The following is a 56,384-nucleotide window of genomic DNA, read 5'->3' as shown; positions in this document are numbered from 1 at the left end:
CGTCGGGATACGGGAGTCGGAGCCGGCCGACGAGACCGCCGACGTGACCGGTGCGACCCCGGACGGCGACGTGGCCGGCGCGGTCGCGACCGCTCGGCGGTCTCAGTAGTTGCCCAGACCGCCGCACACGTTCAGGGCCTGTGCGGTGACGGCCGCGGCGTCGTCGCCGACCAGGTACTCGACCATGGCCGCGACCTCGCGGGTCTCCACGTACCGGCCCATCGGCACCCGTGTCGTGATGCGGTCGTGCGCCTCCTGCTCGGAAACTCCCCAGATCCCCGCGTAGTGCTCGCGCACCCGTTCGGCCATGGGGGTCTCGACGAAGCCCGGGCACACCGCGTTGACCGTGATCCCCGTCCGGGCGAGCTCCAGACCGAGCGCCTTGGTGAAACCGACCACTCCGTGCTTGGACGCCGAGTAGGGCGCGGCGTGCACCACGCCCTGCTTGCCCCCGGTGGAGGCGATGTTGATGATCCGTCCCCGGTCCTTGGCCAGCATTCCGCCGGCGTTGAGGACTTCCTTCGTCATCAGGAACACGCTGTTCAGATTGGTGTTGATCACGTCGAACCAGAGGTCGTCGGCGATCTCAGCGGTCGCCCCGCCGCCGCTCCGGCCGGCGTTGTTGACCAGGATGTCCACCGGGCCGAAGCGGTCCACGGCGGCCCGGACATAGGCGCGGATCTGCTCCGGTACCGCCACGTCGCAGGCGCTGCCGTCGACGTCGAGCCCCTCGTCCTGCAGGGACTTCACGGTGGCCGCCAGCTCCTCGCCGCGGCGGGCGCACAGATAGACCCGGGCACCGAGCCCGGCCAGCCGCCTGGCCACCTCGAGACCGATCCCGCTCGTGGCACCGGTGACCAGCGACACCGGCTTGACTGCCTCCGCCATGCTTCCTCCCTCACCGAACCTGGCCTGTCGCGCGACGGCAACGCCGAGACTTCCGGCTGTCTCTAGAGGCTCGGTGGAACGACGCTGGACAGCCCCGGCGGCCGGAACATCTCCAGGTCGAGTCCTTCTCGAGCGGGCTCGGTCACTGTGCCCGTGCGCCGGGGCACCACCGGGCCCCGGCCGTCGATCGCCCGTGCCGGAGGAAGCCATGACCACGACCGTGACCGCACGCACCCTGACCGACCTGTACGCGCAGGTGCAGCACTTCTACGCCCATCAGATGCAGGCGCTGGACGGCCTCCGTTTCGAGGACTACGCGGCGACCTTCACCGAGGACGGCACCTTCCAGCACTCCCCCGGCGCGGAACCCGCGAGGACCCGGCCCGGGATCGTGCGCGAGCTGGTGGAGTTCCACAAGCGTTTCGAGAACGATCCGGTACGACGCCGGCACTGGTTCAACCACATCGCTCTGGAGCCGCAGTCCGACGGGTCCATACGCTCCACCGTGTACGCGCTGGTCGTCACCGTCCGTCCCGGCGGCAAGCCGGAGATCGCCCCGAGCTGCGTCGTACACGACGTGCTGGAGGTCGCCGGCGACCAGGTGCTCACCCGGTCCCGGCTGGTGACGCACGACCAGATGTTCTGATGCGGCCGGACGTTCTGGTACGGCCGCCGGCGCCGGCCACTCGGGTACGGCCACTGACGGCGGCCCTCGGCAGGCTGGAGACCGCGCTGCGCTGTGCGGTGGCGACCGCGGCGGTACGGCGGCCGGGCGTCCGGCCGCTCGGCAGCCGCTCCGCACGCCGGACGCTGGGCGGTGTCTTCCTCGATGTGCTGTGCTGTCACTGCCTGCTCAACGCCCAACAGCCGGCGGCGGCGTCCTGCCTGGTGCCTCGGCTCCTGCGGCAGAGTGCGGAGGAACTGGGCCTCTACTTCGGACCACATGTGCCCGCCGGGCCCGGCGGGCACACGGCTGTCGGCCGTGAGCAACTGCGCGCGCTCGACTGCGAGTTGGCGTCGGCCCCGTCGGAGGGCGGGCCCGACCGCCTCGACGGGGACCGCCTCGGTGCCGCTCTCGCCGGGCTGCGCTCGGTCACGGGCCATGAACCGGGCACGGCCTGGCTGCGGTCGGCGGCGGGAGTGTTCCTGGAGGAACTCGCCTCGATCCACGGCGAGGGGTTCGAGCGGTCCTGTCCCGCAGTGGTCGTCCGGCGGACACCGCAGAGGGCTCTCGCCGAGCGCCGCGCGCTGCTCGCGGCGGCGGCGGTGTGCGCGGAGGTGTGGCTGGCGGCCCGTGCGGAGGAGCCCTCGGCGTTCCTCGCCGACCCGGCCTGGCTGACCGGCGTCCTGCTGCGGACCTCGGCACGGCTCGGTGCCGCCCCGGTACGGGCGACGGCTCCGGACGTCGCCGGGGCGGCGACGGCGGAGGTGCTGGTGCGGTGTGCCCGGGGCCGCCGATTCGACCCGCACGGGACACCGCTGTGACCGTGCCGGCCGTGGCCGTGGCCTCCGGCAGCGGCTGGGGGGAGGAGCTCCGGGGGGCCCTGGAGACCACCGGCTGGGCCGTGGTCCGGGCACACCTGGCCGACTGGCACCCCGAACCGGCCGCCGGTCCGGTCCCGGAGCCCATGCCCGGGACCGGACCGCCCGGCCACCGCGGGCTGTCGGGACGGGCAGCACGCCGTTCCTTCGCGGCAAGGACGCTGCTCAGACGCGCGGTCGCGGTGGTCACGGGGACGGACGAGGACATGCTGGAGGTGGCCCGGACGCCGAGCGGCCGTCCGTATCTGCGGGGTGCTGAGCGGATGTCCGTCAGCCTCAGTCACACCGGCGATCTGCTCGTCGTCGCCATCAGCCGAGTGGGGCCGATCGGGGTGGACGCGGAACTCGACAGCCGCACCGTCCATGCCGACGCGCTGGCACGGGAGGCCTGCACCGCACACGAACGCACCGCCCTGGCACGGCTGCCGGACGAGGAGCGCCGCACCGCACTGATCCGGCTGTGGACGCTCAAGGAGGCGTACAGCAAGGCCATGGGCCTCGGACTTCGGCTGCCGTTCCGGGAGTTCGGCTTCGCGCCGGTTACGGCGCGGGACGGCGTGCCGCCGACGCTGCGGCACGCCGACGGCACGCCGGCCGCCGCCGAGGGCTGGTGGTTCGGCACGCATGCGCTGCCGCACCACGCCGTCCTCGCCGTGGCCGTCCGCCACGCGGCCGAGGAGCACACCGGCTGATCGGCCGCGCGTCAGGCCTCCGCCCGCAGGAGCGTCCGGCGAAGGCGGGGCGCGAGCCGTAGGACCCCCTTGTTCACCAGGAGGCAGCCAGGACGAAGCTCTCCACGAGGGGCGCCGGTTCGGGGGTCAGCGCCGGATCGCCCGTCAGCATCGCCTGGTGCAGGCGCTGCAGCTGCCGGGACGGCTCGATGCCCAGTTCCTCGGCGAGCGTCCGGCGCAGGTGCTGATAGGCCCCCAGGGCGCGCCAGGCACTGCCCGACCGGTACAGGGCGAGCATGAACTGCCCGCACAGGGTCTCGTGCAGCGGATGCTGGGCGGCGAGCACGCGCAGCTCGCGCAGGAGCACGGCATGACGGCCGAGCCTGAGGTCCGCCTCTATGCGCTGGCTCAGCACCTGCATGCGCGCCTCCTCCAGGCCCTGCACTTCCAGGCCGAGGACATGCCCGGCCTGGACGTCGACCAGCGCCGGACCGCGCCACAGCCCGAGGGCCCTGGCCAACAGCGTCGAGGCCTGCCGGGCGTCACCGCTCTCCAGTGCGTTCGTACCGCGGACCGCGAGCTGCTCGAACTCGGCGACGTCGGAGCCGGCGCCGTCGGGTGACAGCAGGTAACCGCCGTAGGTGGTGGCGAGTATGTCCTTGCTGGAGCGGTCACCACCGGTGCTCTCCTGTGCGGCGGCCAGCTTGCGCCGCAACTGCAGGATGTACGTCTGCAGTGTGGTGACGGCACTCTGCGGAATGCGCTCGCCCCAGATCTCCTCCATGAGCGTGGGCACCGGCACCACACGGCCGGCGCGCAGAGCGAGCAGTGCGAGCACCTGGCGCGGCTTGCATGCGCTGGGCGCCACCGATACGCCGTTCTCCAGGACCTCCAGCGGACCGAGAACCTTGATCTCCACCCTGAATCCCCCTGCCTGGTGTGCCCCTGCACGAGGCTCGCCCAGGGGCCCGAATTCACCGAGCAACAGACTGTCACTCGCAGGGCAATCGGGCCTAGTGCAGGCGTCATCAGAACCGATATGAAGAATGCACGTGACGCACGTCACCCATGGATTACAGAATCCAGCCGGATTCCCGTGCTATGCGAATGGCGTCCACGCGATTACGCGCACTCATCTTGGTCACCGCCGACGTCAGATAATTGCGGACCGTGCCGGCCGACAGATGCAACCGGGAAGCAATTTCTGCCACATCCGCACCCTCCGCGGCGACACTCAGCACTTCCCGTTCGCGTTCGGTGAGCGGGCGGCCCCTGGCGTCCCAGGCCGACAGGGCCAGTTGCGGATCGATCACGCGCTCGCCGTCCGCCACCCGCCGGATCGCCTCGGCGAGTTCCTCGGGCGGCGCCTCCTTGAGGAGGTAGCCCGGCACCTGCAGCGCCAGCGCCCTGCGCAGCAGACCGGCGTGACCGATGCCGGTGAGGATCAGCGGCCGGCAACCAGGCAGCCGCCTGCGCAGATCCTCCACGGCGGACAACCCGTCCTGACCCGGCAGGTTGACGTCGATCACCGCCACGTCCACGCGGTGTTCCACTGCCGCGGGCACGATCTGGTCGCCCCGCTCGACCGTGACGACCACATCGAGGTCGCTCTCGAGACTGAGTAACGCCTCAAGCGCATCGCGAAGCATGCGCATATCCTCGGCGAGCAAAATCCTGATCAATCTTCCCCCCGTTGCACTGCTCCTCAAGTCCCCACAGGATCAAGCCAGTTGACCGAACTTGGGTACAGTCAAACGTTAACAAATCAACGCCCGGCCGGGCCTGTGTTCCCGATACCGGACGAGGCGTCAGATCGCCTTGTCACATGGGGTTCCGGTCCCCCTCGACCCGGCCTCGATCGGCGATCTGCACGGTGGATCCAGCGCCGCGGCCGGTCCGCGGCCGGACGACAGCGTCGGGAGGCCTGGTGAGCAGCACGAACACCGCGCACGGACCCATCGCACCGCCCCGGACCGAGGAGGTCGCCGACGGGGTCTTCGCCCATGTCCAGCCGGACGGCGGCTGGTGCCTGAACAACGCCGGGATCATCGTCGCGGACGGCAGCACCGCGCTGGTGGACACGGCTGCCACACAGGCCCGCGCGCTGCTGCTGCGCGATGCCGTGTCGGCGCTGACGCCGCATGTCCCGCGCGTCGTGGTCAACACCCATTTCCACGGCGATCACGCCTTCGGGAACTTCGTCTTCACCTCGGAGGCGGTCGTCGTGGGGCATGCGTTGTGCCGCACCGAGATGGCGGCGGCCGGGCTGCATCTGACCACGCTGTGGCCGGACGTCCGCTGGGGCGAGTTGATCCTCGAACCGCCGTCCGTCACCTACCGGGAGGCGCTCACCGTGCACATCGGTGACATCGAGGCGCAGCTGGTGCATGTGGGTCCCGCCCACACCACGAACGACACCGTGGTCTGGCTGCCGCGGCAGCGGGTGCTGTTCACCGGGGACCTCGTGATGTCCGGTGTCACCCCGTTCTTCCCGATGGGCTCGCTGTCCGGCTCGCTCGCCGGGATCGCCCGGCTGCGGGAGTTCGGGGCCCGGGTCCTGGTGACCGGGCACGGTCCGGTGGCCGGGCCCGAGGTCCTCGACATCGCCGAGGGCTATCTGCTGTGGGTGCGGCGGCTGGCACGGGAGGGGATCGCAGCCGGACTCACACCGCTGGAGGTGGCCAGGGAGACCGATCTGGGCGAGTACGCCGCACTGCTCGACTCCGAACGGCTGGTGCCCAACCTGCATCGCGCGTACGCGGAGGAGCGGGGTCTGCCCCCCGGGGCCCCGATGGACATCGGGGCGGTCTTCGGGGAGATGATCGAGCACCACGGCGGACTGCCGGTCTGCCGGGCCTGAGGGGAGGGCCGGCGAGGCTCGCACGCGGTGCGGCAACCCTCGGGGACGGCCGGCCCGTCGCCCGTCCCCGAGCGCCGCTCAGCGGACGGCGGCGGTGAGCCGCCCGACCGGTGACCAGACGCTGTAGCGCCGCTGGTGATACAGCAGCGGCCGACGCGGGAAGGCCTCCGCGCCGTCCACCCGTGCGATGTAGATCCAGTGGTCACCCGCCTCGACCCGCTGCACCACGGTGCACTCGGCGTACGCCAGCGCGATGTCCGCCAGCACCGGGGCGCCCTGTGCCACGGACGACGGCCTCCAGTCGCGTCCGGCGAACTTGCCCTCGGACTTCCCCGCGAAAACCTCCGAGGCTTCCTGGGCGCCTTCGGCGAGCACATGCACCACAAACGCTCCTGAATGGGCCAGTGCCGGCAGCGTCTGAGAGCGCTTGTCCACACAGACCGACAGCAGCGGCGGTTCCGCCGACACCGCTGTCAGCGCGTTGCAGGTGAAACCGCGCGGCTCGCTTCTCTCGTCCAAAGCCGTGACGATCGCAACCGAAGTCGGAAACGATCCGAAGAATTCCCGGAAACGGTTTGTGTCTACCGCCATTCCCTCTCACCGCCACTGTCGGTCGGGCCCTCAGCTGAATCACCGAAAAGTGCTTCGCGGAGCGCGCGAAACGGATCAGGCTTCGTTCGGCTTCAGAGTCGTCCGGCGGGCTGGAGGTCCGGTGGAACCGGGGTCGAGGGATGTGTGCGTCGGCCGGGGCACGACCACCCGCAGGCAGAACCAGGAACCGTTGTGGACACCTGCGGTGAGCGTGCCGCCCACGGCGCTGACCCGCTGGACCAGGCTGCCCAGTCCGCCTCTGCCGTCGTGGCCGGTCACGTGCCCGCCGGGCTCCACGCCGTCGTTCGCCACGCACAATTCGACCGCTCCGTCGCACTCGGCCCCATGGATGACGCACTGGCGGGCGTCGCTGTGCCGCAGCATGTTGGCCACGCCCTCGCGCAGCACCGTGGCCAGGGCCGTGTCCACCGCGTCCGGCAGCTCACCCAGTTCGATGTCGACCGTGACCTTCACATCGGCCGCGGCGAGCAGGGACGCCACCGAGTCGGCCTCGTGCCGGAGCCGCATCTCCGGGTATCCCCGCGCCACGGCCCGCACATCGGCGATCGACTGGCGCGAGATCGTGACGATCGAGGAGACCTCCTCCGACGCGCGCTCGGGGTCTCCCTGCATGATCCGGCGGATCAGTTCTCCCTTCACGGTGATGGCGCACAGGCTGTACCCGAGCAGATCGTGCAGATCGTGGGCGAAGCGCATGCGTTCGTTCGCCACCTCGAAGGTCGCCAGCTGCTCGCGCGCGGCGTGGATCCTGGCGACCAGCTGGGCGAGCCACGACAGCCCGTACACCACCAGTCCGGTGAGCATGGTCGAACCGCCCAAGTACACGGCGGTGTACGGTCCCAGACCATCCGTCAGCGCACAGACCACCATGCTCGTGCCGATCACGGCGAAGACGGCCCACGCGAACACCGCGGGCAGGAGCAGCAGAACGGAGCCGCTGAGAAAGCCGGCCATGGCACCCCACTCGGCGTGCCAGGCGAGGAGCGGCACATAGGTCAGGACCGCCTGCGCACCCAGCGACAGGCCCTTGCGCCAGGCGGGAGCCCGCTGTGTTGCCGGAGTGCTGTGGACCAGCTGCACGAGGAAGACCGCGCACAGGTCGAGGAACCCGCAGAGTTCGACGGGTGCACCGCGCAGGTCGCGGAGCATGTTCAGCGTGGTGATCAGCAGATGGGCGAGCAGGGTCAGCCGCAGCACGATGCGTGCCGTCCGCGGGGTGGGAAGGGCGCCCGGCGTGTCACTCCCCCCAAGCTCTGCCGCTCCCCCGTCCTCCTGGCCTCTCCCGGGCCCGAAATGCCGCTCCAGCCACAGCGGTTGCGCGCCCAGGGAGTCGGACGGGTTGTGTGGGATGTCGATACGACGTGGTGGGCTGGCAGTGGAGCGGCCGTCCATACGGAATACGCCTTCCCCGTTGCTCGGCAGTCTTCCCGTGCGTTGCCTGTGCAGACGGCGGCAACCTTAGACAAGGAGAGTTACGGCCACGCGTTGGACGTGTATCGCCATGTCGACGTTGCCCTCGCGGGCCGGTCACATGGTCCCGCCGAGCAGGGCCGTACCGGTTCCCGCACACCGCAGCCGAACCCCCGGTGGCCAGCGCGAAGGCGCGGTCGGCCCAGGCGTCCGGTGCGCGGCCGGAGCGAGTTGTGAACCCGGGGCGGCGATCGCAACCATGCCCGGGGTGAGACTTGTCACTCCCGCGGCGAAGCCGACCACGTGCCCCGCAGGACTGCTCCCGGCCAATGCCCGTCCTGCACAGCGAGCGCGGCCCGACAGACCGGTCGCCTCTTGTGCGCTCTACTCCTGTGTCGCCGCCCGGTCCTCCTCCTCGACGGGCAGGCCCACCGGACGGCGGCTGGGCGGCTGTTGCGGTTCGGGGCGCACGGGTGCGGGCGGCACCCGGCGGTCCACCGGGGCCCCGGCGGTCAGGGTGATCGGCTCTCCGTGATGCAGCACGACCAGCGATTCGCCGTCCACCAGGTGGTATCGCGCTTGGGACGGACCGATGTCCACCTTCAGCCTGCATCCGCGTACCAGCAGCGTGAAGGCCACCCTGGACAGCTCCTCCGGCAGCCGCGGTGCGAACGCCAGCAGTTCCTGGCTGCCGTCGTCGCCGGCGTACCGGCGCAGGCCGCCGAACCCGCCGACCAGCGCGATCCATGTCCCGGCGAGGGAGGCGATGTGGAGCCCGTCACGGGTGTTGTGCTCCAGATCGTCCAGGTCCATCAGCGCGGCCTCGCCGAGGTAGGCGTAGGCCAGGCGCAGATGCCCGGTCTCGGCGGCGAGCACCGCCTGGAAGCACGCCGACAGGGAGGAGTCACGGACGGTCAGCGCCTCGTAGTAGGCGAAGTTTCGTGCCTTCTGCTCGTCGGAGAAGACATGCGGGCACTCCATCATCGCCAACACCACGTCGGCCTGTTTCACCACCTGCTTGCGATACAGGTCGAAGTAGGGATAGTGCAGCAGGAGCGGGTAGTTCTCGGGCGGGGTCGCGTCGAAGTCCCAGCGCTGGAAACTCGTGAAACCGGCCGACTGCTCGTGCACACCGAGCGAGTCGTTGTACGGCACCGCCATGCGGGCCGCGGCGTCCCGCCATGCCGCGGTCTCCTCGTCGTCGACACCGAGTTCCGCGGCGCGTTCCGGATGGCGCGCTGCGGCGTTCGCGGCCGAGACCAGGTTCTGCCGGGCCATCAGGTTGGTGTACAGGTTGTCGCGGACGATCGCGCTGTACTCGTCGGGCCCCGTGACCCCGTCGATGTGGAAGACGCCTTCCACGTCGTGGTGTCCGAGCGAGCGCCACAGCCGGGCGGTGTCCACGAGGATCTCGATTCCCTCACCGCGTTCGAAGTCCTCGTCCCCGGTCACCATGACGTACCGGTCGGCGGCCACCGCGACGGCGGCGTTGACGTGGAAGGCGGCCGTCCCGGCCGGCCAGTATGCGGAACACTCGGCACCGTCGATCGTGCGCCAGGGGAACGCCGCTCCCGCGAGCCCCAGCTGACGTGCGCGTTCCCGCGCCGCCGGCAGCATCCGGTGACGCGCCCTCAGCGCCGATGCCACGGCCTGCGGAGCGCTGTAGGTCAGCACGGGCAGCACATAGGACTCGGTGTCCCAGAAACAGTGTCCGTCGTACCCGGTTCCGGTCAGGCCCTTGGCGGGAATCGCGCGGTTCTCACCGCGGGCCGCCGCCTGGAGCACATGGAAGAGGGCGAACCGCACCGCCTGCTGGATGCGCTGGCTGCCCTCGACCTCGACGTCCGCGCCGGCCCAGAAGCGGTCCAGGTACGCCCACTGTGCCGCGGCCAGCCCGTCCCAGCCGGTGCTGACCGCGGCCGCCACCGCCGCGTCCACCTGATCGTGCACGGCCGGCAGCGATCGTTCCCCCGACCAGCCGTACGCCACGAACTTGACCAGCCGCAGTGGTTGCCCGGGCACCAGATCCGCGGTCACCGTCAGACGGCTGACGTCGGGCTCGCACTGCGCCGTCCAGCGGGTGGTCTCCGGCCCTTCGACGAGATGGTCGGCCGCTGCCCCCACCCGCAGCGCGCTGCGGTCGGTGCAGTGCACCAGCCGCAGCCGGGTGTCCTGCGCGAAGGACTCCTCGGCCACCAGCGGTGACCCGATCACCGCGGCCACGCGCGGATCGCCTTCGAAGCGCGGGAGCTGCGCGTTGGCGACGAGCTCGGACTGCACGGCGACCGTGGTCGGCCCGTCGACCGGCTCGACCTCGTACACCACCGCGGCCACCGCTCGCTGGGTGAAGGACACCAGCCGCCGCGAGGAGATCCGCACCGTGCGACCGCCGGGTGAGATCCACCGTGCCGTGCGGCTGAGAATGCCCGAGCGGAAGTCCAGGACGCGCTCGTGGGCGACCAGCCGGCCGTAGCGCAGATCGTACGGGTGGTCGTCGACCAGCAGCCGGAAGATCTTGCCGTCGGTGACGTTGATCATGGTCTGGCCGGACTCGGGGTATCCGTAGCCCGCCTCGGCGTAGGGCAGCGGATGCCGTTCGTACACGCCGTTGAGGTAGGCGCCGGGCAGTCCGTGCGGCTCTCCTTCCTCCAGGTTTCCGCGCCACCCGATGTGCCCGTTGGAGAGGGCGAAGACCGATTCGCTCTGCGCGAGCACATCGAGATTCAGCTCGGTCTCGCGCAGCGACCACGGCTCGACCGTGAAGCTGGGATGGGTGATCATCGTTCCTCCAGAAGGTCGGCCAGGTCACGCGGCCTGTCCCGGATCCGTTCCCAGCGCTCGGGCCGCCTCTGGGGCCATGCAGCGCAGGCCCGCCGCCCGCGCCGCGTGCACGCACCGGCCCGAGCCGTCGTAGGGTTCCACCCCCTCCTCGCGGATCCGCCGCAGCACCAGCTCGCTCTTGCGGTTGCCCAGGCCGTTCACCGTCTCCGCCTCCGGCGGGTCCTCGAGCGATCCCTCGGGCAGGTGCACCCCGCGTGCGCCAGGCGGCCGCGTGGCCCTTCGCGGTCCGGTGAGCACCCCGTCCAGGTCGAGCAGGCAGGCACGGACGTGCGCAGAAAGCCCCAGCATGCCGCCGAGGCTAGAAGCCACGTGCGGACGGGCACGGCAGGTCACCGTCCGGCACGCCGGAAGGCACCCGCTCGGCCGTGTTCGATACGCGCGCGGCGGTGGCGCGCCTAGCCGGACATGGCCTTCGCCCAGCCCTGGTCGACCGTCTTCCGTGCCTGTTCCAGTTGCGCGTCCGTCGGGAACTGCGGCGTTCCCTCGACCATCGGCAAGCGGGCGGCGGCGGCCTTGTCGAGGGTCCCGTCCTGCCTCATGGCGTCCATGAGCACCGGGCGGGCGAAGCCGCGCAGCCGGAGGTTCTGGCCCTCTGGGCTGAACAGGTACTCCTGCCACAGGCGGGCAGCCGCCGGGTGCGGGGCGTTCTTGTTGACCGCCAGCGCGAAGTACTGCGCGAAGCTGCCGTCGAAGGGGATCGCGACCTGCCAGTTGACACCCTTGTGGCGGAGCTGGTCGGCGTACTGGAGGTTGATGTAGTCCCAGTTGATGCTGATGGGGGTACGGCCGTCCTCGACCGTCGCCGTGGTGGAGTTGAGGGGGTTGAAGTTGCCGATCTTGTTGAGCTCGGCGAAGAAGTCGAGGCCGGGCTGGACGTTGTCGAACGATCCGTTGTTCGCCAGCGCGGCGGCGTAGACGCTGTCGAAGGCGGTGGCCGACCGGGGCGGGTCGCCTTCGAGCGCGACCTTGCCCTTGTACGCGGGCTTCAGCAGATCGGCGAAGGTCTCCGGACACCTCTTGACCCGGTTGGCGTCGCAGCCGATGGAGATGTAGCCCCCGTAGTTGTTGGACCAGCGGGCCTTCGAGTCCTTCTGGTTGTCGGGGATCGAGTCGTAGGCGGCGACCTTGTACGGCGCGAGCAGATTCTGGTCCGCCGCGTTGCGCGCGAACGTATCGCCCACGTCGATCACGTCGGGGGCGGTCGGCCGCTTCCCGCTCTTCTTCAGGGCGTCGACCTCGTCCTCGCTGTGGCCGTGCGGATTCTTGACCGTGACCTTGATCCCGTACTTCTTCTCGAACCCGTCGATCAGGCCGCCGTAGTTGGCCCAGTCATGCGGTAGTGCGATCGCTCTGAGCGTGCCCTCCCGTTTCGCCGCGGCGATCAGTGCACGCATGCCGCCCGCGTTCTCGGCGGAGGTGGCCTTCGACGGCTTCGCGATCGTGGTGGTCGGTGCGTGCTCGCAGGCGCTCAGCCCCAGTGCCAGGACAGAGAAGCAGCCGAGGACGACCGCTGCTCGGGCACGGAGTGTGGTCACGACTGCTCCTGGGGTGGGGGAACGCGGTTGTCGCCGAGGGAGCCGGGCTTGTCTCAGGGTGTGTCGAACCGCCAGGGAATGCCCGGTGCCGCCACGGCGCGCTCGTGGAGTCCGGAGAGCCGTGGAAGGCCGGGAGTCGCAGTACTCCGGTCCGCCGACACCTCTCCGGCTTCCTTGGGTCTACTGCGTCGACGAACGGGGCATCGAGGCCAGGGTACCCGGCCCTCCCGACGGCGGAATCCCGTCCGGTAAGCCTGTGATCAGCGTGGTTCCCCGGCCGGAGGTGGCCTCCGTACCCCTTGGGCCCCAGTCGCGCCGTGCCGGCACGCCTGCGTGCCCGGCATCCGAGGAACGGCCGGGACGTACACGTTCTCCTCACTCTGCCGTGTCGTCCCACGCCGCCGTCTCGTCTCACAGCTCCAGATCGTCCCACTGGCCGAGCAGGATGTCGCCGAGTCCCTCCGCCTCCGGCGTGGCGCCGCCGTGGAGGGACTGCTCGGCCCAGATGACCTTGCCGGTGGACGTATAGCGGGTCCCCCAGCGTTCGGCGAACTGGGCGACCAGGAAGAGGCCGCGGCCGCCTTCGTCGGTGGCCTTCGCCCGGCGCAGCCGGGGGGAGGTGCTGCTGCCGTCGGAGACCTCGAAGATCAGCGTGCCCGCGCCGGGACGGCTGACCGGCACCGTGCGCAGCAGCCGGACGGCGATGGGCTCGCTGCCGTAGCGGACGGCGTTGGTGATCAGCTCGCTGAGAATGAGTTCGGCGGTGAAGACGACCTGCTCCAGGCCCCACTCCGTCAGCCGGCGGGCGCAGGCGGCGCGCACCGGGGCCACCGCCGCGGGGTCACGGGGCACGTCCCACTCGGCGACCTGGGCCGGCCCGAGTCGGCACGTGCGGGCCACCAGGAGCGCGATGTCGTCCCTGGGCCGGTCGGACAGCATCGCCTCCATCACCGCCGCGCACGTGGCCTCCGGCGTGCGCTCGGGCCCTGACAGGGCATTGCGCAGAGCCTCCAGACCGGCGTCCAGGTCTCGGCCGCGGTCCTCGATCAGTCCGTCGGTGAAGAGCACCAGCCGGGACCCCTCCGGCACGGTGAACTCGACGGTCTCGACCGGCATGCCCGCGCCGAGCCCCAGGGGTGGAGAGATGGGCGGCTGGAGGAAGTCGACGGTCCCGTCGGGCCGGACCACCGCGGGTCCCGGATGGCCGGCGGTGCCGAGGACCAGCCGCCCGGAGGTGGGGTCGTAGACGGCGTACTGGCAGGTCGCCCCGGTGATCATCGCCTGTCCGTCCTCCGTCGCGGCGCTCTCCTCGGCGTCGATCTGGGCCACCAGCTCGTCCAGTCGGCCCATCAGCTCCTCCACGGGCAGGTCCAGGCTGGAGAAGTTGTGCACGGCGGTGCGCAGCCGGCCCATGGTCGCCGCGGCATGCAGACCGTGGCCGACGACATCGCCCACGACCAGTGCCACCCGGGTGCCGGACAGCGGGATGACGTCGAACCAGTCCCCGCCCACCCCGGCCTGGGCCGGCAGGTAGCGGTAGGCCACGTCGAGGGCCGACTGTTCGGGCAGCCCACGTGGCAGCAGGCTGTGCTGCAGGGTGACGGCCATGGTGTGTTCGCGGGTGTAGCGGCGGGCGTTGTCAATGCTCAGCGCCGCCCGGGCGGCCAGCTCCTCGGCGAAGGACATGTCGTCGTCCTCGAACGCCGGGGAGCCCTCGGCACGCCAGAAGTCCACCACGCCCAGCACCACGCCGCGGGCTCGCAACGGAACCACGAGCATGGAGTGGAGGCCGTGGTCGAGGATCCGCCGGGCACGTTCGGGGTACTGGGCCAGCCAGCCTTGGTCGGCGCTCAGGTCCCTGACCAGGACTGATCGGCCGTCGGCCAGCGCCATGGAGACGGGGTGGTCCGGGACGAATCGGATCAGCTCGCCGACGGGGTGGAGGAGATGCCCCTGGCCCAGACCGGCGACGGCGCTGCGGCGCAATTCGGTGATCCGGGCGGTCGCGTCGGAGGACTCCTCACCGTGCAGGACGGGGTCCAGCAGTTCGACGGTGACGAGGTCGGCGAACCGGGGCACCGCCACCTCGGCCAGTTCCTCGGCCGTGCGCCTGACATCGAGCGTGGTGCCGATCTGCAGCCCGGCTTCGTAGAGCAGCTTCAACCGCTCGCGGGCCACCTCCGCCCGGCCGGCGAGAGCCTGCAGCTCGGTGGTGTCCCGGAGCGTCACCACGCTGCCGACCGGACCGTGAGGCGCGGTGAGCCGCTTGTTGACCGCGAGCAGCCGGTCGCCCGCAAGGTACACCTCGTCGGTCGCGGGGCGGTCGGAGGCCAGCAGCGCGGCGAGATCCTCCTCCAGCCCCAGCTCGGTGATGTGCCGCTGCTCCGCGTCCGTCGGCAGGTCCAGCAGCCGACGCGCCTCGTCGTTGGCCAGCAGCAGCCGGCCGTCACCGCCGACGATCAGCACCCCTTCCCGCACGGCGTGCAGGACCGCGTCGTGGTGCTCGTACATCCGGGTCATCTCCACCGGCCCCAGGCCATGGGTCTGCCGCCGCAACCGGCGGCTCACCAGGGCCGACCCGCCCGCGGCGACGGCGAGGGCCACAGCGGCGCCGCCGACGAGCACCGGCAGCTGCCGGTTCACCCTGTGCTGCACCTTCTCGACCGTGACGGGCACGGAGACGATGGCGATGACCGAGCCGTCGGGCCCCTTGACGGGGACCGCCGAAACCACGGAGAGCCCCAGGGACCCGTGGAAGGTGCTGGTGAACGGCTTGCCGTTCGCCGCCTGCGCATAAGGCCCGATGACGCGTTCCCCGATGCGGTGGGGGTCGCTGTGGGTGAGGGTGATGCCGTTGAGCCCGTACACGATGATGGCGTCGACGCCCGCGGCCTTCCGGGCCGCCTCGGCATACGGCTGCAGCTCCGCGGACGGGTGTGCGCTCTGCAGCGCCGCCGCGATCCCCGGGGAGTTGGCGAACGTCTGCGCGGTGGCGAGCGTCCGGTTCCGGGCGTCCGCCATGTTGTCGCGTTGAGCCTGCACCACGAGGGCCAACAGGGTGGCGGCGACGAGGAGCACCACGACCGCCAGTTGCAGCAGGAAGACCTGGCCGGCGACGCTGCGCACGCTCAGCAGCGACCGCCACGCCTCTCCGCGCCGACGGGGCCGATCGGGCACATGGGTGCTCCCGGACGCGTCAGGCGCACCACGCCCGGATCGACCCGAAGTTTCACCCATGTCACCTTTCTATCGTTTCTGGGCGCACAACAACGAGGCGACTTCACGGCGACGGCCGTCAGGCGCCGTCGAGCGGTGGCGCCGTCGAGCCCCTCACTTCGAGGACCGGGGCGGCGAGGTCGACCTCGCTCGGGCGGTGCGGCTCGTCGATCCGGTCGAGCAGCCGCTGGGCGGCACGCCGGCCCACCTCATGGCCGGCGTTGTCCACGGTGGTCAGCCACAGATGGCGCAGCCGGGAGAGGTATGTGTTGTCGTAGCCGACCAGGGAGAGGTCCCGTGGTACCCGCAGACCGGTCTCCTCGGCGGCGGAGAGCGCGCCGACGCAGGTCATGTCGTTGACCGCGAAGACGGCGGTCGGGCGCCGCGGGCGGCTCAGGAGCCGGACGGTCGCCCGGTAGCCGCCCTCTTCGGTGAGGTCGCCCTGTTCCACCACCGCCGTGCCGGCCAGGCCGTGCTCGCGCATGGTGGCTTCGAAGCTGCGCCGGCGCAGGTCGCCGACCGCGCCCCGACCGGCGATGTGGGCGATGTGCCGGTGGCCGAGGCCGATGAGGTGCTCGGTGGCCAGGCGGGCTCCGTGCTCGTCGTCGTTGGCGACGATGTCCACGCCGGTCAGCACCGGTTCCCGGGCGCCGGCGACGACCGTGGGGACCAGGCCGGCGGCGGTGCGCAGGGCCTGTGGGTCCTGGAGCGTGCCGACGGCGATCAGCCCGTCCACGCGGAGTTCGGTGAAGGTGCGGGTGAGGTCCTCGCCGAGGCGCCGGTTGAGGTGGCCGTCGGCGAGCAGCATGTGCAGGCCGTCGTCGTACAGCCGTGCGTTCAACCCGTCGAGCAGCTCCACGAACCAGGGGTTGCGCATGTCGTTGAGCAGCACCCCCACCGTGCGGGTGCGCCGCTCGCTCAGACTGCGCGCGGCCGCGTTGGGCCGGTAGCCGAGCGCTTCGACCGCCGCGAGGACGGCCGCCCGCTTCTCCGGCCGGACTCCCTCCGAGCCGCGCAGCACGAGCGAGACCAGGGACTTGGACACGCCGGCCCGCTCGGCGACGTCACGGATGGTCGGAGTGCTCATGACTGGACCGTTCCACAATCTCCTCGCTCCCGTAAAGACCCTTGACACCAGGCAGAAGCCGGACCCATGGTGATCGCCCTGGTTCTGGAACGGTCCAAAGAAGGGCGCTCATGGTGAATACGCTCGGCGTCGCCGTCGTGGGATTCGGCTGGATGGGACGGGTGCACACCCAGGCCTACGCCCGCCTGCCGCACCACTTCCCCCAGCTGTCCGTGCGGCCGGAGCTGCTCGCCGTCGCGGACGAGGCACCGGGCCGGGCGGAGGAGGCGGCCGCGCTGTACGGCTTCGCCGCCGCGACCCGCGACTGGCGGGAGGTGGCCGCCGATCCGCGCATCCATGCGGTCAGCATCACCGCCCCGAACTTCCTGCACCGCGAGATCGGCGTCGCGATGGCCGAGGCCGGCAAGCACATCTGGATCGAGAAGCCGGTCGGACTCACCGCCGACGACGCCCGGGCGGTCGCCGGCGCGGTCGCCAAGGCCGGCGTGCAGGGCACCGTCGGCTTCAACTACCGCAACGCGCCCGCCGTCGAGGCCGCCCGCGATCTGATCGCCTCCGGCGGGATCGGCACGGTCACCCACGCCCGCATCCGCCTCTTCAGCGACTACGCCGCCCACCCGGACGGCGCCCTGACCTGGCGCTACGAGCGGGCACGCGGCGGCAGCGGGGTGCTCGGCGACCTCGCCTCGCACGGCGTCGACCTGGCCCGGTACCTGCTCGGCGACATCGCCTCGCTCACCGCCGACACCGCGGTCTTCCTCCCCGAACGCGCCCGGCCGACCGGCGCCACCGCCGGGCACACCCTGGCCACCGGCGGCGAACTCGGGCCGGTCGAGAACGAGGACTACGTCAACTGTCTGCTGCGCTTCGCCTCCGGCGCCCGCGGCGTCCTGGAGGCCTGTCGCGTCTCGGTCGGCGAGCAGAACAACTACGGCTTCGAAGTGCACGGCACGAAGGGCGCCGTCTCCTGGGACTTCCGCCGCATGGGCGAACTCGCCGTCAGCCGCGGCACGACCTACCAGGACCAGCCGGTCAGCACGGTGTACGTCGGCCCGGGCGCCGGCGAGTTCGCCGCGTTCCAGCCGGGCGCGGCCAATGCGATGGGCTACGACGACCTGAAGGTCATCGAGGCCTACCGCTTCCTCCGCTCCATCGCCGAGGGAACCGCGGTCGGCACCACGCTCGGCGATGCCGTGGCCAGTGCAGTGGCACTGGACGCGATGGAGCGCTCGGCCCGGCAGGGGGCGTGGGTGAGCCTGGCGTGAGCACCGTACGGGTCGGGGTCATCGGCGCCGGCACCGTCGGCACCGATCACGTCGAGACCCTGGCGACCGCGACGGTGAGCACCGAGGCGAAGGCGTCAGCGGCGTCGCCGCTAGCCAACCGCGTGGCCGCGAGCATGAACACCGTGCGACTTGGCGGTGTCCCTGCGCTTCGGAGCGCGACTTCGGCCGAGGAAGCCACGCCGGTCGGACTGGCGCGGGAGCGGATCGGCCGTCCGACAGATGACGGGGGCGGCTTCACCCGATCGGGCGGTAAGCGAGGCGGCGGAGGCGTCGGACTCGCCGTCTAGGATCCGACCGTGGCAGAGGTCCCCGATGAGTTGATCAGGCTGGAACGCACCGCCGAGGAGGAGCGCGCGAAACTCGCGGGCCTCACCGGTGACGAGTACGACGTTCAGCTGCGCCGTTGGCGCGAGGCGTCCGACGCCGTACAGGCGGCCATCACCGCGCACGCCGCAGCCACCGGGTCCAGCTCGCACGAGGTTGAGCAGGCCGTGCAGAAGGCCGTGCAGCGCGGGCAGGAGGACCCGGCCGTCGAGTAGCGGGGGCGGGGCCCACCACCGCTGGGCGGGCGGTGGCGGGCACGTCGAGCAGACAACGCGGGCTCGTTCAGCGATGCTGGACAAGGGTGGCACCCTCCATGCGACAAGGGAGCACGGCATGCTCACAGATCCGGTCGTACGATTTCTGGCGGCCCTGGACCCCGAGCACAGGGACGCAGTCGGCGCCAAACCGCGCCAGGAACAGGAACAGCTCGCAGCGGCCTGGGAACGGGAACTGGAGTCCGATGACGAGCTCGACACCCTCGACGAGCTGTCCCCGCCCGCTGCAGAGGCCGAGGCCGCCCGCCGCGTCATGGACCGCGTCACCGGCTGACCACGGCGCCGGCTGGATGCCGACGACGCCAGGGTCGTGATCCGGCCTCGAGCGCAGGCACGGGTGTCCCCCGGGCATCAATCACGTACGGCCTGCCGACCACGACGATCAGGCCACCGCTCGCACGCTCGTCCTCGCTCCTGCCGACCTGGTCACCTTGCACGCCGTCATCGGCGATGTCACCTGGTCGGATGTCGGCAACGGCTACTTCATCGACCCGGCTTGTGATGTGCTTCTTCGACTCAAGGAGTACCGCGCTTTCTGGAGCTGCTGGAGACATCGTTGATGCGCTTCATCGCCGGCGGCGAGCCGGGACACCGGTAGGCCCGCGCCGCGCTCACCCCGAACTACGCGATCAGCAACACGCTTCAGGGCGTAGGACCGGGGGCATCGGCTGCTCTGGCGGCCCGCTCGATCATCGCGTACTTGGTCTCCCAGTGATCCCTGTCCTGCCCGTGCAAGGCCTTGCTCCCCGGGCCCGTCCCGACCACGCCGTCCAGCTGTTCCCGCAGGATGTCGGCGTGTCCGGCGTGCCGGGCGGTCTCGCTGAGCGAGTGGACCATGACGTTGAAAAGCTTGACGTGGGGACGCGGCCACCAGGGCACGAAACCGGGCGTGTCGATGGCCAGAGCCTTGATCGTCGCGTCCGTGTGCTCACCCACGCGCCGGTAGAGACCGACGATCCGTTCGCGTGTCTCGTGCTCGGTGGCCCAGTGTTCTTCCTTCCAGGCGGCCTCATCGTTCCAACGGGGCACCGTGTCGGGGAAGGGCCGGCCGAAGACCTCGCCGAAGTACCTCGCGTCCGAGAACGCCATGTGCTTGACCAGGCCGAGGAGGTTGGTCCCCGTGGCGGTCAGAGGGCGGCGTATGTCGTACTCGGAGAGCCCGTCGAGCTTCCAGACCAGCGCCTCACGTACCTGCCGCAGATCGTTGTGAAGGTACTCTTTCGCGAACTCATCGATCATGGGTCGTCAGTGTGCCACGGGGTACTGCGGACGCTTCCGCCCCTCGGCTGTGGCGACGGCATCATGCCGAGCCGGTCTTTGACGTCTCCTGGTCGCGTCGGTAGGCGGCGAGGAGGAAGAGCCAGATCTCGCTGACGGTCGGGAAGCAGGCGATCGCGTGCCTGAGCCGCTTGAGCGGGACCTCGCCGGCGACCGCGATGGTGGCCGAGTGCAGGAGCTCGCTGACGCCCGGGCCGACGAAGGTCGCGCCGAGCAGAATCTCCCGGTCGACGTCGACGACCAGCCGGGCGTGGCCTCGATAGCCGTCGGCGTAGAGGTTTGCGCCCTGCGCGGCGTTGAAGTCGAGGTCGACGGTCTTGATGCGGTGGCCGGCATGTTCGGCCTGCTCGGCGGTCAGGCCCACCGCGGCGGCTTCGGGGTCGGTGAAGAAGACCTGGGGTACGGCGTGCTGGTCGGCGGTGGTGGCGTGGTCGCCCCACGGGGCGTCGTCCAACGGTCGGCCTGCGGCGCGGGCGGCGATCGCGTCGCCTGCGGTCCTGGCCTGGTACTTGCCCTGGTGGGTGAGCAGGGCGCGGTGGTTGACGTCGCCGACCGCGTAGAGCCAGTCGCCGTCGACCCCCTGCACCAGGCAGGTGGTGTCCACGTCCAGCCAGGAGCCGGGGGTGAGGCCAACGGTGTCCAGGCCGATGTCGCTGGTGGCAGGTGTGCGACCGGTGGCGAACAGCACCTCGTCGGCCTCCAGTTCGCTTCCGTCGTCGAGGGTGAGGGTGACCGGGCCCTCGGAGTCCGGTCGGCGCAAAGCGGTCACCTGCACGCCGATCCGCACGTCCGCGCCCGCCTCGCCCAGTCTCTGGGCGACCAGCTCGCCGGCGAAGGGCTCCAGGCGGGGAATCAGACGCCGCCGGGTGAGCAGGGTGACCTGCGCGCCGAGACCCTGCCAGAGGGTGGCCATCTCGACGCCGACTCCGCCGCCCCCGACGACGGCGAGCCGGGCGGGCACGGTGCTGGAATCGGTGCCGTCCCGGTTGGTCCAGGGCCGGGCTTCCTTGATGCCCGGGATGTCGGGGAAATTCGGTCGGCTGCCGGTGGCGATGGCCACCGCGTGCCGGGCCGTGAGGGTCTGGCGTGTGCCGTCGTCACGGGTGACGGTGACCTGGCGTGGCCCGTCGAGGCGGCCGTGGCCGCGGAAGAGATCAGCGCCGATGGATTTGACCGACCGCGCCTGTCCGGAGTCGTCCCAGTCGGTGACGTAGCGGTTGCGGCGGGCGAAGACGCCGTCGGTGTCGAGAGCGCCGGTGACGGCCTGCCGGGCGCCGTCCACGCGCCGCGCGTCGGCGACCGCGATGACCGGTCGCAGCAACGCCTTGCTGGGTACGCAGGCCCAGTAGGAGCATTCGCCGCCGACGAGTTCGCGTTCCACGACGGCCACGGACAGGCCGGCGGCTCGGGCGCGGTCGGCGACGTTCTGGCCGACCGGACCGGCGCCCACCACGACCACGTCGTAAGCGCTGACTTCCTGGGTCTCGGGCGATTCGCTCATAAGTTTCCTCACATCACGATCGTTGCTGAGGTGTCGGTGTCGGCGAGGATGTTGAAGTAGCTGGTGAGAATGTTCAGCGCGGGATTGCCCACGTCCCCGGCGATCTCGGCGTCGGTGACGCCGACGGCTCGGGCCGCTTTCAGCTGCGTCTCATCGATGGTGCCGCGGCTACGGGCGATGGCGCTGGAGAGGGCCGGCAGTGCGGCACTGGGCGGGTCGGAGGCCTCGGCGTCGCCGGCACGCTCCTCCAGTCCCTCGGCGTCGACCTTGGCGCCGTGCGCCCTATGGAGGTGTGCGCGGACAGGCAGTACTCGCAATTGTTGTACTGGCCGGTGGCGATCGCCAGCCGTTCACGAACGGGGACGGGGATCACACCCTCGCTCAGCGCGGCGGCCAGCGCCGGCCAGAGCCATGACACAGGGGACTCCATGGGGTGGGGCGCCCGTGCCGCCAAGGGCGCAGAGACCGTCGCGGCCAGCGAGGCCGCTGATGGCAAGCCAAGGTTCGTCGCCGCAGACCTGAGCGATCTGGATTCGGTCCCGAGCCTGGCCGTCGAGGCCGGTGAGGTGGACGTCCTGGTCAACAACGGGTTCCGGCAGCGTCGTGAGTATCACCACGGTGGCCGGCCTGACCGGCATCGCCGACCAGGAGGACTGCGAGGCACTGGGAGGGACGGTCCCGCTGGGACGCCTTCGCGCGGCACGTGAGATCGCCTAAGCCATCGTCGCCTTGCACGTCAGACAGCCGGCACTGTCCCAGACGGTTGGTGGTCTGGAGCGCCGGCTGAGGGTGAAGCTGCTGGTGCGCAGCAGCACTGGGGTGCGGACCACGGATGCGGGCGCCGCCCTCCCCAGGGAGGCTGAGGTCGGTGCTTTCCGGCTGGATCGGCGGCTCCTTCCGCATCAAGTTCCGCACGCGGGCGTACGGTTACGGCTCCCGGGCTGACCGTGGCCCACAGCGGCGATGGGCTGCCCGCGCGGGAGCAGAGCGTCTGTTGCTCGCGGCTTGCGGAAGTCCGCCTCATCCACCTGGACCCTCATGCCTCGCGTTTCCGGGTCCGACTTGGGTCAGGCATAGAACCGGGACAGGCTCTGGAGAACCGCGGCAGGCTTGGTGCCGCCTTCCACCTCGATCGTGCCGTCGACGGTGATCTGCACACCGCCGGGCACGTCCTCGACCGAGGTGAGCCGGGCGGCGAGCCGGATGCGGGAGCCGACCTTCACCGGCGCGGGAAAACGCACCTTGTTCAGGCCGTAGTTGACCTTGGTGGTCACGCCCTGCACGTCCAGCAGTTCGGTGAAGAGAGGAATGAACAGGGACAGGGTGAGGTAGCCGTGCGCGATCGGCGCACCGAAAGGGCCCTGGGCCGCCCGCTGCGGGTCGGTGTGGATCCACTGGTGGTCGCCGGTGGCGTCGGCGAAGGTGTCGATGCGTTCCTGTGTGACCTCGATCCACTCGCTGGTGCCGAGGTCGCCGCCGGCGAGCTTCTTCAGTTCGTCCAGGCCGTTGACGGTGATGCTCATAAGTCGCCTTTTCTTCTCAGGGAGTTGGGGTGCCGTAGCGGTGGCGCACCCGGGACTTGAGGAGTTTTCCGGAGGCGGTGCGCGGCAGTTCGTCCGTGACCACCACCGACTTGGGGATCTTGTACTTGGCGAGCCGCCCGGACAGTGAGGCCAGTACCTCGTCCGGCTCGAGTCCGGCTCCTGGTGCCGGGACGACGACCGCGCGGGGAACCTCGCCCCACTTGTCGTCCGGCACACCGATCACCGCGCACTCGGCGATACCGGGGTGGGCCAGGAGCAGGTCCTCGATCTCGGCGGGGTAGATGTTCTCGCCACCGGAGATGATCATGTCCTTGATCCGGTCGACGATGTGCACATAACCGTCCTCGTCGACCCGGGCCGCGTCCCCGCTGCGGAACCAGCCGTCCGCGAAGGCGGCCTCGGTCTCCTCCGGGAGTCCCCAGTAGCCGGCCATGACATGCGGTCCGCGCACCACGACCTCGCCGGTCTCGCCGACGTCGACCTGGCTGAGGTCGGGCCGTACGACCCGTACGTCGCTGAAGAAGTGCGGTACGCCCGCCGAGCCCGCCTTGGCGACCGCGTGCTCCGCGTCCAGGAAGAGCGTGCCGGGCGCGGCCTCGGTCATGCCGTAGCCCTGCAGGAAGGTGAGCCCGCGCCGCTGGTAGGCGGCGATGAGCGGGGTCGGCACCGGTGATCCACCGCAGGTCAGGATGCGGAGCGACGACAGGTCGGCGTCCGCCCAGCGGGGGTGCCGGGCAACCTGGTCGAACATCGTCGGCACCCCGAACATGAAGGTGATCCGGTGCCGTTCGATCAGGTCGAGGGTGGTCCCCGGGTCGAAGGCCTCGACCAGGACACAGGTGCCGCCCTTGAGCAGCACCGGCAGGGTCAGCATGTTCAGGCCGGCGGTGTGGAACAGCGGGGCGGAGACCAGGGCGCGTTCGTCGGCGATCAGGTCGTGGTCGACCAGGACGTTGACGGCGTTCCAGGTGAGGTTGCCATGGGTGAGCATCGCACCCTTGGGGCGGCCGGTCGTCCCCGAGGTGTACATGATGATGCAGGTGTCGTCGGGTGCGACCGGTTCGTCGATCGGCTCGTCCGGCGCGGCTGCCAGGGCCTGTTCGTATGCGTCGCCGATCTCGATGCAGGTCCGTACGTCCGTCTCGCCCGGCAGTCCCGCGACGAGCCCGGCGTGCGCGGGGCCGTGTATGAGGACCTTGGCGCCGGAGTCGGCGAGTTGGTAGGCGATCTCCGGGCCGGTGAGGCGGGTGTTGAGGGGGACGAAGACGGCGCCGAGGGTGCCGGTGGCGAACAGGGTCTCCAGGTAGGCGGGGTGGTTGGGGCCGAGGTGGGCGACACGGTCGCCGCGCCTGACGCCCCGGGCGCGCAGGGCGTGGGCGAGGCGGGTGACTCGCGTGTGCAGGGTGCGGTAGTCGGTCGGCTGCTCGCGGTGGATCAGAGCCGTGCGGTGCGGGGTCTTGCGCGCCCGGCGTGCGGGCCACGACCCCAGTCCCTCGTTGCGCATCTGGCACCCCTTACGGTTTCGTCAGCCCGAGCAGACGGGCCGCGTTCTCCTTGAGGATCTTCGGCTTGACCTCGTCCTTGATGGGCAGCTTCGCGAAGTCGGCCAGCCACCGGTCCGGGGTGAGCACCGGGAAGTCGGAGCCGAACAGCACCTTGTCCTTCAGCAGCGTGTTGGCGTACTGCACCAGCTGCGGCGGGAAGTACTTGGGTGACCATCCCGAGAGGTCGATGTGCACTCCGGGTTTGTGGGTCGCCACCGCCAGGGCCTCGTCCTGCCAGGGGAACGACGGATGCGCCAGGATGATCTTCAGATGGGGGAAGTCGGCTGCCACGTCGTCCACGTGGAGCGGGTTGGAGTACTTCAGGCGGATGCCGCCCCCGCCGGGGACGCCGGCGCCGATGCCGGTCTGGCCGGTGTGGAAGAGCGCGATGGTGCCGGTCTCCTCGATCACCTCGTACAGGCCGTACGCCACGGAGCGGTCGTTGGGGAAGAAGCCCTGGATGCTGGGGTGGAACTTGAAGCCCTGCACCCCGTACTCCTCGACGAGCCGTCGGGCCTGCCGTACGCCCGCCTTCCCGCGGAAGGGGTCGATGGAGGCGAACGGGATCAGCACGTCGGGGTGTGCGGCCGCGGCCTCGGCGACCTCCTCGTTGGGGACCGGCGCGGTGCCGGTCGCGGACTCGGCGTCCACCGTGAAGACGACGGCCGCCATCCGCCGCTCGCGGTAGTAGGCCGCGGTCTCCTCCAGGGTGGGTTTCCGTTTGCCCTCGACCTTGAAGTAGGCGGAGGAGGCGTCGTGCAGGTCGTCGTCCAGGGAGGAGTGGCCCTTGGCGGACACCTCCGCGTGGGTGTGGACGTCGATCGCGACCAGTTCGTCCAGCCTCGGTGCGGATGCCATCACGCCTCCGGGATCTTCGGTGCGGGGATGCCGACGGTCTGCGGCTCGGCGCCGACCGAGGTGGGCCAGGCGTCTGCCAGGGACTCGGGCGTCCAGCCGCCCTCGGCGTAGGCGGTCCTGATCTCCTGCGGATGCGACCACAGCGCCACCTTGTCACCGCCGATGCCGATGCACTGGCCGGTGATGCCGCGGGCGGCCGCGGAAGCCAGGAAGGGGACGAGGGCCGCGCAGTCCTCGGGGGTGCCGAAGCCCTCCCCCTTGCGCAGGAACCCGGGCAGCGGTTCCCCGTGCCGCATGGCCTCGACGTACGGGGCGAAGGCGGGGATGGTCTCGGTCATCGCGGTTGCGGCGACCGGCACGATCGCGTTGACGGTGATGTCGGCGCGGGCCAGTTCCATGGACCAGGTGCGGGCCATCGCAGCGATCCCGGCCTTGGCGGCGGCGTAGTTCGTCTGGCCGAAGTTGCCGCGCTGCCCGGCCGGGGAGCCGACGAGGACGAGCGTGCCGCCCTCGCCCTGCTCGCGCATGCGCACGGCGGCGGCGCGGGCACAGGTGAAGGTGCCCCTGAGGTGGGTGGTGAGCACCGCGTCGAAGTCGTCGTCGGTCATCTTCCACAGCACCTTGTCGCGCAGGATGCCCGCGTTGGTGACCAGGATGTCGAGCCGGCCGAACTCCTCGACGGCACGGTTCACCAGCCGGTCGGCGGCCTCGGCCGTGCCGACCGGGACCACTTCGGCGACGGCGGCGCCGCCGGCCTCGGTGATGGACTTGACGGCCTGTTCGGCCACGGCTTCGTCGATGTCGTTGACGACCACGGACGCGCCGTGGGCGGCGAGGGCGTGCGCATAGGCGAGGCCGAGGCCCCGGCCGCTTCCGGTGACGACGGCGGCCTTGCCGGTCAGATCGATGGTGGGCACGAGCGGTCCCTTCGCATGGGGTGTGGTCGGGGAGATCGAAGCTAAGAGCAATAATTGTTGTCGTCAATAGTTGTTGCCCACCTTCGGGTGCGTCATGCTGGACTCCGCACGCCAGAAGCCCCCGGGGTAAGCCGAGACCGGCGCCCCCGGGACCGAGACCAGGGAGCCCGCCATAGCCGGCCAGCACACCGACCACCCGACCCCCATCGACGCCGACGAGCCGTGGATGCGGGGGCTGCACGCGGACACGGGTTACCTGCTGTACCGCCTGGGCCTGCGCTCCGGTCAGGTGTTCAACACGTTCCTGCAGGAGTCGGGGCTACGGCTGCGGCACTACGCCGTGCTGCGCTTCCTCGCCACCTGCGAGGGCGCTCTCCAGCGCGAGCTCAGCGCCCGGCTCGGCTACGACCCGAGCGCGATCGTCGGCCTCGTGGACGACCTGGAGAAGCTGGGCTTCGCCGAGCGCCGGCCCGCCCCGGAGGACCGCCGCAGTCGCATCGTCGTCCTCACCGAGGGCGGTCGCGCATTCCTCCGCGACACGGACGATGCGGGCCGACGCGTGACCGACGAACTGCTCACCCCGCTCGGCCCCGCCGAACGGGAGACGCTGCACACCCTCCTGCTGCGCGTCGCCGGCAACGGGCTCACCTGACGCTTCGGTCGCCGCGTGCATGCAGGCGGAGGCGGCCTCGTAAGGTAGCCGCGTGACCGGTCCTATCCCCCGCCCCCAGTCCCTCCTGCTCAGCTTCCTCGGTGACGAGGTGCTGGGCCGCGGGGTCTGCGTGTACACGGGGAGCGTCATCGAGGTGTTCCGGCGCGCCGGCGTCGGGGAGCAGGCCACCCGCTCCACCCTCACCCGTATGGTCGGCCGCGGTCTGCTGAGCCGCCGGCGCGAGGGCCGGCGGACCTATGTCGGCCTCACCGGCCGCTCGGAGGCGATCCTGCGCGACGGCGAGCGGCGCATCTGGAAGACGGGTGCGGTCAACCGGGACTGGGACGGCACCTGGACCCTGCTCGGCTTCTCGCTCCCGGAATCATGGCAGCGCCAACGGCACGATCTGCGTTCCCAGTTGACCTGGGCGGGCTTCGGTGCGCTGTTCAGCGGGCTGTGGATCGCACCCGGCGAGGTCGATGTCTCCGGGATCCTCGCCGAGTTGGGCCTGAAAGCGCATGTGAAGGTCTTCCGTGCGCATGCGGACGCCGGCATGGACATCGCCGAGATGATCGACGACACCTGGGACCTGGGCGAACTGGCCGGGCATTACCGGGACTTCGAGGCGTCCTGGCGGCCGTACGCGTCGGGTGGCCCTGACCTGGCCGCCGAGGACGCCCTCGCGCTGCGCCTCCGGCTGACCGCCGAGTGGCTCCAAGTCATCCGCGGCGACCCCCGGTTGCCCGTACGGCACCTGCCGGCGGACTGGCCGGCGGCCACGGCGGAGACGACGTTCCGCGTGGTCCACGCCCTGCTGGAAGCGCCCGCGCGGGACGCGGCGCGCCGGCTGATCGAGACGATTCCGGCGGCGTAGCCCCGTACACACCTGCCACACCTCGGCACGCTCTCCGCCCGAGCGATGTTGTGCATTGTCTTGACCGCCGCAAGAATTCGGCCCTACATTCCTCCACACCTTCGTTCAGTGCACTGAGCATCTGTCGATCTCCCAGGGCCTCCGCTCCGCAGCCGCCCACAAGGAGCCACCTCCATGCCTGCCAGCACCCGCCCCCGAACTCCCCGTACCCGTCTGCGCATCGCCCTGGCCGCCCTGGCCACGCTGGCGTCCGCGGCCCTCACCACCGTCCCGGCGCCGGCCGCCCAGGCGGACACGCCGGCCACCGGCCACCTCACCGGCACCCTCTCCGACGGCGCGACCTGGATCGCGGACGTTCCCGCCCCATGGAACGGCACCCTGCTGCTGTTCAGTCACGGCTTCGGCCCCACCGTCGCCAAGGACGCCCCCTCCGACGCCGTACGCAGCGAGTTGCTCGCCGAGGGCTATGCGATGGCCGGGTCGTCGTACGACCCCCATGGCTCGATGTGGGCTCTGGACAGTGCGGAACGCGACCAGTTCACCACGCTCGACGCCGTCACCGCGAAGATCGGCACCCCGCGCCGCACCCTGGCCGTCGGCCAGTCCATGGGCGGGCTCGTCAACGCGCAGATCGCCCGCGACGGCGCCGGCCGCGTCGACGGCGCGCTCGGCCTGTGCGGCCTGGTCGCGGGCGGCACCGACCTGGACAACTACCAACTAGACGCCGAGTACACCCTCGCCCGGCTCCTCCTGCCCGGGCAGGACGTCGACCTGGTCCGCTTCGGCTCCGCCGACGCCGCGGCCGCCACCGCCAAGAAGCTCACCGACGCCGTCACCGCCGCCCAGACCAGCCCAGCGGGCCGCGCCCGGATCGCACTCGCCGCGGCCTTCCTCAACCTGCCCGCCTGGGCGCCCGGACAGGACCGGCCGGCGCCGACGGACTGGGCGGGCCAGGAGGAGCAGCAGTACGCGTGGTTCGCGCAGGGCATCCTGTCGTTCGTGGAGGGCGGCCGGTACGCCGTCGAGCAGTCCGCCGGCGGCAACAACTCCTGGAACGCGGGCCTGGACTACGCCCGACTGCTCGCCGGATCCGAACACGCGCCGCAGGTACGCGCCCTGTACCGGGCGGCCGGCCTCGACCTGCGCGCCGACCTGGCGTCGCTGACCAGGGGCGCCGCGATCACCGCCGACCCCGCCGCGGTCCGTACCGCGCAGCGCACCTCCTCCGCCGGTCAGGGCCTCGGCGTACCGCTGCTGGACGTGCACACGATCGCCGACAACCTGGTCCCGGTCGAACAGGAGCGGCGGTTCGGCGATCGGGTACGTGCGGCCGGGGACGGAGCGCTGCTGCGGCAGGCCTACGTCGAGCGGCAGGGCCACTGCACGTTCACCACCGCCGAGACCGTGGCCGCCCTGCACGCGCTCGAACACCGCGTCTCGTCCGGCCACTGGGACGACGCGGCGACCCCGGCGGCACTCCAGCGGTCCGCCACCGCGCTCGGTCTGGACGGGGCGGCGTACGTCCCCTATCGCCCGGCACGCCTGACCGTCGGCCGGGACCGCCCGGCGCACCCCACCCACCACTGAGATCGGGACCCGCTCATGTCCGACGCATCCGCCACTCCGCGCACATCCCTCCCCCTCGGCACGCTCGTCGCCGGCTGTCTCGCCGTCTGCCTCGCCCAGATCGGCCTCGCGATACCGGCCACCCTCAACGGCCTGTTCCAGGAACACCTCCACCCCGTCGGCTCCCAACTCACCTGGATCTCCGACGCGTTCCTGCTGCCGGTCGCCGTGCTCGAACTCTCCTTCGGCGTGCTCGGCGACCTCTTCGGCCGCAAGCAGCTCCTCGTCGGCGGCGCCGCCGTGCTGTGCGCGGGAGAGGTCGTCGCCGCGAGCGCCTCCGGCATCCATCAGCTGTGGGTGGGGCAGGCCCTGGCGGGGCTCGGCGCCGCCGCGCTCTTCCCCACCTCGCTCGCCATGATCGCGGCCGGCACGCACACCGGTCCGCGGCGCGCCCGCGCCATCGCCGTATGGGCCTCCAGCCTGTCCGCGGGCGGTTTCCTCGCCCCGCTGCTCGGCGGTGTCACCGGCACCTACGGCTCCTGGCGCTCGGCGTTCGTGGTGGTCGCCGCGGTGGCCGCGGTCAGCGCCCTGGTGAGCCTGTGGCTCGCCACCAACTCCCGGGCACCGGAGGGACGTTCACTCGACGTCGGCGGCCAGATCACCATCGGCGTCGGTCTGTTCGCCCTGCTGTACGCCGTCATCCAGGGGCCGACGGACGGCTGGGGATCGGCGCCGGTGGTCGTGGCGTTCGTGATCGCCGCGGTGTTCGTGGGCCTGTTCGTGGCCGCCGAGAGCCGGGCCCGCTCCCCGCTGCTGCGCCTGGACCTGTTCCGCAACCGTGCCTTCGCGATCGCGTCGGTCGTGGCGGTCGTGGGCATGTTCAGCTTCCTGGGCACAGCGTACGCGGCGAGCATCCGGCTCGGCCCCATCCAGCATCAGAGCCCGCTGCGCACCGCCTTCGCGTTCCTGCTGCTGAACGGCATCACCCCGGTCCTCACCCCGCTGACCTCCCGGCTGCTGCACCGGTTGCCCGCGCGGGGGCTGCTCACCGCCGGGCTGACGCTGATCGCCGCGGGCGACTTCCTGGCCGCCGGGCTCGACGTCGGCGACCGGAACCTGGCCTCGCTGATCCTGCCGCTCGGGCTGGTCGGCATCGGCTTCGCCTTCACGGTGTCGTCCATCACCGCGACCGCCGTCAACACGGTGCCGCTGCCGCTGGCCGGCATGGCGAGCGCGGCGACCAACCTGCTGCGGGACTTCGGCTTCACCCTCGGCCCCGCGGTCATCGGCGCGGTCGCGCTGAGCCAGGCGGCTTCCCGGGTGACCTCCGCAGTGGCGGGCTCGTCGTCCCTGAACACCGAGTCGAAGGCCGCGGCGCACGAAGTGCTGCGGGAGGGCGGCCCCCTCGCCCTCAACTCGGTCCCCGTCACCTCCCCGCCGGGCGCGGCCCGCGCGTACGCCCTGGACTCCCTCGGCCACGGCTACGCGATCGGATTCGTGGTGTGCGGCTCGGCGGCGCTGTTCTCGGCGCTCCTGGTGGTGACGGCGCTGCGCGGCCGTAGAGGGGAGGAGAGCGCGTCGCCGGCGGAGAACGGTGCGGAGCGGACCGCCCTGGCCACGGGATGACACCCGCTGGGCGCGCCCCGGGGCTCCTCGGCGCCCCGGGGCGCGCACGACGACGACGTCGCGCAGGTCGCCGCTCTCGACCCCATGACCTCCGGCCGCCTCGGTGTGCATCCCGCCGCCTCGGCCGGCTCCGATCTGCGGGCCTGGCACATGAACGCGCTCGCCCAGGGCTCGCTCGGCCTCGACGACCTGGTGGACAACCTCGCGTCGCTGTAGGGGTGCGTGCCCTCAGCGCGAAGCAGGTCGCAGAGAGCGGAGCGCAGGCCGGCGCGAGCCGTTGTCAGTGGGCTCCGTCGTGATCGGATGCATGGACGAGATCGACTTGACCGCCCGCCGGGTGCATCTGCGCGAAGACGGCCCCGAGGTAGGTGCCGTAGGAGTAGCCCAGATAGGAGATCTTCCGCTCGCCCAGAACGGCGCGGATGACGTCCATGTCGCGGGCGGTGTTGCGGGTCGTGTAGTACGTGAGTCCGTCGCCGTTCCTGGCACGGCACTTGTCGGCGACGGTCCGGGCCCACTTGACGTCACGGCTGAACGTCTCCGGCTTGTACGGGTGTTCAAAGGCCTGCTCCGTGGCCGTGAGACCACAGCTGAGCGGGCTGCTCCGGCCCACGCCGCGCGGGTCGAACCCGATGAGGTCGTACCGCTCGCGCACCTCCTTGGGCATCGTGTCCTTCATCATGACCGGCATGTCCAGGCCCTCGCCGCCCGGTCCGCCGGGGTTGAAGAGGATCGCGCCGTGCCGCTTGCCGGGGACACCGGTCTTGATCCGGGAGATGGCCAGCTTGATCGTCCTGGCGTCGGGCCGGCTGTAGTCGAGCGGGACGTCGATCGTCGCGCACTGGAACACGGCGGGCTGCGACGCGTCGCACCTGTGCCACGCGGGCTTCTGGTCCGTGAATCTCTTCAGCGGTTCCGCCGCGGATGCCTGCGCCGGGGCGAGGGCGGGGACCAGCGTTGCCGTGACCCCCACGGCGAGCAAGGGCGCCATGCGTCCTATCCGCACGATGGCCGTTCCTTTCGATCAACTTGCAGGACGGAACGACCATTTCGTGGGAGCACAGGTGCGCGAATCCCTCTACAGGCGGGTCTTGTTACGACTCCCGGCGGACACAGAAGGAGACGTGCGGAGGAGAACCCGAAGCGGGTGATGACCGTCCGCGCCGAGCGCGGGCACGGCTACGCCATGGCACGCATCCGCTGTGCGGACGTCCGGCGTGCGCGCATCCAGCAGAGCAGCACCACCGAGCACAGGGCGGCGCAAGCGCACCACGTGGAGACGAACTCCAGCCGCCACAGCACCCAGCACACCGTCGCGCCCGCGGCGACCAGCACGCCCAGCACGAGCAGCCGCCGGTCACCGGACAGCAGCAGAGACCCCACCGTGGCCAGCAAGTAGCCCATGACGAGCAGGGGTACGGGCGAAACGTGCAGGGCGTACCCGACGGTGCGGCCGCGGATCTCGGCCGTCACCGGTTCGGTGGCAAGGCTGTGGGCGAGCGATGCGGCGGTCATCGCTCCTGCGGTGAGCGGAAGGACCAGCCGAAGCCGGGCGTGGGGCGGGGCCACGCACATCACTCCCGCCGGAACCCACACCGCCGGCAACGGCAGTGCTATGACGGCCCATGCGACGGTCGCGGGTCCGCCGCCCCCGCCCGAGTGCCACACCACCGACTCGACGATCTGGTGGGCGCCCAGCAGCAACGGCACTGCGGCCAGCGGGAGTTCACGGCCGCTGCGCACGAGCGTCACGCAAGCCACTCCCACCGCCGCGACAGCACTGCCTGCCACGAGATCCGCCGTCGCACTCCAGCACATCACGCCACCAAAGGTTCGCCGCCGAGCGTTCACCGCAGGCCTCCGCTGCTTCCGCCGACACGCGACGTCCTTATGCTGCGGGGCCAGATGATGATTAGCTTGCCCCGGCCTTCGCGCCACCACCCGCCCCCGCAGTCAGGAGGACTCCGCACCATGAGCAGCGGTTACGCGTACGAGTACAAGGTCGTCACCTTCCGGGAGTCGCTGATCGGCGACGCGCTGGACAGCGACAAGCTGGAGAAGGTCCTGAACAAGCACGCCGAGGACGGCTGGGGCCTGAAGGCCATCACCTCCGCCGACGTCAAGGGCCGGATAGGGCCCGGAGCCGTGGAAGGACTGCTGCTCACCTTCGAGCGCCCGCGACAGTAACGCGCGCGGGACCGCCTCCGGCGGCATGATCCTCCGCGGCCCGCGCGCATGCCAGGGCGGTCGGCTCGAAGACACACCCTGGTCCGTGTGAGACTGTGGTGTCAGCACCCCCCCTCTGCGGATGCGGCCGACACGATGGATCTCAGGGATCTGGCCGACGAGCACGGGGGCGATCCGTTCGGCATCACATCTGCCGCCGTCGCCCTCGTGGACGCGCACGGCCTGATCCGCTACTGGAGCCGCAGGGCCGAAGACCTCCTCGGGTATCCGGCGCCCAGCGTGCTGGGCCGGCCCGCGACCTCCCTTCTCACCAGCGACCGCTCACCGGCCTCGCTGCTCGCCGCGGCGCAGCAGGCCGGGGAGGGCTGGGAGGGATTGATCACCGCGCATCACCGGGCGGGCCACCCGGTCGAGCTGGCCCTGCGAGTGTGCCCGCTGCACGCGGAGCAGGGTTCCGGCTGGCTCGCCGCGGCCTGTGCGGTGTCCGAATCGCGCCGCTGGGAACTCGATCAGGCCGTGGTGCGCGGCCTCCTGGAGGAGTCACCCATCGGCATCGCCGTTCTCGACAGCGAGCTGCGCTGCCAGTGGCTGAACCAGGCGCTGGCCGCCATGGAGGGCCTGCCGGCCGACCTCGCGGCCCCGCGCGCGGCTGCGCCCTCCGGACTGGATCAGGTGCCCTCGGCCGTGGACTGGCAGGCGCGCCAGGCGCTGGTCTCGGGCCGGGTCACGCCGGCGGTGGAGCATGTGGCGCCGCGGCACGGCATGTCCCGCCGGAACTCGCAGGGCCGGCTCAGGCTCCGCTCGTCGTTCCCGCTGAAGGACATCGACGGCAAGACGCTGGGGGTGTGTCACACCGCCGTCGACTTCACCGCCGAGGACCGGGCACGCGTGCGGCTCTCCCTGGTCAACGAGGCTGCTCAGCGCATAGGCACCACCCTGGACCTCGACCGCACGGTGCAGGAACTGGCCGAGGTCCTCGTGCCGCAGCTCGCCGACTTCGTGGCGATCGACCTCTTCCAGGGAGTCCTCGCGGCCAGGGACCTCAATCCCGGGCCGATCACCGGCGGCACGCTCCAGCGGGCGGTGCACCTGTCGATCCACGAGGAGGCGCCGGAGGCACTCGTCCCGATCGGGGAGTCCACCGGGTACCCGCCGAAGTCCCCGCAACGACGTTGTCTGGCCACGAGCCGGCCGATCCTCGATCCGGTGCTGGCCCCGACGACATGGTGGCTGGCCGAAGACCCGCAGCGCCTGGCCAAGATCGTCAGCCTCGGTGTGCACACCCATCTGGTGGTGCCGCTCCGGGCGCGGGGCGCGACCATGGGAGTGGTCACGCTGCTGCGCTGGGAGAACCCCAGCCCCTTCGACGAGGACGACCTGCTGCTCGTGGAGGAACTGGTGGCACGGGCCGCGGTGTGCGTGGACAACGCCCGGCGGTTCGTCCGCGAGCACAACGCGGCCCTCGCCCTCCAGACCAGTCTGCTGCCCCCGGACCTGCCCGATCACTGCGCCGTCGAGGTCGCCTACCGCTATCTGCCGGCCGACGCCGAGGCCGGCGTGGGCGGCGACTGGTTCGACGTCATCCCGCTCTCCGGCGCCCGGATCGCCCTGGTCGTGGGGGACGTGGTGGGCCACGGGATCCACGCCGCGGCCAGCATGGGCCGGCTGCGTGCGGCGGTACAGACACTGGCCGACATGGATCTGCCCCCCGAGGAGCTTCTCGCCCATGTCGACGATCTCGTCCTGCGCCTGGCCGATGAGGCGGAAGCGGCCGAGCACGGGCCGATGGTGATCGGCGCGACCTGCGTCTACGCGGTCTACGACCCGATCTCGCGCAAACTCAACGTGGCGCGCGCCGGACACCCCACCCCTGCCATCGCCCACCTCAGCGAGCCGGTCGAACTGCCCGACATCCCGGCCGGCCCCCCGCTGGGACTGGGCGGTCTGCCCTTCGAGTCGGCCGAGATCGAACTGGCGGAGGGCAGCGTCGTCGCCCTGTACACCGATGGGCTGATCGAGGCTTCTGACCGCGATGTCGACGTCGGCTTCGAGCGACTCTGCTTCGCCCTGGCCCACCCCGACCGACCGCTGGAGGAGATCTGCGACACGATGGTCCGCATTCTGCTGCCGGACCGTCCGCAGGACGACGTCGCCTTCCTCATCGCCCGCACGCGCGCCCTCCCCTCCGACCGGGTGGCCTCCTGGGAGGTTCCCGCCCATCCCCAGGCGGTGCACGAGGCGCGCGACAACAGCGACCGCTGCCTGGCGGCGTGGGGGCTGGAGGACCTCGCCTTCAGCACCGAGCTGATCGTGAGCGAGCTGATCACCAACGCCATCACGCATGCCTACGGGCCGATCAACCTGCGTCTGATCCACGAACGGACCCTCGTCATCGAGGTGTCGGACGCCAGCAACACCTCCCCCCATATGCGTCGCGCCCGCACCACCGACGAGGGAGGGCGAGGTCTGTTCCTCGTCGCGCAGGTCGCCCAGCGCTGGGGCACGCGGTACACCGCCACGGGCAAGACCATCTGGGCGGAGCAGCAGCTGCCGTAGGACGTGCCCTGCTGACGGTGTTCCGGCGGCCCGTCCGAGCCGCGCGCGCACCCCGGCAACCATCCCGCAGGTCGGGTCGGTGCCCCGGCGCTACCGCGTCCGCTTCGCCTGCACGTGGGACAGCCGCGGCCGCAGGTCGCCCCGCCCGATCAGCTCGAAGCCCGCGTCCGTGACGAGGGTGTCCAGCAGATCCACCCGGTTGTGCGCCATGGCACGGCCGGTCCCGCCGTGCACCCGGTGCCGGCCGATCCGGCTCCTCGGCGGAAGGAACTCCGCGACCAGCAGCCGGCCGCCGGGCCGCAGCACGCGGTACATCTCGCGCAGGGCCGTGGGCCGCAGCTCCTCCGGCAGATGGTGCAGCATCAAACTGGTGACGACCGTGTCGAAGCAGGCGTCCGGAAAGTCGAGAGCCTCGGCGACGCCCTCACGGTAGTCACAGGGGGCGCTGTCCGGGCGCCGGTTCCTGCTGCGGGCGTGGTCGAGGACCGGCGGCGAGGGATCCACTCCGGTGACCTCGCCGTCCGGACCGACGCGTGCGGCCATGTCGCGTCAGGTAGCCGGTGCCGCATCCCACGTGGGAGAAAGCAGGATTTGTGCGTTGCCAGGGAAGTCCCGATCGACCTGGCGCAGCGGGCGGCTGACTGGAGCGCGCTACTAGCGCGCCTAGTGATCCGTACTCTGAAACGACGCAAGGTCATGTCAATAGGTTTGTCAGGACGTTCCAACAAAGACGCGTCGTCCCCCTCACGGCACTGACGGCACGCTGAACCACCGCAGCCATTGAGAGATGCCGGCCGCTCGCGGCTTGTAATGAGCATCAACTCCCGCTGTCTGCCTTCGTTTCACAAGCACATTGCTGCCAACTCTCGCACATACAAAGGCCTCTGCTTTTTTCATTGACAGAGAAAAAGAACCTCTCTAAGTTTCCGGCCATGCGCTCGGCCCCCTCCCACCAGGCGGCCCCGGACATGACGCCGGCCGCTTCACTCGTGTTCACCACGCTGCTCTCCCACGGTCCGCTCACTCGGTCCGAGGTGGGGCGCCGGACCCAGCTCTCTCCGGCCGCCGTGACCAAGGCGGTGCGTCCGCTGATGGAACTCGGCTATCTGGTCGAGGGCGTGGACGAAGAGGCGCGTCCGGCGGTGGGGCGTCCGGCCAATCTGGTGTGGGTGGACGGGGGAAGGGCGCTGTTCGTCGGGATCAAGGTGACAGGCGACGAGATCATCGCCGTACTGGCCGACCTGTGTTGCCGTGTCCGGCTGTCCCGGCACGTCCGGCTCACGGGCCGCGAGCCGGAGGCGGTGCTCCCCGTCATCACCGCGCTGGTACAGGAGTTGCTCACGGAGGCCGACGGATTCGGTGTGCAGGTGCGCGGCCTGGGCATCGCGATCTCGGGGGACGTGGACCGCGCGGACGGTGTGGTCCGCTACTCGCCCTTCCTGGAGTGGCGGGACGTACCGCTCGCCGAGATCGCCGGGACCGCGACCGGGCTACCGGTCACGGTCGACAACGACGTGCGGGCGCTCACGGTCGCCGAGCACTGGTTCGGGGCCGGAGTCGGTCTCTCGGACTTCGCCCTGGTGACCGTGGGCGCGGGCATCGGATGCGGTCTGGTGGTCCATGGGCAGGTGGTGTCGGGCGCGCACGGCGTGGCCGGTGAGATCGGGCATCTGGCGCTCGATCCGACGGGCCCGCTCTGCCACTGCGGCAACCGGGGGTGCGTGGAGGCGATCGCGGCGGATCCGGCGATACTCCGCGCAGTCCACGCGGCCACGGGCGGGCAGGTGACCGATGCGGCCGAGGCGCTGGAGCTGGCCCACGGCGGGGACCCCGGTGTCAGAGCGGTCTATGCGCGAGCCGGTGAAGCGATCGGCAAGGCCATCGGCTTCCTGGTGAACATCCTCGGTCCCGAGCGGGTGGTCATCTCCGGAGAGGGCCTGGCCGCCTACGACCTGGTCGCCGAGGGCATCCGGGACGCGTTCGCCGCGTCCGCCTTCGGCACCGCTGCACAGTGCGACCTGGTGACACGGCCCCTGCCCTTCGAGGAGTGGGCGCGGGGGGCCGCTGCCACCGCCATCCAGTCCTTCATGGGATCGGGCATGTGAGAAGGAGTAGCGATGACGCTGCAGAGCCGCAGCCGCCCGCACCATCCGACCTCTTCGCGGCAGGGGTTTTCATGACCGCGATCCCCGCGCTCCCGATGTGCTGCACCGTGCAGCGCCGGTTCATCAGCGGGCTCCCCATCGGCTCGGGCGAGGGCTGAACCGCCGGCCGGACACGTCGGCGGCCGCCCACTGCGGTCCGGCCGTCCGACCTCTTCGCTCAGGCATCGGGCCTCGTACCGCGGCCCTGCCCCGCCCGGAACAACGCCCGTCCCCCACCGGGTGCCACCGCACGTTCCCCCTCACCTCACCCCAGGAGGCGACCCATGCGGTCATCCCCGTACAGAGTCCTGCGCGGAGCCCTCCCCGGCCTCCCGCGCCGCACCGTCCGAGCAGCGCTGGTCCTGGCCGTCACGGCCGGACTCGCCACGGTCCCGGCCGCCGCCACCGGCGCCATGGCCTCCGACTCCACGAGCTCGGCCGTCGCCTCGGCCGCGACCACGGACGGCGCCTCCTCCGGCCTCGCGGCCAGGCCGTACATGGGCTGGTCCAGCTGGAGCATGCAGTCCTCCCAGTACCCGGGCCTGAACCCGGACGGCAACTACAGCTACCTCACCGAGGCGAACGTCCTGAAGCAGACGGACGCCCTCGCCGCCACCCTGAAGAAGTACGGCTACGACCATGTCGACATCGACGCCGGCTGGTGGATGGACAAGAACTGGACGTCCGAGTTCGACCAGTACGGCCGGCAGACACCCGACCCGGTCAGGTTCCCGAGCGGCATGAAGGCGGTCGCCGACCACATCCACTCCAAGGGTCTCAAGGCCGGCATCTACCTGCCCGTGGGCCTGGAGAAAGGGGCGTACGGCGACGGCAAGGTGCCGATCCGGAACGCGCCCGGCTGCACCACGGCGGACATCGTCTACCCGGATCTGCGCACCACCAACGGCTGGGACAGCGCCTACAAGCTGGACTTCGACAACCCGTGCGCGCAGAAGTACATCGATTCGCAGGCGCAGATGCTCGCGGACTGGGGCTACGACTTCCTCAAACTGGACGGGGTGGGCCCCGGCTCGTTCAAGTCCGGTGACAACTACAACAACGTCCCGGACGTGGCCGCCTGGCACCAGGCCATCGCCGGCACCGGGCGCCCGATCCATCTGGAGCTGTCCTGGTCGCTCGACATCGGGCACGCCGCGGACTGGAAGAAGTACTCCAACGGCTGGCGCATCGACACCGATGTGGAGTGCTACTGCAACACCCTGGTCACCTGGGAGAACTCGGTCAACGACCGGTGGAACGACGCTCCCGCGTGGAGCCACGAGGCAGGTCCGGGCGGCTGGAACGACCTCGACGCGATCGACGTCGGCAACGGCGCGATGGACGGTCTCACCAACGCCGAGCGGCAGAGCTACATGACGCTCTGGGCCATCAACAAGTCGCCCCTGTTCACCGGTGACGACCTCACCAAGCTGGACAGCTACGGCCTCTCCCTGCTGACCAACCAGGAGGTCATCGGCGTCGACCAGAGCGACTCGCCCGTCGCACGCCCCGTCACACCGCTGGGCGACCAGCAGGTCTGGGGCACCAGGAACGCCGACGGCACATACACCGTCGCCCTGTTCAACCTCGGCAGCTCGTCGGCCTCCGTCACCGCCGACTGGGCGTCCTTCGGCTTCACCGGCACGGCCTCCGTGCGCGATCTGTGGAACCACCAGAACCTCGGCACGTACCGGAACAGGATCACCGCGACGCTGCCCGCGCACGGCTCACGGCTGTTCACCGTCAAGCCCGGCGGCACCCCGCTGGCCACCACCCGCTACGAGGCCGAGTCCGCGGACAACACCCTCACCGGCAACGCCTCCGTGGCCGGATGCGACTCCTGTTCCGGCGGCAAGAAGGTCGGCAACCTCTATCTCGACAGCAAGCTGCAGTTCAACGACATCACGGTGAAGAAGGACGGCATCTACACCGTCAACGTCGCCTATGTCAGCGGCGATCCCCGCTCGGTCACCGTCTACTCCAACAGCGGCCACGGCACCAGCCTGAGGTTCCCCTCCACGGGCGACTGGAGCACGGTCGACACCGTCAGCGTCCAGTTGGCGCTGAAGGCGGGCTCCAACACCATCACGTTCGACAGCGGCTGGGACTACTCCCCTGACATCGACAGGATCGACGTACCGAAGTCCGCCTGACCGTCCCTGCGGGGCCCGGGCGGCACGTCCCCCGCGCCTCGCCCCGCCGCCTTCCGGTTCCGCGGCGACCGGGCACGCCCACGCCCAACTGCCCGTATCCGTCCCCCGCATGTGCCGTTTTCCCGACATGGAGTGCACCACGTGGACACCGAACACACCGAACACACCGAACCGCGCGACAACCACCCGAGCCGCAGAGGCCTTCTCGCTCTCGCCGCCACCGCCGGCGCGGCCGCCGCCCTCGGCGGTCTGCCCGCCTTCACCGCCTCGGCGGCCCCTCTCCGTCCCACCTCCTCGCCCCTGCTGTCCACGGCCGCCGCCGCGAGGAACCAGCTGTGGTGGCAGGCTCCCGGCTCCGCCAACTCGATGATCCAGCAGGGACTGCCGGTGGGAAACGGGCGGCTCGGAGCACTCGCGAGCAACGACCCCGCCACCGAACTGCTGACGATCAGCGACGCCACCTTGTGGACCGGCGGCCTCAACGACACCCTGCAGAGCGACGGCCAGTTCCCCTACGGCCGGGACGACTTCGGCTCCCTGACCCTGCTGGCCGAGCTCACCGTCGACATCCTCGGGCACGACCTGGGCTCGGTCGACAACTACCGCCGCTCCCTCGACCTGGCCCAGGGCCTCGTCAGCGCCTCCTACGACCTGTCCGGCGTCACCTACCAGCGGCAGATCTTCGCCAGCCGCCCCGACGACGTGATCGTCCTGTACTTCTCCCAGCAGGGCGGCGGCACCTACACCGGTGCCGTGACCCTCGCCGGCACTCACGGCGAGGCGACCACCGCCCACCGCGCCGGGCACCACGCCTCGTTCGGCGCTTCCTTCGCCAACGGGCTGAAGTACGGCGCCGCCGTCACGGCCCGCAGCAGCAGTGGCACGATCGCCGTCGACGGTACGTCGATCTCCTTCAGCGGCTGCAAGGACCTCACCGTCGTGGTCAGCGGCGGCACCAACTACGCGCCGGACGCGGCGGCGAAGTTCCGTGACCCTGCCCTGGTGCCGGAACTCCTGGCCCGTGCCAAGGTCCTGAACGCGGCCGGCAACTCCGCGAGCACACTGCTGCACACCCATGTCGCCGACTTCCGCCCGGTGTTCGAGCAGTTGGACATCGACCTCGGCGTGTCGTCCGCCGCACAGCGCAGGCTGGACACCTGGCAACGGGTGCAGGCCCGCTACCGGGACGACGTCCCCGACCCCGAACTTGAGGCCGCCTACCTGCAGTTCGCCCGCTACCTGATGATATCCGGGTCGCGCGGCACGCTGCCGATGGGCCTGCAGGGTCCGTGGCTGGACGGCAACGACCCGGACTGGATGGGCGACTACCACACCGACATAAACGTCCAGATGAACTACTGGATGGCCGACCGCGCGGGCCTGTCGGGCTGCTTCGACGCCTTCGCGGACTACTGCCTGGCGCAGCTGCCCTCCTGGACGGACTCCACACAGCGGCTGTTCAACAGCCCGACCAACAGATACCGCAACTCCAGCGGGAAGCTCGCCGGTTGGGCCGTCGCCATATCCACCAACCCGCACGGCGGTGGTGGCTGGTGGTGGCATCCGGCCGGCAACGCCTGGCTCTGCCAGAGCCTGTTCGAGCACTACGAGTACACCCAGGACCTCGCCTACCTCGAGAAGATCTACCCCCTCGTCAAGGGTGCCGTGGAGTTCTGGGAGGCCCGCCTCATCACCACGACCGTCACCGACGCGTCCGGAGCCTCGCGCGAGGTCCTGATCGCCGACAGCGACTGGTCGCCCGAGCAGGGGCCGTTGGACGCCAAGGGCATAACCTACGCGCAGGAACTGGTGTGGAACCTCTTCGGCAACTACCACACCGCGACCCAGGTGCTCGGCAGAGACGCCTCCTACAGCGCGACCATCGACGGTCTGCGCGGGCGCCTGTACCTGCCCGAGGTCAGCCCCAGGACCGGCTGGCTGGAGGAGTGGATGTCACCCGAGAACCTCGGCGAGACCACCCACCGGCACCTGTCCCCGCTCATCGGCCTCTTCCCCGGCGACCGGATCCGCCCGGACGACTCCACGCCGAAGGACATCCTCGCCGGCGCGACGGCCCTCCTGACCGCGCGCGGCATGAACAGCTACGGCTGGTCCAACGCCTGGCGCAGCCTGTGCTGGTCGCGGCTGAAGAACGCGGAGAACGCCTACCAGCTCGTCGTCAACAACCTCAAGCCGTCGGTGAACGGCAGCAACGGCACCGCGCCGAACCTCTTCGACATCATGGACATGGGACAAGGCCGCGGCATCTTCCAGATCGACGCGAACTTCGGCACCCCCTCCGCGATCATCGAGATGCTGCTCTACTCACGGCCGGGTCACGTCGAGTTGCTGCCCGCCCTGCCGTCCGCGTGGGCGGCATCGGGCTCGGTGTCCGGCGTCGGCGTCCGGGGCGGCTTCGTGGCCGACCTCAGATGGAAGAACGGCAAGGTCACGCAGGTGACGCTGAGGAGCGTCGGCGGCCGTGCCACGACCGTCTTCGCGGGCGGCACCTCGCGAAGGATCAGCCTCAGGCCCGGTGAGTCCGTCACGCTGGGCACCTTCGGCTGACGGTGCGGACCACGAGAAGAGCGGAGAGAACGACCATGTCCCCGGAGAAGAGAGGCTCGGCGGTGGCTCGCCGACCGCGTCGTAGAACCCTGCTGTCCGTGTTCGGAGCGCTGACCGGACTGGCCCTGACGGCAGTTCCGCTGAGCACCGCGCAGACGGCGAGCGCCGCCACGTCCGCGTCGCAGGCCAAGGGCACACGGGTCAGCGCCTGGTCGCCCAGCACGACGACCGGCGGCCCGTCCTTCACCGACCAGACCATCCGGATGGTGGTGCACAGCAGCGTCTCGGGCTCGGGCGCCCGCATCACCCTGTCCAACCGGTACAGCACCACCCCGCTCGACGTCAGCGCTGTCGACCTGGCCGTCCAGGCGAGCGGTGGTGAGGCGACGCGCGGCACCACGCGGAACATCACCTTCGGCGGATCCCGCCACCTCACGATCCCCGCCAGCGAAGAGGCGGTCAGCGACGTCGTACCGATCTCGGTCGGCGCCGGGGAGAACCTGCTCGTCAGCCTCTACGTGCCCGGTACGACGGGGATGTCGACCTGGCACTCCGACGCGTTCGACACCACCTACCTGGCCTCCGGCAACCACGCCGGTGACGACAGCGCCGCCGCGTTCGGCACCACCACGACCTCCTGGTACTACCTGGCGGGGCTGGACGTCGTGGCATCGACCGCGCGGGGCGCCGTCGTCGCCTTCGGTGACTCCATCACGGACGGCTACCACTCCTCGACCGGCACCTACAGCCGGTGGCCCGACTTCCTCGGGCGCCGGTTGGGCGCCGGACCGGGTCCGCAGAAGCTGAGCGTCGTCGACGCCGGCATCGGCGGCAACCGGGTCCTCACGGACGTCCCGAACCTGTGGCAGGGCGTCAGCGCCCTCAAGCGGTTCGGGCATGACGCCCTGGGCCAACCCGGCGTCAAGGACGTGATCCTCTTCGAGGGCATCAACGACATCGGCAACAACGCGGGGCCCGACGGCCGGCCGCTGACCGCCCAGGACCTCATCGACGGCTATCGCACCCTGGTCGACGAGGCGCATGCCGCCCACGTCGGCATCATCGGCGCGACCCTCATGCCGGACGAGGGCAACGGGTACTACACGCCCGCCGCCGAGGCGATCCGTCAGAGCGTCAACCAGTGGATCCGCACCGGCGGCGCCTTCGACGGCGTCATCGACTTCGACCGGACGATGCGTGACCCAGCGAACCCGGCCGCCCTCAACCCGGCGTACGACTCGGGCGACCACATCCACCCCGACGACGAGGGCATGAAGGCCATGGCCGACGCGATAGACCTACGACTGCTGCGCACCTGACACCCACCACCGGGCGCGCGGTCCAGGACGGTCACCGACGCCGCGACACGCCCAGATCGATGAGGTAACGCTTGGTCACCCGGCCGCCGTACCGCTGGTCGATCAGAGCCGCGACGCAGTCCAGCAGTCCGGTTCCGGCGGCCTCCGGAAGCGCGCGGTGGCCGGAGTAGGTGCGCAGCAGGTCGAGGTAGTCCTCCGTGGTGTAGGTGAGCTCGCGCTCGTGGCGGCGGAACACGGTGGGGCCGAACCGGCCGCTGCGCACCACCTCCTCCACATGGTCCGAGCCGTCGATGTCGGCGGCTGCGGGAGGCCGCAGCCCGGGCGGCGTCCCGGGGTCGAATCGCTCGTAGCAGCGCTGGACCTCCACGAAGAACTCCTCTGTTCCGCCCGCACATGCTGGGCGCGCACGACGGCGAGCGCGCCACCGGCACGCAGCACGTCGGCGGCCTTGGCCATCCGGACCGCCGGGTCGATCCAGTGGAACGCCGTCGCCGGGACGACCGCGTCGAACGGCTCGTCGGGCAGCGGCCAGTTCTCCAACGCGACGCGGCAGTCCTCGGCGGCGCCGGTTCACCGGGCGCGGGACGTTCATCCGGCCGCCGCGGTGGCCGACCCACAGTCGTCACGGTGCGTCTCCGTCCCAGTCGAAGTGGCGGGTGTCGCCGGGGCGTGGGGTGTACATCGCCCGGCCGCCGGCGCCGAACTGCCCCAGCTCGGTGGGGAGGGCCGCACGGGTGCCGAGCTCGGCCTGCGTCCAGCCGGTTATGTCGAGCAGGAGCCCGTCCAACGGGCCGCCGACCAGTTCGGCGTACCGGCGTCCCGGCCGCGGGCCCGGCTGGTCGTGGTCCTGACCGTAGACCCGGCCTCGAAGCAGTTGCTCATCGTTCCTGTCCATGTGGCCAGCCTTGCAGTCACCACTGACATCGCCATGGGCCGGACTCGGTGGGGGACGGACTCCGACGCGATGCCGGTGGCATTCCCACGGGCCGCGACCCGGGCCGGTGTCACCATCGCCATCCGCAGGGGCAGTTGGCCTTCACCGCGCCGCTCGCGCCGCCCGCCCCACGCATCCCGTTCACCATCGACTTCTCCTCGACCGCATGCTTCCACAACAGCGACGACGGACACCGCCGGCCGCCACCGCGCCCCGGCCCTGGCCGACATGGGAGACCGCCGCCGGCTGGGCGGGCCTGTACGAGGTCACGGCGGACCACAGCGCGCTGATCGGCCGCTCCGGTGAGCTGCCCGGCTTCCTGCAGGCGCCCGCGGTCGGCGAGGTCATCCGGGACGTCCCGAAGCGCAGGTGGTGTGACCAACGATGGCTCAGGTGATGTGATCGGCGATGCCTCACGTGGCACACGCATACCGACGGCTCACGTGGTGTGAACCCCGATCGAAAGGCCGAACCATGTCGACGATCAGTCAGTGGCAGCTGCGGGCGGCGTTCGCCGCGCGGCTGTCGCAGATGTACGGGCGGGAGGTGCCCGCCTACACCACGCTCGTGGACGTCTCGCGCGAGGTCAACGAGGACGTCCTGCGCGCGCGGGGAGCCGACGCCGAACGCCTCGGATCCATCGGCCGGGTGACCGCCGAGCGGCACGGCGCCATCCGGGTCGGCACACCGCGGGAACTGCAGCAGGTCGCCCGCGTCTTCGGCGCCCTCGGCATGCACCCGGTCGGCTTCTACGACCTGCGGGAGGCCGCCGCCAGCGCCGTCCCCGTCGTCTCCACCGCGTTCCGGCCCATCGACGACGAGGAGCTGGCACGTAACCCCTTCCGGGTGTTCACCTCGATGCTCACCCCCGCCGACCCCCGCTTCTTCGACGCCGACCTGCGCACCCGCCTGGAAAACTTCCTCGCAGGCCGCGAACTCTTTCCCTCCGAGCTGCTGACACTGGCCGACCGCGCCGCCGCCGAGCGGGAACTGCCCGAGGACGAGGCCGAACGCTTCCTCCACCTGGCCCTGCGGGCGTTCGAGTTGTCCCCCGAGCCGGTCGACAAGGCCTGGTACGAGACCCTGGAGCGGATCTCCGCCGTCGCCGCGGACATCGGCGGCGTACGCAGCACGCACATCAACCACCTCACCCCGCGCGTCCTCGACATCGACGAGCTGTACCGGCGCATGACCCAGCGCGGCATCGAGATGATCGACACCATCCAGGGCCCGCCGGCCTGGAAGGGCCCCGATGTGCTGCTGCGGCAGACCTCCTTCCGGGCCCTGGCCGAACCCCGCGCGATGCGCACCCCGGACGGCAGCATCATCCGCGGCGCGCTGCGGGTCCGCTTCGGCGAGGTCGAGGCCCGCGGCGTCGCCCTCACGCACAAAGGCCGCGCCCTGTACGACGAACTCCTCGGCCGCGTGGACGAGCAGGCGTCCGAGCACCCCTCGGAGCCCCGAGGCGACATCGCGCGCGCCGTGTGGGAGCGTTACATGCCCGGAAGTGAACGGGAACTCGCCATTGAGGGGCTGGCCTACTTTACGTACCGGCTCAGCCCCGACCACCCTCGCGACGGCAACCCGCCCGCGGACCTCGACGATCTCGTGCGGGAAGGATGGGTGCGCGCGGAGCCCATCGTCTACGAGGACTTCCTGCCCCGCTCCGCCGCGGGCATCTTCCAGTCCAACCTCAGCGGCGAGGGCACCCGCGACAACGACCGGCAGGGCACCGCCTACGACGCCGCCTGGCTCTCCGGCGCCATCGGCCGCGACGTCCTCGACCCCTTCGACCTCTACACGCGCCAGCAGGACCGCTCCCTCGCGCAGGTCGCCCACGACCTCGGCCTCACCGGCACCCTCCACTGACAACGCCACGGTGCGCCCGGGCACGTCGGCGCCGATGTTCCGAGGGCGGCACGCGCGCGGGCGCGCAGGTCGTCCGTGGTGGGCAGTGCGGCGCCGCCGCCGAGATCGGGGCACCCGTACTGTGCGCCGCGGGGCGCCCCGAGCCGGGTCCGGGCCCAGGGCGGGAAGATCCTGGCCGGCGGAAACCGGCGCCTTGCCGACGAGGGCCCGGAGGGCACCGTCCTCGCCCTCGACCTTCGAAGCATGGGCCGCCGCACGATGGCCCGACGTCCCCCTTCCCTGGGTGCCGGACGACGCGGAACGCATGGTGGAGTAGGGGGACAGCCGGTGGCGGGCACAATGGCGGCGTGGAACTGCTCACCGTGGCCGGCCGGCCCGGCCGCGTACCGCCTCGTCCGCAGCAGCCTCGTCCCGTGAGGCAACAAGCCGCCGGGCAGGGCAGTCTGCTGTGGGCCGAGGTTGTCGCGTCCACCGTGTCGTACTGGGCGAGGACCAGCCGGCGGTCGCGGAGCGGCGCGCCGTCCGCGGTGGCGGGCAGGCCCAGCCGGGAGCGGACCGTGGCCGCGAGGGCGTCCGGCAGCCGGTCGCGGCGCAGCCGTCCCTGGTCGAGCAGGTGCGTCTCGGACGGCGTGTGGGGCAGCGTCGTCGCAGGCAGCCGGTCTTCGTTCTCGTGCCGGTCCGTCCGTGGGCCCCGTGACCCGGCACCCCGTGGCCGAACACCTCTCGCTCGAGTCTCGGCCGACGGACTTGTGAACCGGCGATTCGGTGCGAGTCGTGCCAAGCTGGGACCCACCTGGCTACCGGGAGGCGTACCGCAGGATCTGGGGCAGATGAACCCGTGGTGCCGCAGAGGCCAGGGAGCCGGGAGACAATGGCCGCATGACGGACAAGCAGGCGGCGACGCTGTCACGCAAGACCTATGAGGCCGAACTGCTGCGGCTGCAGACCGAGTTGGTCAAGCTGCAGGAGTGGGTGCGAGCCGAGGGCGCCCGGCTGGTCGTCGTCTTCGAGGGGCGGGACGCGGCCGGAAAGGGCGGCGCCATCCAGCGCGTCACCCAGTATCTCAACCCCCGTGTCGCCCGGATCGTGGCGCTGCCCAAGCCGACGGAGCGCGAGCGCACCCAGTGGTACTTCCAGCGGTACGTCGAGCACCTCCCGGCCGCCGGGGAGATCGTGCTCTTCGACCGGTCCTGGTACAACCGGGCCGGTGTCGAGCGCGTGATGGGCTTCTGCACCAGGGAAGAGCACCAGCTGTTCCTGCGCCAGTGCCCGATCTTCGAGCGGATGCTGGTCGAGGACGGGATCCTGCTGCGCAAGTACTGGTTCTCGGTGAGCGACGCGGTGCAGCAGGAGCGCTTCCAGCGCCGCCTGCAGGATCCGCTGCGGCGCTGGAAGCTGTCGCCGATGGACCTGGAGTCGATCACCCGTTGGGAGGCGTACTCCCGGGCGAAGGACGAGATGATGGTGCACACCGACATCGCCGAGGCGCCCTGGTACATCGTCGAGAGCGACGACAAGCGGCGCGCCCGGCTGAACATGATGGCGCACCTGCTGTCGTCCGTCCCGTACCACGAGGTGCCGCCACCGGTGCTGGAGCTGCCAGAGCGGCCGCCGTCCAGCGGCTACGAACGGCCGCCGCGTGCTCTGCAGACCTACGTCCCCGACCACGCGGCGCACCTGTGAACCCGCCCCCGCCACGGACCGGGCGGGGGAATGCCGTGGTCCCGGCCCTGTTCAGCCGTCCCACGACCAGTCCGCCACCTCCGGCAGGTCCGTGCCGTGTTCCCGGATCCAGTCGTGGTGCCGCTGCCGGGCGTCCGCCATCCGCTGGCGTACGGCGGCCGCCCGCACCGCCAGACCGGGGACGCGGTCGATGACGTCCATCACGAGGCGGTAGCGGTCGAGGTCGTTGCGGACCACCATGTCGAACGGCGTCGTGGTGGTGCCGATCTCCTTGTAGCCGCGCACGTGCAGGTGCTTGTGCCCGGTGCGCCGGTAGGCGAGGCGGTGGATCAGCCACGGATAGCCGTGATAGGCGAAGAGGACCGGCTTGTCTGCGGTGAAGAGGCCGTCGTACTCGAAGTCGCCCATCCCGTGCGGGTGTTCCTCGCTCGGCAACAGCCGGGCGATGTCGACGACGTTCACCACGCGCACCACCAGCTCGGGCAGCTCGCGGCGCAGCAACTGGGCCGCCGCCAGTACCTCCTGGGTGGGCACGTCGCCCGCGCAGCCCAGCACCACGTCCGGCTCGCGGGTACCGTCCTCGGTGCCCGCCCACTCCCAGATGCCGGCGCCGCGCGCGCAGTGGATCTTCGCCTCTTCCATCGACAGCCAGTCGAAGCAGGGCTGCTTGCCGGCCACGACGACATTGACGTAGTCGCGGCTGCGCAGCACGTGGTCGGCCACCGACAGCAGGGTGTTGGCGTCCGGCGGGAAGTAGACCCGTACCGCCTCGGGGCTCTTGTTGAGGATGTGGTCGACGAACCCGGGATCCTGGTGGGAGAAGCCGTTGTGGTCCTGCCGCCACACATGGGAGGTGAGCAGGTAGTTGAGGGAGGCGATGGGGGCACGCCAGGACAGGTGGCGCGTGGTGCGCAGCCATTTGATGTGCTGGTTGACCATCGAGTCGACGATGTGCACGAACGCCTCGTAGCAGGAGAACAGCCCGTGCCGCCCGGTGAGGAGGTAGCCCTCCAGCCAGCCCTGGCAGGTGTGTTCGGAGAGGATCTCCATGACCCGTCCGTGTCGGTCGAGGTGTTCGTCGACAGGAAGGGTCGCGGCCTGCCAGGCCTTGCCGCTGGCGCCGTAGACGGCCTGCAGCCGGTTGGAGGCGGTCTCGTCGGGGCCGACCAGACGGAAGTCACGGCGGTCGGCGGTGGCCGCCATGACGTCCTGGAGCAGGTCGCCGAGGACACGGGTCGGTTCGTGCAGGGTGGAGCCGGGCTTGTCGACCGCCACGGCGTACCGCTCCAGCGGCGGCAGGGGCAGCTCGCGCACCAGGAGCCCGCCGTTGGCGTGCGGGGTGGACCCGAGCCTGCGGGTTCCCTCGGGGATGCACGCGAGTACGTCCGGGCGCGGGGCACCGTGCTCGTCGAAGAGTTCTTGGGGGCGGTACGACCGCAGCCATTGCTCCAGCTGCCGCAGGTGCTCGGGGTTGTCCCGGACCGCGGCGAGCGGCACCTGGTGGGCACGCCAGGTGCCCTCGACCGGCAGCCCGTCGACCACGGCCGGGCCGGTCCAGCCCTTCGGGGTGCGCAGCACGATCACCGGCCAGCGGGGCCGGTCCGTGGCCCCGCCGTCGCGGGCGGCCCGCTGCAGGGCGGTGATGCGGTCCACGGCGGTGTCCATGGCGGCGGCCATCGCGCGGTGTACGGCCGCAGGGTCGTCGCCGGTGACATGGATCGGGTCGTGGCCGTAGCCCCTGAGCAGGTCGTCGAGTTCGGTCTCGGGGAGCCGGGCCAGCACGGTCGGGTTGGCGATCTTGTAGCCGTTGAGGTGCAGGATCGGCAGGACGGCGCCGTCGTCGACCGGGTCGAGGAACTTGTTGGAGTGCCAGGCGGCGGCCAGCGGCCCGGTCTCCGCCTCGCCGTCGCCGATCACACAGGCGACCAGGAGGTCCGGATTGTCGAGGGCGGCGCCGTAGGCGTGTGCGAGGGAGTATCCCAGCTCGCCCCCTTCGTGGATCGAGCCCGGGGTCTCCGGGGCGACATGGCTGGGCACCCCGCCGGGAAAGGAGAACTGCTTGAACAGCCGGGCCATGCCCGACGCGTCCCGGGTGACGTCCGGATAGGTCTCGGTGTACGACCCCTCCAGCCAGGAGTTGGCCAGCACGGCGGGGCCCCCGTGGCCCGGTCCCCAGATGCACAGAGCGTTCAGGCCGCGGGCCTTGATGAGGCGGTTGAGGTGGGTGTGCACGAGGTTGAGGCCCGGTGAGGTGCCCCAGTGGCCCAGCAGGCGCGGCTTGACGTGCTCCGGCCGCAGCGGTTCGGTCAGCAAGGGGTTGGCCATGAGGTAGATCTGGCCGACGGAGAGGTAGTTCGCGGCGCGCCAGTGGGCGTCCAGCGTGGCGAGCTCCTCGTCCGTGAGCCCGGCGGGCGCCTGCTGCGGGTCGACGGACATCGGGATTCCTTCCGGATCGGACGGCGATCGGGGCGTGACGCATGCCCCGGCGGGCACAGCACCCACCCTCCGGCGGACCGCCGGGTGCCCGACAGGGCCGTTCGGTCCACGGCCGCCGGCAAGCCGGTCCCTTCAAACCGGCTCAGGGCTGAGGTCCACCCCTGCGGTCCACCCCGTACAGCGTCCGTCCGCCGGTGAGCGTCGGCCCGGTGACCGGCTCCGACTGGAGGTGCGCGAACACTCTTGGGGGACGGCGTCCAGAACACGGACCGATACCTGACGGCCTCGACTTCTCAGCGCAGCGGCCGGCGCAGGGGTGCGCGGGGTGCCCGGCGGGAAGCCGGCCAGGCGGTGAGTTCGAGCAGCCGGACGACCCGGTAGCGGTGTGGCCTGAACGGCTCGTAGAACTCCTCGATCTCGTCGTCCGCCAGCGGCCGGCCGAGCAGGGCAATCCCGGTCATCCGCCCGAGGTGGTAGTCGCCCAGCGGCAGCGCATCGGCGTCGCCGAGCGCGCGGTGGCCGACCTGGGCGGCAGTCCAGGTACCGATGCCGGGCAGCCTCGCCATCAGCTCGTAGGCCCGGGCCGGGTCACCGGCGGCCTGGTCGAGCCGTACGGCGTGGCGGGCGGTCAGGATGACGGTGCGGGAGCGCTGCAGGTCGACGCCGGCCCGGCGCCATTCCCAGCTCGGGAGGGTCCGCCAGACCTCCGGTGAGGGCGGAACCCGCATGCCCACGGGTGCGGGACCGGGCGCCGGCTCCCCGTGGGCCCGGACCAGACGGCCGAAGGACGCGGCAGCGTCCGGGCCGATCACGCGCTGCTCGATGATGGCCGGGACGATCGCCTCGAAGAGCCGGCCGGTGCACGGCACACGCAGGCCGGGCATCCGCCGGCAGGCGGCCCGGAGGACCGGATGTCCGGGCCGGAACAGGTCCGGCCTGTCACCCGCGCCCAACTCGGTGCGGATGCGGTCGACGAGCTCGGCGGCCCCGGCTCCCCAGGCGTCGATCTGCAGGTCGTCCAGGCGCTGCTGCCGGATGCGGTACGTCACCGGTCCGGATGCCGTCAGCGCCGAGCGCCACAGCGTGCCGTCCGCATCCACGCGGTGCGTGGGGTCGTCGCGTCCACGGCGCAGACTCTCCAGGGTGAGCCGCGCGTCCACGGCGAAGCGAGGCTGCCAGTGCAGGGACCGGTCGGGCGTCGGTGGGTGTCGTGCCTGCGTGCGTGAGCGTGAGCCGGTCACGAAGACCATCGTGACGCCACAACCGCGACCGCTCGAATCGGGATCCCAGGGCAGGGACGATGCGGTGATCGCGCAACAGTGTGCAGGGTGTAAGAGCCGCGACACCGATCGGCTTGGGCGGCGGGCAGTCCGGTGTGGTGCTCGCTCAGCCGCTGGTCCCTCCGGTGGCAGGGCGGCCGTCGGGGTCGACGAGTTCCGCACAGTAGCCGTTGCCGAACCGCATGACCTCCCCGACCCGCAGGCCCCACCGGTCGGCGAAGCGTCCGGCGGCGCGGTCCGCGTCGCCCGTGCCGCGGACGGGGCCCGCGCGCGAACCCGTCATCACCCCGGGACCCGGACGCCATGGCCCGGAACCGACGCCCATGAACCACACGAGCGAGGCGATGAGCGCGGTCACCGCCGCGACCAGCACCGCCAGGAAGAGCGATCGGCGCGTCAGCCCGGTCACCGGGGCCCCGGCTCGTGGGCGCGAGGCGTTGGCGCGCCTCGGTGCAGGTGTCCGCGTCGATCTCGCCGGTGGCGAAGCGCCGGTCGAGGATCTCCTCCGGCGTCTCTCTCGGTTGCGGAGCGCCGTGGGTGCCCTCGCCACGCGTTGTCGGGTGCTGGGCGAAGCGAATTCCCGCCCACACGGCCACAGCGATCAGCGCGATCCACGGCAACGGCATGAAGGCCATCGACGCCCAGCCGCCATCCCAGTACATCATCGCAGCTCACCTGCCCAGAGGGTCCTGCTCACCACTCTTGCCGGGAGCAGCGGACAGCGGCAGGGATCCTTCGGCCTCATCGCAGGACCTGTGGGGCACCTCTCCGCCCGGTGCGGGGGCATGACGCGGTTCACGTCGCCTCGGAAAATACCCCCCGGGGTAACCTGCTACCGTCGACATATACCCCGGGGGGTAATTTCACCGGAAGGGAGTCCCTGTGTTCTTCGTCGACACGATCGAGGTGGCCGGGCTCGGCAACCGCAGCTATCTGGCGGGTGGCGAGCGGACGGCCGTGGTGGTCGATCCGCCCCGTGACATCGACCGGGTGATCGGCGCCGCCGCACGGCGCGGGGTGCGGATATCCCACGTCGTCGAGACGCACCTGCACAACGACTACGTCACCGGCGGGCTGCAGCTGGCCCGGGTCACGGGCGCCGCCTACCTCGTCCCCGCCGCCGCCCGGGTCTCGTACGAGCGCGTACCGGTGCACGACGGCGACCACCACGAGATCGACTCCGGCGCCGCACTGGTGCTGCGCGCGATGGCGACGCCCGGCCACACCCCGCACCACACGTCGTACGCGCTGGAGGAGAACGGCACGGCCGTCGCCGTGTTCACCGGCGGCTCACTGCTGATCGGCAGCGTCGGCAGGCCCGACCTGGTCGAACCGCGGCTGACGGAAGACCTCGCCCGGGCCCAGCACGCCTCCGCGCACCGTCTGGCCACCGAACTGCCGGACAGCGCCGCCGTGCTGCCCACGCACGGCTTCGGCAGCTTCTGCTCGGCCGGCCGGGCGGAGGGGACGTCCACCACGATCGGCAAGGAGAAGGCGTCCAACACGGCCCTGACCCGGGATGTGGACAGCTTCGTCGCCGACCTGCTCGCCGGTCTGGACGACGTTCCCGCGTACTACGCCCACATGGGTCCGGCGAACGCCGTGGGGCCGGCGCCCCTCGACCTCACCACGCCCTCCCTCGCGGACGCCGACGAGATCGCCGGCCGGCTCGCCGCCGGGGAGTGGGTGATCGATCTGCGCAACCGGGTCGCCTTCGCCGAAGGGCATGTCGCCGGCTCGTTCAACTTCGAGGCCGAGGGACAGCTCGCCACCTACCTGGCCTGGCTGGTCCCCTGGGGCAAGCCGGTGACCCTGCTCGCCGAGTCCGCCGACCAACTCGCCTCCGCACAGAGGGAGTTGGCCCGCGTCGGCATCGACCGCCCGGCTGCCGCGGCCACCGGAGACCCGGCGCGCTGGGCACGGGAGGGCGAAGCTCTCGCCTCCTTCCCGCGGGCCACGTTCGCCGACCTCGCGCGGCACTCCGGGGACGGGATCGTCGTACTGGACGTCCGCCGGGACTCGGAACGGGCGTCGGGCCATGTGGCGGGATCGGTCCACATCCCCGTCCACGCCCTGCACCGCCGCCTCGACGAGGTCCCCGGCGGGCAGGTGTGGGTGCACTGCGCGGGCGGCATGCGCGCCGCCATCGCCGCCTCCCTGCTGGACGCCGTGGGCCGTGACGTCGTCGCGGTCGACGACCGCTTCGACTCGGCCGAGAAGGCCGGGCTCACCGTCCACACCCCCTGACGGCGTCCGCCGCAGAGCATCGCAGCCGAGAAGACGAACAGGAGCGAGGAACCACGATGAGCCTCTTCGGACGTGGCCGGGGCGGCCCGGCGCGGGTGACCGCGCGGAAGGCCGCCGCACGCACGGACTCCGCGCGGGCGGCCGGAAACAGCGGGGCCTCCGTGCTGCTCGACGTACGGGAAGCCGACGAGTGGCAGGCCGGCCACGCCCCCGGCGCGGTACACCTGCCCCTCACGGCGCTGGCCGCCGGTGCCCGGCTGCCCGCCGCGGCGCAAGCGCGGCCGGTCGTCGTGATCTGCCGTTCGGGCCGGCGCTCCCGGCGGGCCGTCGAACTGCTGCGGGCCAGGGGCGTCGAGGCCGTCGACGTCATCGGCGGCATGCAGGAATGGGCCGGGGCGGGACTGCCGGTCGTGGACGCGCGGGGCGGGAACGGGACCGTCGCGTGAGCGCTGTGATACTCGCGCTGACCGCCGGAGCCGTCATCGGCCTGGCGCTCGGCGCCCTGGGCGGCGGCGGCAGTGTGCTGGCCGTGCCCGCCCTGATCTACCTGCTCGGATTCACCCCGGTCGCGGCCACCACGGCCAGTCTGGTCATCGTCACCGTCACCTCCGCCACCGCCCTGTCCGCGCACGCCCGCGACGGGCGGGTCCGCTGGCGTACGGGGCTGCTGTTCGCGGCGGCCGGGATCGGCCCCGCCATGCTGGGCGGCGCGCTCGCCGGACGCCTGCCGGCGGCCGCGCTGACCGTGGCCTTCGCCGTGGTCGCGGCCGTGGCCGCGATAGGCATGCTCAGGCCCCGCTCCGACCCGGACGGCACCGTCCACGTACGGCCGGGGCGGGCGGCGGCCGCCGGCGCCGCACTGGGCGCCGTCACCGGCGTGCTCGGTGTGGGCGGCGGCTTCCTCGCGGTCCCCGCCCTGGTCAACGTCCTCGGCATGCGGATGCGGGCGGCCGTGGGCACCAGTCTGCTCGTCATCACCGTCAACTCACTGGCGGCGCTGGCGATGCGCGCCGGTACGGCCGACGGCCTGGACTGGTCGGTCATCGGACCGTTCGCCGGAGCGGCGATCCTGGGCGCCTGGGACGGCAAACGCCTGTCGGCGAAGCTGTCCGGGCACACCCTGCAGCGGGTCTTCGCTCTCGTCCTGCTGGCGGTGGCGGGCCTCATGCTGGTCGATGCGGCGGTGGGATGACCGCGCAACCGCGTTTCCCTACGCCAGCGACAGGAACAGCTTCTCCAGCCGCGCGCGCATCGCCTCGGTGTCCTCACCGTTCTTGCGGCCCGATTCGATGTCGGCCACGCACTGCTGCAGTCCGGTGGCGATGATCGCGAAACCGGCCCGGTCGAGTGCCCGCGAGGCGGCGGCCAACTGCGTGATGACGTCCTCGCAGTCCCGCCCCTCCTCGATCATCCGGATCACGCCGGAGATCTGGCCCTGCGCACGCCGCAGCCGGTTCAGCACGGCTCTCAGGGACGCGCCCTCAAGCTCCAGTTCCACGCTCACTCCTCGAAAAATACCCCTAGGGGTACTGTACGTCCCGGTTCGGGGCGACGGCGACCATGAAGGATCACATCTGCCATGACCACCACTCCCCACACCCTCGACACCGACCAGGCCCGCGCCCGGCTGGACGAACTCACCGTCATCGACGTGCGCACCCCCGGCGAGTACGCCTCCGGCCACCTCCCCGGCGCCCTCAACATCCCCCTGGACCGGATCCGGGGCGCCCTGCCCGAGATACGGCACGCCGCCGGTCGCGGCGACGTCCTCGTGGTGTGTGCCTCCGGCGCCCGCTCGCAGAGGGCGTGCGGGCTGCTGGCCGAGGAGGGCATTCCGACGGCCACCCTCACCGGCGGCACCAGCGCCTGGGCCGCCGATGGACACGACCTGCATCGGCCGGCCGTCTGCGAGACGCGGGCCGGCTGGAGCATGGAGCGTCAAGTGCGCTTCACCGCGGGCACGGTCGTACTTCTGGGCCTGCTCCTCGGCCTGCTGGTGCATCCGGCCTTCCAGCTCCTCTCGGCCGGTATAGCGGGCGGCCTCGTCTTCTCCGCGCTCACCGACACCTGCGGCATGGCCGTCGTACTGGGCAAGCTGCCG

General features: G+C 71.1%; 51 protein-coding genes and 4 pseudogenes (1 of these 55 only partly in view). 27 read left to right on the top strand and 28 right to left on the bottom strand.

The window, feature by feature from the left end; genetic code table 11:
* Positions 1-102: 102 nt before the first annotated feature.
* On the bottom strand, positions 103-888 hold the full coding sequence (locus ACZ5NH_RS01670) for a 3-oxoacyl-ACP reductase (RefSeq protein ID WP_388630085.1): 786 nt from the start codon (positions 886-888) through the stop codon (positions 103-105).
* Between the two features lie 208 nt (positions 889-1,096).
* Between ACZ5NH_RS01670 and ACZ5NH_RS01665 the strand changes: the two genes are divergently transcribed.
* Genes ACZ5NH_RS01665 through ACZ5NH_RS01655 form a run of 3 tightly spaced genes read left to right on the top strand, consistent with a single transcriptional unit; the run spans position 1,097 to position 3,122 of the window.
* Positions 1,097-1,534, top strand: coding sequence for a nuclear transport factor 2 family protein (locus ACZ5NH_RS01665; protein ID WP_388630082.1), 438 nt, complete (start codon positions 1,097-1,099; stop codon positions 1,532-1,534).
* Positions 1,534-2,373 (top strand): hypothetical protein, encoded by an 840-nt coding sequence (locus tag ACZ5NH_RS01660; RefSeq protein WP_468772377.1) that lies wholly within the window; start codon positions 1,534-1,536, stop codon positions 2,371-2,373. Before ACZ5NH_RS01665 ends, ACZ5NH_RS01660 begins: the two co-directional genes overlap by 1 nt.
* Positions 2,370-3,122, top strand: a complete 753-nt coding sequence (locus tag ACZ5NH_RS01655) for a 4'-phosphopantetheinyl transferase family protein (RefSeq protein ID WP_468772375.1) — start codon at positions 2,370-2,372, stop codon at positions 3,120-3,122. The genes ACZ5NH_RS01660 and ACZ5NH_RS01655 overlap by 4 nt, the downstream gene beginning before the upstream one ends.
* 73 nt (positions 3,123-3,195) lie before the next feature.
* On the opposite strand, the gene ACZ5NH_RS01650 is transcribed toward ACZ5NH_RS01655, so the two are convergent.
* A complete protein-coding gene (locus tag ACZ5NH_RS01650) occupies positions 3,196-4,020 on the bottom strand; it encodes an AfsR/SARP family transcriptional regulator (RefSeq protein ID WP_468772373.1) in 825 nt (274 codons plus the stop codon).
* Positions 4,021-4,174: 154 nt separating this feature from the next.
* Positions 4,175-4,783, bottom strand: coding sequence for a response regulator transcription factor (locus ACZ5NH_RS01645; RefSeq protein ID WP_468772371.1), 609 nt, complete (start codon positions 4,781-4,783; stop codon positions 4,175-4,177).
* A gap of 245 nt (positions 4,784-5,028) precedes the next feature.
* Here ACZ5NH_RS01645 and ACZ5NH_RS01640 point away from each other — a divergent pair, with 245 nt between their 5' ends.
* Positions 5,029-5,961 carry an MBL fold metallo-hydrolase gene (locus ACZ5NH_RS01640; protein WP_468772370.1) on the top strand — a complete coding sequence of 311 codons (933 nt, stop codon included), beginning with the start codon at positions 5,029-5,031 and terminating at the stop codon, positions 5,959-5,961.
* Positions 5,962-6,039: 78 nt separating this feature from the next.
* Here the strand turns inward: ACZ5NH_RS01640 and ACZ5NH_RS01635 are convergent, their stop codons facing one another.
* From ACZ5NH_RS01635 to ACZ5NH_RS01605, 7 genes are all read right to left on the bottom strand, one after another.
* Positions 6,040-6,552 carry a flavin reductase family protein gene (locus tag ACZ5NH_RS01635; RefSeq protein ID WP_468772368.1) on the bottom strand — a complete coding sequence of 171 codons (513 nt, stop codon included), beginning with the start codon at positions 6,550-6,552 and terminating at the stop codon, positions 6,040-6,042.
* Positions 6,553-6,627: 75 nt separating this feature from the next.
* On the bottom strand, positions 6,628-7,770 hold the full coding sequence (locus ACZ5NH_RS01630) for a sensor histidine kinase (protein ID WP_468772367.1): 1,143 nt from the start codon (positions 7,768-7,770) through the stop codon (positions 6,628-6,630).
* 597 nt (positions 7,771-8,367) lie between these two features.
* Positions 8,368-10,764, bottom strand: coding sequence for a glycoside hydrolase family 65 protein (locus ACZ5NH_RS01625; protein ID WP_468772365.1), 2,397 nt, complete (start codon positions 10,762-10,764; stop codon positions 8,368-8,370).
* A gap of 24 nt (positions 10,765-10,788) precedes the next feature.
* A complete protein-coding gene (locus tag ACZ5NH_RS01620) occupies positions 10,789-11,112 on the bottom strand; it encodes a hypothetical protein (RefSeq protein ID WP_468772363.1) in 324 nt (107 codons plus the stop codon).
* 107 nt (positions 11,113-11,219) lie between these two features.
* Positions 11,220-12,359: an ABC transporter substrate-binding protein gene (locus ACZ5NH_RS01615; RefSeq protein WP_468772362.1), complete on the bottom strand. Its 1,140-nt coding sequence runs from the start codon at positions 12,357-12,359 to the stop codon at positions 11,220-11,222.
* A gap of 411 nt (positions 12,360-12,770) precedes the next feature.
* Positions 12,771-15,596, bottom strand: a complete 2,826-nt coding sequence (locus ACZ5NH_RS01610; protein WP_468772360.1) for a SpoIIE family protein phosphatase — start codon at positions 15,594-15,596, stop codon at positions 12,771-12,773.
* 58 nt (positions 15,597-15,654) lie between these two features.
* Positions 15,655-16,662 carry a LacI family DNA-binding transcriptional regulator gene (locus ACZ5NH_RS01605; protein ID WP_468772358.1) on the bottom strand — a complete coding sequence of 336 codons (1,008 nt, stop codon included), beginning with the start codon at positions 16,660-16,662 and terminating at the stop codon, positions 15,655-15,657.
* Positions 16,663-16,772: 110 nt separating this feature from the next.
* On the opposite strand from ACZ5NH_RS01605, the gene ACZ5NH_RS01600 reads away from it, so the two are divergent.
* The 4 genes from ACZ5NH_RS01600 to ACZ5NH_RS01585 all read left to right on the top strand — a co-directional run bounded on the left by ACZ5NH_RS01600 (position 16,773) and on the right by ACZ5NH_RS01585 (position 18,821).
* A complete protein-coding gene (locus ACZ5NH_RS01600) occupies positions 16,773-17,927 on the top strand; it encodes a Gfo/Idh/MocA family protein (protein WP_468772356.1) in 1,155 nt (384 codons plus the stop codon).
* Positions 17,924-18,235, top strand: coding sequence for a hypothetical protein (locus ACZ5NH_RS01595; RefSeq protein ID WP_468772354.1), 312 nt, complete (start codon positions 17,924-17,926; stop codon positions 18,233-18,235). The genes ACZ5NH_RS01600 and ACZ5NH_RS01595 overlap by 4 nt, the downstream gene beginning before the upstream one ends.
* Before the next feature lie 9 nt (positions 18,236-18,244).
* Positions 18,245-18,487 (top strand): hypothetical protein, encoded by a 243-nt coding sequence (locus tag ACZ5NH_RS01590; protein WP_468772352.1) that lies wholly within the window; start codon positions 18,245-18,247, stop codon positions 18,485-18,487.
* Positions 18,488-18,605: 118 nt separating this feature from the next.
* Complete coding sequence (locus ACZ5NH_RS01585) at positions 18,606-18,821, top strand: hypothetical protein (protein WP_450985792.1); 216 nt, start codon at positions 18,606-18,608, stop codon at positions 18,819-18,821.
* Positions 18,822-19,189: 368 nt separating this feature from the next.
* Here the strand turns inward: ACZ5NH_RS01585 and ACZ5NH_RS01580 are convergent, their stop codons facing one another.
* From ACZ5NH_RS01580 to ACZ5NH_RS01565, 4 genes and pseudogenes are all read right to left on the bottom strand, one after another.
* Positions 19,190-19,786 carry a DinB family protein gene (locus ACZ5NH_RS01580; RefSeq protein ID WP_468772350.1) on the bottom strand — a complete coding sequence of 199 codons (597 nt, stop codon included), beginning with the start codon at positions 19,784-19,786 and terminating at the stop codon, positions 19,190-19,192.
* Between the two features lie 61 nt (positions 19,787-19,847).
* On the bottom strand, positions 19,848-21,326 hold the full coding sequence (locus ACZ5NH_RS01575; RefSeq protein ID WP_468772348.1) for a dihydrolipoyl dehydrogenase family protein: 1,479 nt from the start codon (positions 21,324-21,326) through the stop codon (positions 19,848-19,850).
* 8 nt (positions 21,327-21,334) lie between these two features.
* A complete protein-coding gene (locus tag ACZ5NH_RS01570) occupies positions 21,335-21,643 on the bottom strand; it encodes a hypothetical protein (RefSeq protein ID WP_468772681.1) in 309 nt (102 codons plus the stop codon).
* A pseudogene (locus tag ACZ5NH_RS01565) lies at positions 21,637-21,756 on the bottom strand (hypothetical protein); the annotation flags it as partial. The gene ACZ5NH_RS01570 and the pseudogene ACZ5NH_RS01565, both read right to left, overlap by 7 nt.
* A gap of 299 nt (positions 21,757-22,055) precedes the next feature.
* Here ACZ5NH_RS01565 and ACZ5NH_RS01560 point away from each other — a divergent pair.
* Complete coding sequence (locus tag ACZ5NH_RS01560) at positions 22,056-22,271, top strand: LysR family transcriptional regulator (RefSeq protein WP_468772346.1); 216 nt, start codon at positions 22,056-22,058, stop codon at positions 22,269-22,271.
* 122 nt (positions 22,272-22,393) lie between these two features.
* On the opposite strand, the gene ACZ5NH_RS01555 is transcribed toward ACZ5NH_RS01560, so the two are convergent.
* Genes ACZ5NH_RS01555 through ACZ5NH_RS01540 form a run of 4 tightly spaced genes read right to left on the bottom strand, consistent with a single transcriptional unit; the run spans position 22,394 to position 26,189 of the window.
* The gene (locus ACZ5NH_RS01555; protein WP_468772344.1) at positions 22,394-22,849 is read right to left on the bottom strand and encodes a MaoC family dehydratase; all 456 of its coding nucleotides are present in this window, start codon (positions 22,847-22,849) and stop codon (positions 22,394-22,396) included.
* A gap of 16 nt (positions 22,850-22,865) precedes the next feature.
* Entirely contained in the window at positions 22,866-24,374 is a 1,509-nt protein-coding gene (locus ACZ5NH_RS01550) for an acyl-CoA synthetase (protein WP_468772342.1), read from the bottom strand.
* Between the two features lie 10 nt (positions 24,375-24,384).
* Positions 24,385-25,272 (bottom strand): amidohydrolase family protein, encoded by an 888-nt coding sequence (locus ACZ5NH_RS01545; protein WP_388630025.1) that lies wholly within the window; start codon positions 25,270-25,272, stop codon positions 24,385-24,387.
* Positions 25,272-26,189, bottom strand: a complete 918-nt coding sequence (locus ACZ5NH_RS01540) for an SDR family NAD(P)-dependent oxidoreductase (RefSeq protein WP_468772340.1) — start codon at positions 26,187-26,189, stop codon at positions 25,272-25,274. The genes ACZ5NH_RS01545 and ACZ5NH_RS01540 overlap by 1 nt, the downstream gene beginning before the upstream one ends.
* A 226-nt stretch (positions 26,190-26,415) precedes the next feature.
* On the opposite strand from ACZ5NH_RS01540, the gene ACZ5NH_RS01535 reads away from it, so the two are divergent.
* The 5 genes from ACZ5NH_RS01535 (at position 26,416) to ACZ5NH_RS01515 (ending at position 31,123) form a co-directional block, all read left to right on the top strand.
* Complete coding sequence (locus ACZ5NH_RS01535; RefSeq protein ID WP_388630020.1) at positions 26,416-26,841, top strand: MarR family winged helix-turn-helix transcriptional regulator; 426 nt, start codon at positions 26,416-26,418, stop codon at positions 26,839-26,841.
* A 52-nt stretch (positions 26,842-26,893) separates the two neighbouring features.
* The gene (locus tag ACZ5NH_RS01530; protein WP_468772338.1) at positions 26,894-27,715 is read left to right on the top strand and encodes a PaaX family transcriptional regulator; all 822 of its coding nucleotides are present in this window, start codon (positions 26,894-26,896) and stop codon (positions 27,713-27,715) included.
* 174 nt (positions 27,716-27,889) lie between these two features.
* The gene (locus tag ACZ5NH_RS01525) at positions 27,890-29,302 is read left to right on the top strand and encodes an alpha/beta hydrolase (RefSeq protein WP_468772337.1); all 1,413 of its coding nucleotides are present in this window, start codon (positions 27,890-27,892) and stop codon (positions 29,300-29,302) included.
* 15 nt (positions 29,303-29,317) lie between these two features.
* A complete protein-coding gene (locus ACZ5NH_RS01520) occupies positions 29,318-30,907 on the top strand; it encodes an MFS transporter (RefSeq protein ID WP_468772335.1) in 1,590 nt (529 codons plus the stop codon).
* Positions 30,908-30,991: 84 nt separating this feature from the next.
* Positions 30,992-31,123: a hypothetical protein gene (locus tag ACZ5NH_RS01515; protein ID WP_468772680.1), complete on the top strand. Its 132-nt coding sequence runs from the start codon at positions 30,992-30,994 to the stop codon at positions 31,121-31,123.
* Positions 31,124-31,187: 64 nt separating this feature from the next.
* Here ACZ5NH_RS01515 and ACZ5NH_RS01510 read toward each other — a convergent pair whose 3' ends face one another.
* Both ACZ5NH_RS01510 and ACZ5NH_RS01505 read right to left on the bottom strand, forming a co-directional pair.
* The gene (locus ACZ5NH_RS01510) at positions 31,188-31,913 is read right to left on the bottom strand and encodes an alpha/beta fold hydrolase (protein ID WP_468772333.1); all 726 of its coding nucleotides are present in this window, start codon (positions 31,911-31,913) and stop codon (positions 31,188-31,190) included.
* Positions 31,914-32,086: 173 nt separating this feature from the next.
* Positions 32,087-32,725 carry a DUF6629 family protein gene (locus tag ACZ5NH_RS01505; RefSeq protein WP_468772664.1) on the bottom strand — a complete coding sequence of 213 codons (639 nt, stop codon included), beginning with the start codon at positions 32,723-32,725 and terminating at the stop codon, positions 32,087-32,089.
* 153 nt (positions 32,726-32,878) lie between these two features.
* Between ACZ5NH_RS01505 and ACZ5NH_RS01500 the strand changes: the two genes are divergently transcribed.
* A complete protein-coding gene (locus tag ACZ5NH_RS01500) occupies positions 32,879-33,094 on the top strand; it encodes a DUF4177 domain-containing protein (protein ID WP_055703870.1) in 216 nt (71 codons plus the stop codon).
* A 135-nt stretch (positions 33,095-33,229) separates the two neighbouring features.
* The gene (locus tag ACZ5NH_RS01495) at positions 33,230-35,650 is read left to right on the top strand and encodes a SpoIIE family protein phosphatase (RefSeq protein WP_468772331.1); all 2,421 of its coding nucleotides are present in this window, start codon (positions 33,230-33,232) and stop codon (positions 35,648-35,650) included.
* Positions 35,651-35,740: 90 nt separating this feature from the next.
* Here ACZ5NH_RS01495 and ACZ5NH_RS01490 read toward each other — a convergent pair whose 3' ends face one another.
* Positions 35,741-36,193 carry a class I SAM-dependent methyltransferase gene (locus tag ACZ5NH_RS01490; RefSeq protein WP_468772329.1) on the bottom strand — a complete coding sequence of 151 codons (453 nt, stop codon included), beginning with the start codon at positions 36,191-36,193 and terminating at the stop codon, positions 35,741-35,743.
* 389 nt (positions 36,194-36,582) lie between these two features.
* Here ACZ5NH_RS01490 and ACZ5NH_RS01485 point away from each other — a divergent pair, with 389 nt between their 5' ends.
* The 4 genes from ACZ5NH_RS01485 (at position 36,583) to ACZ5NH_RS01470 (ending at position 43,834) form a co-directional block, all read left to right on the top strand.
* Positions 36,583-37,755, top strand: coding sequence for an ROK family protein (locus ACZ5NH_RS01485; RefSeq protein ID WP_468772327.1), 1,173 nt, complete (start codon positions 36,583-36,585; stop codon positions 37,753-37,755).
* 323 nt (positions 37,756-38,078) lie between these two features.
* Positions 38,079-39,947 carry an alpha-galactosidase D gene (locus ACZ5NH_RS01480; protein ID WP_468772325.1) on the top strand — a complete coding sequence of 623 codons (1,869 nt, stop codon included), beginning with the start codon at positions 38,079-38,081 and terminating at the stop codon, positions 39,945-39,947.
* A gap of 141 nt (positions 39,948-40,088) precedes the next feature.
* Positions 40,089-42,515, top strand: coding sequence for a glycosyl hydrolase family 95 catalytic domain-containing protein (locus ACZ5NH_RS01475; protein WP_468772323.1), 2,427 nt, complete (start codon positions 40,089-40,091; stop codon positions 42,513-42,515).
* A gap of 98 nt (positions 42,516-42,613) precedes the next feature.
* Positions 42,614-43,834, top strand: coding sequence for an SGNH/GDSL hydrolase family protein (locus tag ACZ5NH_RS01470; RefSeq protein ID WP_468772322.1), 1,221 nt, complete (start codon positions 42,614-42,616; stop codon positions 43,832-43,834).
* A 31-nt stretch (positions 43,835-43,865) separates the two neighbouring features.
* Here ACZ5NH_RS01470 and ACZ5NH_RS01465 read toward each other — a convergent pair.
* Positions 43,866-44,371: pseudogene (locus ACZ5NH_RS01465) on the bottom strand (methyltransferase domain-containing protein); the annotation flags it as partial.
* A gap of 85 nt (positions 44,372-44,456) precedes the next feature.
* Positions 44,457-44,729, bottom strand: coding sequence for a hypothetical protein (locus tag ACZ5NH_RS01460; RefSeq protein WP_468772320.1), 273 nt, complete (start codon positions 44,727-44,729; stop codon positions 44,457-44,459).
* 131 nt (positions 44,730-44,860) lie between these two features.
* Between ACZ5NH_RS01460 and ACZ5NH_RS01455 the strand changes: the two are divergent.
* Positions 44,861-45,126: pseudogene (locus ACZ5NH_RS01455) on the top strand (sarcosine oxidase subunit beta); the annotation flags it as partial.
* A 116-nt stretch (positions 45,127-45,242) separates the two neighbouring features.
* Positions 45,243-46,637, top strand: a complete 1,395-nt coding sequence (gene hglS / locus ACZ5NH_RS01450) for a 2-oxoadipate dioxygenase/decarboxylase (protein WP_468772319.1) — start codon at positions 45,243-45,245, stop codon at positions 46,635-46,637.
* A 466-nt stretch (positions 46,638-47,103) separates the two neighbouring features.
* On the opposite strand, the pseudogene ACZ5NH_RS01445 reads toward hglS, so the two are convergent.
* Positions 47,104-47,253: pseudogene (locus tag ACZ5NH_RS01445) on the bottom strand (SWIM zinc finger family protein); the annotation flags it as partial.
* 263 nt (positions 47,254-47,516) lie between these two features.
* Here ACZ5NH_RS01445 and ppk2 point away from each other — a divergent pair.
* Positions 47,517-48,320 carry a polyphosphate kinase 2 gene (gene ppk2 / locus ACZ5NH_RS01440; RefSeq protein ID WP_388629977.1) on the top strand — a complete coding sequence of 268 codons (804 nt, stop codon included), beginning with the start codon at positions 47,517-47,519 and terminating at the stop codon, positions 48,318-48,320.
* A 51-nt stretch (positions 48,321-48,371) separates the two neighbouring features.
* On the opposite strand, the gene ACZ5NH_RS01435 is transcribed toward ppk2, so the two are convergent.
* From ACZ5NH_RS01435 to ACZ5NH_RS01425, 3 genes are all read right to left on the bottom strand, one after another.
* Positions 48,372-50,756: a phosphoketolase family protein gene (locus tag ACZ5NH_RS01435; RefSeq protein WP_468772318.1), complete on the bottom strand. Its 2,385-nt coding sequence runs from the start codon at positions 50,754-50,756 to the stop codon at positions 48,372-48,374.
* 293 nt (positions 50,757-51,049) lie between these two features.
* Positions 51,050-51,997, bottom strand: a complete 948-nt coding sequence (locus ACZ5NH_RS01430; RefSeq protein WP_468772317.1) for a DNA-3-methyladenine glycosylase family protein — start codon at positions 51,995-51,997, stop codon at positions 51,050-51,052.
* 145 nt (positions 51,998-52,142) lie between these two features.
* Positions 52,143-52,445, bottom strand: coding sequence for a hypothetical protein (locus ACZ5NH_RS01425; protein ID WP_468772316.1), 303 nt, complete (start codon positions 52,443-52,445; stop codon positions 52,143-52,145).
* Between the two features lie 473 nt (positions 52,446-52,918).
* Here ACZ5NH_RS01425 and ACZ5NH_RS01420 point away from each other — a divergent pair, with 473 nt between their 5' ends.
* Genes ACZ5NH_RS01420 through ACZ5NH_RS01410 form a run of 3 tightly spaced genes read left to right on the top strand, consistent with a single transcriptional unit; the run spans position 52,919 to position 55,475 of the window.
* Entirely contained in the window at positions 52,919-54,283 is a 1,365-nt protein-coding gene (locus ACZ5NH_RS01420) for a rhodanese-like domain-containing protein (RefSeq protein WP_468772315.1), read from the top strand.
* Between the two features lie 56 nt (positions 54,284-54,339).
* The gene (locus ACZ5NH_RS01415; protein ID WP_468772314.1) at positions 54,340-54,729 is read left to right on the top strand and encodes a rhodanese-like domain-containing protein; all 390 of its coding nucleotides are present in this window, start codon (positions 54,340-54,342) and stop codon (positions 54,727-54,729) included.
* The gene (locus tag ACZ5NH_RS01410; protein WP_468772312.1) at positions 54,726-55,475 is read left to right on the top strand and encodes a sulfite exporter TauE/SafE family protein; all 750 of its coding nucleotides are present in this window, start codon (positions 54,726-54,728) and stop codon (positions 55,473-55,475) included. The genes ACZ5NH_RS01415 and ACZ5NH_RS01410 overlap by 4 nt, the downstream gene beginning before the upstream one ends.
* Before the next feature lie 18 nt (positions 55,476-55,493).
* On the opposite strand, the gene ACZ5NH_RS01405 is transcribed toward ACZ5NH_RS01410, so the two are convergent.
* On the bottom strand, positions 55,494-55,781 hold the full coding sequence (locus tag ACZ5NH_RS01405; RefSeq protein ID WP_323376122.1) for a metal-sensitive transcriptional regulator: 288 nt from the start codon (positions 55,779-55,781) through the stop codon (positions 55,494-55,496).
* A gap of 81 nt (positions 55,782-55,862) precedes the next feature.
* Between ACZ5NH_RS01405 and ACZ5NH_RS01400 the strand changes: the two genes are divergently transcribed.
* A protein-coding gene (locus tag ACZ5NH_RS01400) for a rhodanese-like domain-containing protein (RefSeq protein ID WP_468772311.1) crosses the window boundary here: on the top strand, positions 55,863-56,384 show its 5' portion. 60 nt of this gene lie beyond the right edge of the window; 522 of the gene's 582 nt are visible here — the first part of the coding sequence; the start codon lies at positions 55,863-55,865; its stop codon lies beyond the right edge, outside the window.

It is taken from the genome of Streptomyces sp. NPDC031426 (genome assembly GCF_055581585.1).
This window is presented reverse-complemented; position numbering and strand designations above follow the sequence as displayed.

Bases quoted from the DNA above. Each gene is read 5' to 3' on its own strand.
- ACZ5NH_RS01670 (WP_388630085.1), bottom strand. From the start codon at position 888: ATGGCGGAGGCAGTCAAGCCGGTGTCGCTGGTCACCGGTGCCACGAGC.
- ACZ5NH_RS01665 (WP_388630082.1), top strand. From the start codon at position 1,097: ATGACCACGACCGTGACCGCACGCACCCTGACCGACCTGTACGCGCAG.
- ACZ5NH_RS01660 (WP_468772377.1), top strand. From the start codon at position 1,534: ATGCGGCCGGACGTTCTGGTACGGCCGCCGGCGCCGGCCACTCGGGTA.
- ACZ5NH_RS01635 (WP_468772368.1), bottom strand. From the start codon at position 6,552: ATGGCGGTAGACACAAACCGTTTCCGGGAATTCTTCGGATCGTTTCCG.
- ACZ5NH_RS01625 (WP_468772365.1), bottom strand. From the start codon at position 10,764: ATGATCACCCATCCCAGCTTCACGGTCGAGCCGTGGTCGCTGCGCGAG.
- ACZ5NH_RS01620 (WP_468772363.1), bottom strand. From the start codon at position 11,112: ATGCTGGGGCTTTCTGCGCACGTCCGTGCCTGCCTGCTCGACCTGGAC.
- ACZ5NH_RS01610 (WP_468772360.1), bottom strand. From the start codon at position 15,596: ATGGGTGAAACTTCGGGTCGATCCGGGCGTGGTGCGCCTGACGCGTCC.
- ACZ5NH_RS01605 (WP_468772358.1), bottom strand. From the start codon at position 16,662: ATGAGCACTCCGACCATCCGTGACGTCGCCGAGCGGGCCGGCGTGTCC.
- ACZ5NH_RS01600 (WP_468772356.1), top strand. From the start codon at position 16,773: ATGGTGAATACGCTCGGCGTCGCCGTCGTGGGATTCGGCTGGATGGGA.
- ACZ5NH_RS01585 (WP_450985792.1), top strand. From the start codon at position 18,606: ATGCTCACAGATCCGGTCGTACGATTTCTGGCGGCCCTGGACCCCGAG.
- ACZ5NH_RS01580 (WP_468772350.1), bottom strand. From the start codon at position 19,786: ATGATCGATGAGTTCGCGAAAGAGTACCTTCACAACGATCTGCGGCAG.
- ACZ5NH_RS01575 (WP_468772348.1), bottom strand. From the start codon at position 21,326: ATGAGCGAATCGCCCGAGACCCAGGAAGTCAGCGCTTACGACGTGGTC.
- ACZ5NH_RS01555 (WP_468772344.1), bottom strand. From the start codon at position 22,849: ATGAGCATCACCGTCAACGGCCTGGACGAACTGAAGAAGCTCGCCGGC.
- ACZ5NH_RS01550 (WP_468772342.1), bottom strand. From the start codon at position 24,374: ATGCGCAACGAGGGACTGGGGTCGTGGCCCGCACGCCGGGCGCGCAAG.
- ACZ5NH_RS01545 (WP_388630025.1), bottom strand. From the start codon at position 25,272: ATGGCATCCGCACCGAGGCTGGACGAACTGGTCGCGATCGACGTCCAC.
- ACZ5NH_RS01535 (WP_388630020.1), top strand. From the start codon at position 26,416: ATGCGGGGGCTGCACGCGGACACGGGTTACCTGCTGTACCGCCTGGGC.
- ACZ5NH_RS01525 (WP_468772337.1), top strand. From the start codon at position 27,890: ATGCCTGCCAGCACCCGCCCCCGAACTCCCCGTACCCGTCTGCGCATC.
- ACZ5NH_RS01520 (WP_468772335.1), top strand. From the start codon at position 29,318: ATGTCCGACGCATCCGCCACTCCGCGCACATCCCTCCCCCTCGGCACG.
- ACZ5NH_RS01515 (WP_468772680.1), top strand. From the start codon at position 30,992: ATGACCTCCGGCCGCCTCGGTGTGCATCCCGCCGCCTCGGCCGGCTCC.
- ACZ5NH_RS01505 (WP_468772664.1), bottom strand. From the start codon at position 32,725: ATGTGCTGGAGTGCGACGGCGGATCTCGTGGCAGGCAGTGCTGTCGCG.
- ACZ5NH_RS01500 (WP_055703870.1), top strand. From the start codon at position 32,879: ATGAGCAGCGGTTACGCGTACGAGTACAAGGTCGTCACCTTCCGGGAG.
- ACZ5NH_RS01495 (WP_468772331.1), top strand. From the start codon at position 33,230: ATGGATCTCAGGGATCTGGCCGACGAGCACGGGGGCGATCCGTTCGGC.
- ACZ5NH_RS01490 (WP_468772329.1), bottom strand. From the start codon at position 36,193: ATGGCCGCACGCGTCGGTCCGGACGGCGAGGTCACCGGAGTGGATCCC.
- ACZ5NH_RS01485 (WP_468772327.1), top strand. From the start codon at position 36,583: ATGCGCTCGGCCCCCTCCCACCAGGCGGCCCCGGACATGACGCCGGCC.
- ACZ5NH_RS01480 (WP_468772325.1), top strand. From the start codon at position 38,079: ATGCGGTCATCCCCGTACAGAGTCCTGCGCGGAGCCCTCCCCGGCCTC.
- ACZ5NH_RS01460 (WP_468772320.1), bottom strand. From the start codon at position 44,729: ATGGACAGGAACGATGAGCAACTGCTTCGAGGCCGGGTCTACGGTCAG.
- hglS (WP_468772319.1), top strand. From the start codon at position 45,243: ATGTCGACGATCAGTCAGTGGCAGCTGCGGGCGGCGTTCGCCGCGCGG.
- ppk2 (WP_388629977.1), top strand. From the start codon at position 47,517: ATGACGGACAAGCAGGCGGCGACGCTGTCACGCAAGACCTATGAGGCC.
- ACZ5NH_RS01435 (WP_468772318.1), bottom strand. From the start codon at position 50,756: ATGTCCGTCGACCCGCAGCAGGCGCCCGCCGGGCTCACGGACGAGGAG.
- ACZ5NH_RS01415 (WP_468772314.1), top strand. From the start codon at position 54,340: ATGAGCCTCTTCGGACGTGGCCGGGGCGGCCCGGCGCGGGTGACCGCG.